A 57,671-nucleotide genomic window follows, 5' to 3' on the forward strand; every position below is an offset into this window, starting at 1 on the left:
CTCATCTGCGCAATAACACGCCGAGAACGCTTGAGTCTCAACCAAAAGAACCGCTGAACAGCGAAAAGGCACCCACTAGAACACTAGGAGCGCCACATACATGCGATACTACCGGCCGCCGGTGACAGAACTCGCCCACAATCCCCACCACCGCCGAGAATGCATCCACGGCGGTGAGACCCCTGAAAATTACCGCCGTAGAAGCAATCTCGGCGAGAAACCTAGCCGAGGAGATCGGCGATCGGCGCGCCCGACGCGATCTTGGCCCTGGTCTTCATCACCTTGCCGGGGAAACCGCCGCCGACCACGCCGACGACAACCCCGTCGCGCTCGTAGTACGCGAGGAATTTGCGGCCGTCGTCCTCGACGACGTGCACGGTGTCGGTGGGCTCGGGCTCACCGAGACACTGGATCTTGACGTCGTACTGGTCGCTCCAGAAGTACGGCACCGATACCGCCGCGGGCGGATCCTGACCCAGCATCGACGGCACCAGCACCCTGGCCTGGTCGGCCACATTGCTCCAATGCTCTACGCGCACTTGGCCTCCCACGGTGTCCCGCCAGGATGCCACGTCACCGATGGCCCAGACGTGGGGCGCACTCGCGCGGCCGGCATCGTCGCAGACCACGCCGTTGTCGACCTCGATGCCGCTGCCGTCGAGCCATTCGGTGGCCGGGCGGGAGCCGATGCCGACGACCACGATGTCGGCTTCCAGTTCGGTGCCGTCGCCCAGTGTCACCTTCTGCACGCGTTCCTCACCTGCGACCTCGGTGACGCCGACGCCGCAGCGCACGTCGACGCCCTCGGCCCGGTGCAGGCGGGTGACCAGCTCGCCGATCTTCTCGCCGAGCACCGACGCCAGCGGTGCGGGCTGCGGCTCGACCAGGACCACGTCGACGCCGAGGCCGCGCAGGCTGGCGGCCACCTCACAGCCGATGAAACCTGCGCCGATGACCACCGCACGCCGGGCGGTGCCCGCCTCCTTGCGCAGCGCGAGACTCTCGTCGAACGAGCGCAACACGTGAATGCCCGGCAGGTCGGGGAAAGACGGAATGCGCTTGGGCACCAGTCCCGTCGCGATGATCAGCTCGTCGTAGCCGAGTTGAGATCCGTCGGCCAGCGTCAAGGCCTTCGCGGAGGTGTCCAGCGACCGGGCGCCGTTGCCGAGCAGCATCGTGATGTCGTTCTCGGCGTAGAACTCGGCCGGCTTGAGCGTGACGTCGTTCGTCTCGGCGCGCAGCACTTCCTTCGACAGCGGCGGCCGATCGTAGGGCAGATGGTCCTCGTCGCTGACGATCGTGATGGCTCCGGCGTACTCGGAACGACGCAGTTGCTCGGCCGTCCTGGCGGCGGCAAGCCCGCCGCCGACGATCACGACGCCTCCTGATGTGGTCACTTGGGTGTTCTACACGATCGCGTCGGGCCGAGGTGCGCCACCCCGTCAACCGGGGGCCCGCTCGATCAGGTTCGACAGCACCACGATGCTCTCGCTGCGCTCGATGTCGGCGCTGGCGCGGATGCGTTCGAGGGCTTCCTCGAGGTGACGCATGTCGCGGGCGAGCACGTGCAGCATCGCGTCTGACGTGCCGGTGACCGTGGCCGCACTCACCACCTCGGGAATGTCCTTCCACGCCGCTCGTAGCTCGTCAGGGGCGATGGTGCCGTGGCAGTAGACCTGGACGTAGGCCTCGGTGGTCCAGCCGAGGGCGTTGCGGTCGATGACGGTGGTGAATCCGCGGATCACCCCGCTGTCGAGCATGCGGTCGACCCGCCGTTTGACCGCCGGCGCCGACAGGTTCACCCGCTGGCCGATCTCGGCGAACGTGGCGCGCGCATGTTCGGCCAACTCGGCGAGGATGCGTTCGTCGGTGTCATCAAGACGGTCCATGATCCCTCCTACGCAACAAAGCTACGCCATCGGCACGCTGACGCAATAGATCACATGTAGACACGCAATAGTTGTCGATTGATTGCGCGTGAAGGTGTCCATATCGTTGATTCATGACGCTTTCTGATGGCGCCGGAGTCGTTGCGGCCCCCATCTCCGACGTCCGCGACGCCCGGTCGGCGCGGCCGCGCCGGTACGTCATGACCGCCCCGCACTTCTACGCCGTCGAGTACGTCATCAATCCGTGGATGGACACCGCGACACCCGTCGACGCACGGCGCGCTCTGCACCAGTGGGAAGCGCTGCGCCGGACCTACACCGAACTCGGGCACACCGTCGAGCTCGTCGAGCCGGTGGCAGGGCTTCCGGACATGGTCTACGCCGCCAACGGCGGGCTCATCGTCAACGGCAGGGCGGTCGTCGCGCGTTTCGCCCACGCCGAGCGGGCCGGGGAATCCGTCGCCCACGCGGACTGGATGTCGCGCAACGGTTTCCAGCCCGCCGAGACCCGACACGTCAACGAGGGCCAAGGCGACCTGCTGGTCGTCGGACCGATCATCCTGGCCGGCCATGGTTTCCGCACCGACCGGCGCGCCCACCGCGAAATCGCCGACCACGTCGGCATGCCGGTCATTCCCCTCGAGCTCGTCGACCCGCGCTTCTACCACCTCGACACCGCGCTGGCCGTCCTCGACGACCACACGATCGCCTACTACCCGCCGGCGTTCACCGAGCGCTCCCGGATGACGATCGCCGGGCTGTTCCCCGACGCCATCCAGGTGGCCAGCGGCGACGCCTACGTCCTCGGCCTCAACGTCGTCTCCGACGGCCTCAACGTCGTGTTGCCGTCCGCGGCCACCGGCTTCGCCGGGCAACTCCGGCGGGCCGGCTTCCGGCCGGTCGGCGTGGACCTGTCCGAGCTGCTCAAGGGTGGCGGATCCGTCAAATGCTGCACGCTGGAGGTACATCCGTGAGCACCGCCGTCGCCGGAGGCGACCGTTCTACCGTGGACACCATGACCACGGACACCGACGCGGTGATCGACCTCGACCGCCGCCACGTCGCGCACAACTATGCGCCGCTGCCCGTCGTCGCCGTCAGCGCCGAGGGCGTGTGGATCACCGACATCGAAGGGCGGCGCTATCTCGACTGCCTCGCCGCGTACTCGGCGGTCAACTTCGGGCACCGCAATCCGGAGGTCACGGCGACCGCGCACGCGCAACTGGACTCGGTCACGCTGGTGAGCCGCGCCTTCCACTCCGACCGGCTCGCCCCGTTCTGCGCGGCCTTGGCCGGCCTGTGTGGCAAAGACATGGTGCTGCCGATGAACAGCGGCGCCGAAGCGGTGGAAAGCGGCATCAAGGTCACCCGCAAGTGGGGCCTGGACGTCAAGGGGGTCCCGGCCGGGCACGGCAACATTGTGGTGGCGCGCAACAACTTCCACGGCAGAACGACGACGATCATCAGCTTCTCCGATGACGATACCGCCCGGCGCGGCTTCGGTCCCTACACCCCCGGATTCCGGTCGGTGCCCTTCGGCGACGCCGCCGCGATGGCCGATGCGATCGACGAGAACACCGTCGCCGTGCTGCTCGAACCCATCCAGGGTGAGGCGGGGATCATCGTGCCGCCGGACGACTACCTGCCGCGGGTACGCGCGCTTTGCACCGATCGCAACGTGCTGATGATCGCCGACGAGATCCAGTCCGGGCTCGCCCGCACCGGCCGGACCTTCGCCTGTGACCACTGGGACGTGGTGCCCGACGTGTACCTGCTCGGCAAGGCGCTCGGCGGCGGCATCGTGCCACTGTCCGCGGTGGTCGCCGATCGAGATGTCCTCGGGGTGCTGCACCCCGGGGAGCACGGCTCGACGTTCGGCGGGAACCCGCTGGCCGCCGCGATCGGCACCACCGTGGTGGGCATGCTCGACGGTGGCGAGTTCCAGCGCCGCTCAACCGAACTCGGGCAGCACCTGCACGCGCGGCTGCAGGGGCTGATCGGCCGCGGAGTGGTCGCGGTGCGCGGGAAGGGGCTGTGGGCCGGCGTCGACATCGACCCGGTGCACGGCACCGGCAAGCAGATCAGCATGAGGCTCGCCGACCGCGGGGTGCTGGTGAAGGACACCCACGGATCGACGCTGCGCTTCGCACCGCCGCTGGTGATCACCGCCGACGAGATCGACTGGGCCGTAGACCGATTGGCCGAGGTCCTGGCCGCCTGCTAGTACTTGGCGGTTCCGCGGTCGACCGCGATCTGGGAACCGGATATCGTCGCCGACCCGTCGCTCGCGAGCCAAGCGACCACATCCGAAACCTCTTCGGGCGTCATGAATTCCTGCAGGCCCTTCTTGCCTTCGTGATTGACGGGATGGTATGGCATCGGCGAAAAGCTGTGCAGGAAGGCCGGATACCTGCCGAAGATCTCCATCATCGCTTCTGGCTGGACCATCGGCGTGTCGATGGAGTAGGGGTGGATCGAGTTCACCCGAATCCCGAACTCCCCCGCCTCGATCGCCAACGCGTTGGTCAGCGCCACCAGGCCGTACTTGGACGCCGAGTAGTGGGCGTTGCCCGGGGTGGCCTTCAATCCCGCCGACGAACTGACGATGATGATGGATCCGCCGTTGCCTGCCTCGATCATCGCGGGGACCGCAGCGCGGACCGTGCGCCAGGTGCCGTTGAGGTTGACGTCGATGACGTCGTCCCACTGCTGCTCGGACATCTCCCAGATCCGGCCCCAGCTCAGGATGCCTGCGTTGGCCACCACGACATCGAGTCGGCCGAACTGTTCCATTCCATCGGCGACCACCTGCTGCTGGGCCTCGAGGTTCCGGATGTCGACCTCGCGCGAGAGCACCTTGCGGCCCGTCGCCTCGACCAGGCGCACCGTCTCCGCCAGATCCTCGGAGGTGGGCATCGGATAGGTGACGGTCTGCGAGACCGGTCCACAGACGTCGATCGCGATGATGTCGGCACCGTCGCCGGCCAGCCGGACGGCATGCGCGCGGCCCTGGCCACGCGCCGCTCCGGTGACCAACGCGACGCGTCCTTCCAGGCCTGCTGTCATCGCATCAGGCTAACAGCAGAACTAGAACGCGTTCTAGAGGCTGCCGGTCAGAGGTCGGCGAGGATCTGCTGGCGCTTGCTGGCGTACTCGGCGTCGGTGATCGATCCGATCGCCCGGAGCGTCTCGAGCTCCTGAAGACGTTGGGCGGTCGTGGGTTCGGCCGACTCGACGTAGGGTGCCGCGGCGGGCACCGGCGGTGGCGCCGCCTGTCGCGCAGCGGCGTGGCGCACGATGGCCTGCACCTGTTGGCGCGCCGCCGGGTTGGACCGCAGGTCGATCATGTTGTCCATGCCGATGTTGTTGGCCTTGAGTACCTGCAGGATCTCCATCAGCGGTTCGGTCTGGCCGCTGAGGTCATAGGTCCGGCCCTCCTCGGCGATGCTGAAGGTCGCGGGCATCAACCCGCTCACCAAAGCGCTTCGCTGCCAATCGATCTGATACTCGTTCGTGACGGGATCGACCAGCGCGACGAGCTTGCGGCTGGTGATCATCGGCAACCGCGACACCGACGCGACCACCTGGTCCTGGGTCGAGAACGGCGTGATGCCGGGACCGGAGACCTGCAGGTCGAGCTTCACCAGGGGCTGCTCGTTGATCCGGGTGTTGGTCTCGTGGATGCCGACGACCTGGGCCAACGCCAGCACCCCGGAGGCCTCCAGCTCCTGGGTCCTGGCCGCCGATTTGGAGCCGTAGAAGGTGATGGCCAGGGCGATCAGCACGTCGAGCGCGGTGATCAGCAGGCCCGTCCAGAACATCCAGCTGAACATCTGGCCGCCGCCTGCGACGAAGTAGATGACGAGGAAGATCGGGCCGACGATGCCGCACAACAGGACGAAGAGCTGGACACGGACGTAGCGCCAGAACGTGGACATGATCAGATTATCGCCGCAGCAGGCCGATATCGCCGAGGCTTTCGGCGCCGTGCGCCGCGACTCACGACCGTGCGGTGACCACCATCTGACCGGCGAGCGGATCCTGGACCGGCGAGGGCCCGACGATCTGGTACAGCGGCATGGTCCAGGGATCCAGCGCGCTGGCGCTGCCGGCGTAGCTGGTGTGCGCCGCCACCGCCGCCGGGTTCATCGTGTCCTCGGCGTCGGGGTCGTAGTCACAGACCGCGTCGCCGACATCGCACACGCTGATCGTGCGGCTGCCCATCGACACGGGAAGCGGCGCCGGAGCGTGCGCGAGGATCGGCCAGTCCTGTGCGACGCCCTTGCCCGCGCCGGGAACGGACGTGACCGAGCCCAGGTTGATCGTGGGGTCCTGCGGCAACCGGTCACCATCGGCGATCAGCAGCGCGGCGGCCAGTTGGGGGTTGGCGTCGAGCGCGTGCAGATTGCGGTGCACCACCATCGCGCCCTGCGAGTAGCCCGCCAACACCACCTCGGTGGTCGGGCACTGCGCGGTGAACGTGGCGTACTGCGTGGCCAACGCGGCAGCGCCGGTGTCGACGCTGCCCATGAACCCGGCCCAGTCGAGGATGCCGCCGTCCTCCGGCACGGCCGTCGCCGGGTACTCGACGGCCTCGGCGGTGATCGTGCGGCCGTCCTGCTGGACCAGCCGGGCGAAATCGCGGTACGACTTGTAGACCACCCGGCCCATGCCGCCGTCGGCGGCGACATTGCCCGCGCGCTCACCCGAACCTGCGGCGCCGATCCAGTGGACGTCAGGACAAGCGGGCTGCGCGGCCGCGGTCCCTGCCGACAGGCCGATCATGGCAGCGCCGGTCGCGATGGTGGCGGCCGCGACCGCAGTAATACGTCGTATCAACTGAAAACCCTTTACCTAATCCCCCCGGCCGAACCCTCGACAGCCGTTGCCAGGTACATCGACCGGCCGCGGAGGTGCGTTACAGCACGCCCGTGCCGCCAAACGAAAGTGGCGCCCACCCTTTCGGGTGAGCGCCACTGACGTTGGCTGGAACCTAGATCACTTGACGATCTTGGTGACCCGGCCGGCGCCGACGGTACGGCCGCCCTCGCGGATCGCGAAGCGCAGGCCCTCGTCCATGGCGACGGGCTGGATCAGCTTGACGGAGATGTCGGTGTTGTCACCGGGCATCACCATCTCGGTGCCCTCGGGCAGGGTCACAACACCGGTCACGTCCGTGGTGCGGAAGTAGAACTGCGGCCGGTAGTTGTTGAAGAACGGCGTGTGACGGCCGCCCTCGTCCTTGGACAGGATGTAGACCTGGCCCTCGAACTCGGTGTGCGGGGTGGTGGTGCCCGGCTTGATGACGACCTGGCCGCGCTCCACGTCCTCGCGCTTGATGCCGCGCAGCAGCAGACCCACGTTGTCGCCGGCCTGGCCCTGGTCGAGCAGCTTGCGGAACATCTCCACACCGGTGACCGTGGTCTTGGTGCTGGTCGGCTTGATGCCGACGATCTCGACTTCCTCGTTCACGTTGACCACGCCGCGCTCGACACGACCGGTGACCACGGTGCCGCGGCCGGTGATCGTGAAGACGTCCTCGACGGGCATCAGGAACGGCTTGTCGGTGTCGCGGACCGGGTCCGGGATCGACTCGTCGACGGCGTCCATCAGGTCCTCGACGGACTTGACCCACTTCTCGTCACCCTCGAGCGCCTTGAGCGCCGAGACGCGCACGACCGGGGCCTCCTCGTCGAAGTCCTGGGCGGCCAGCAGTTCGCGGACCTCCAGCTCGACGAGCTCGATGAGCTCCTCGTCGTCGACGGCGTCGGCCTTGTTCAGTGCGACCAGGATGTAGGGCACACCGACCTGGCGGGCCAGCAGCACGTGCTCGCGGGTCTGCGGCATCGGGCCGTCAGTGGCGGCGACCACCAGGATCGCGCCGTCCATCTGGGCGGCACCGGTGATCATGTTCTTGATGTAGTCAGCGTGACCGGGGGCGTCGACGTGCGCGTAATGGCGCTTCTCGGTCTGGTACTCCACGTGGGAGATGTTGATCGTGATACCGCGCTGACGCTCCTCAGGCGCATTGTCGATCTGGTCGAATGCGCGCGACTCGTTCAACGCGGGGTACTTGTCGTGCAGAACCTTGGTGATTGCTGCAGTCAGCGTGGTCTTGCCGTGGTCAACGTGACCGATGGTCCCGATGTTGACGTGCGGCTTCGTCCGCTCGAACTTCGCCTTCGCCACTGTGGTGTCCTCCTGGACTGTGTTGGTGCTTCTTGTAAAGCAGAGTTGATGTTTTCAGTTGTGTGGTCTTACCAGACCTACGAAACCCCGGGATTACTGACCCGTGGCCTTCGCCGATCCGATGGCTCGACTCCGGCTCAGCTCCGATCCTCGGCGCTGGCGCGCCTCGATTCTCACTGACCCGTCGCCTTCGCGATGATCTCCTTCGACACGTTCGCCGGAACTTCGGCGTACGAGTCGAACACCATGGAGTAGTTCGCCCGGCCCTGGGTCTTCGACCGGAGGTCGCCGACGTAACCGAACATCTCTGACAACGGCACATGCGCCCTGACGACGCGGGCACCGCTGCGCTCCTCCATGGCCTGGATCTGACCACGGCGGGAGTTCAGGTCGCCGATCACCTCACCCATGTAGTCCTCGGGTGTGGTGACCTCGACAGCCATGATCGGCTCGAGGATGACGGGCTGCGCTTGCTGTGCAGCCTTCTTGAGCACCTGCGAACCGGCCACCTTGAACGCCATCTCCGACGAGTCGACCTCGTGGAACGCACCGTCGAGCAGGATGACCTTCACGTTCACCAGCGGATAGCCGGCCAGCACGCCGTACTGCATGGCGTCCTGCGCACCGGCGTCCACCGACGGGATGTACTCGCGGGGGATGCGGCCGCCGGTGACCTTGTTCTCGAACTCGTAGGTCGCGCCGTCCTCGCCGCTGAAGGGCTCCAGCGAGATGAGCACCTTCGCGAACTGGCCCGAGCCACCCGTCTGCTTCTTGTGGGTGAACTCGACCTTCTCGACGGCGCGCTTGATGGTCTCCTTGTAGGCGACCTGCGGCTTGCCGACGTTGGCCTCGACCTTGAACTCGCGCTTCATCCGGTCGACGAGGATGTCCAGGTGCAACTCGCCCATGCCGCCGATGACGGTCTGGCCGGTCTCCTGGTCCAGGTGCACCTTGAAGGTCGGATCCTCCTCGGCGAGCTTCTGGATCGCGGTGCCCAGCTTCTCCTGGTCGCTCTTCGTCTTGGGCTCGATCGCCACCTCGATCACGGGATCGGGGAACGTCATCGACTCCAGCACGACCTGCTGATTCGAGTCGGACAGCGTGTCACCGGTGGTGGTGTCCTTCAGCCCGATGACGGCGTAGATGTGCCCCGCGGAGGCCCGTTCGACCGGGTTCTCCTTGTTGGAGTGCATCTGGAACAGCTTGCCCAGCCGCTCCTTCTTGCCCTTGGTGGCGTTGATGACCTGCGAACCGGACTCGACGGTGCCGGAGTAGACGCGGACGTAGGTCAGCTTCCCGAAGAACGGGTGCGTCGCGACCTTGAACGCCAGCGCTGAGAACGGCTCGTCGGTGGACGGCTTGCGGGTGATCTCCTCGTCCTCTTTGCCGGGTGCGTGGCCGACGGCCGGGGGCACGTCCAGCGGCGAGGGCAGGTAGTCGATGACCGCGTCCAACATGGGCTGCACGCCCTTGTTCTTGAACGCCGAACCACACAGCACCAGGTATGCCTGCGAGGAGATCGTCAGCTTGCGCAGCGCGCCCTTGATCTCGTCGATCGTCAGCTCTTCGCCGCCGAAGTACTTCTCGAGCAGCGCCTCGTCGGTCTCGGCGACGGCTTCGAGCAGCTTGGTGCGGTACTCGTCTGCCTTCTGTTGGAGGTCGTCGGGAAGGCTGGACAATTCCACGACGTCGTACTTCTCGCCGAGCTTGGCCTCGGCGCTCCACACCTTGGCCTTCATCTCGACCAGGTCGACGACGCCGGCGAAGTCACCCTCGCTGCCAACCGGCAGCTGGATGGGGATGACGTTGGCGCCGAGGCGCTCTTCCATCGTGCGCACCGAGAAGTAGAAGTCCGCGCCGATCTTGTCCATCTTGTTGACGAAACAGATGCGGGGGACGTCGTACTTGTCGGCCTGGCGCCACACCTGCTCGGACTGCGGCTCCACGCCTTCCTTGCCGTCGAAGACGGCGACGGCACCATCGAGGACGCGCAGCGAGCGCTCCACCTCGACGGTGAAGTCGACGTGGCCGGGGGTGTCGATGATGTTGATCTGGTTGTCGTTCCAGAAGCAGGTGGTGGCAGCCGAGGTGATAGTGATACCCCGCTCCTGCTCCTGCTCCATCCAGTCCATCGTGGCGGCGCCATCGTGAACTTCACCGATCTTGTAGCTGATACCGGTGTAGTAGAGGATGCGCTCGGTCGTCGTCGTCTTACCGGCGTCGATATGCGCCATGATGCCGATGTTGCGGACCTTCGTGAGGTCGGTCAGCACGTCCTGTGCCACGGCTAGATTCCCACTCTTTCGCTTGCTAGTTAGGTGTTCGGTTGCGCCCTGCGGTCAGCGCTGAACGCGGGCGAGCTGAGTCACCAGCGGTAGTGCGCGAAGGCCCGGTTCGCCTCGGCCATCTTGTGGGTGTCCTCGCGCCGCTTGACGGCGGCACCCAGGCCATTGCTCGCGTCCAGGATCTCGTTGGCGAGCCGCTCGACCATGGTCTTCTCGCGACGGGCCTTGGAGAAGCTGACCAGCCAGCGCAGCGCCAGCGTGGTGGACCGCTCCGGGCGGACCTCGACGGGCACCTGGTAGGTGGCGCCACCGACGCGGCGGCTACGCACCTCGAGTGCCGGCTTGACGTTGTCCAGAGCGCGCTTGAGGGTGACCACCGGGTCGGTGCCGGTCTTGTCGCGAGCCTGTTCCAGCGCACCATAGACAATGCGCTCGGCCAGCGATTTCTTCCCATCCAGCAGCACTTTGTTGACCAGCTGGGTGACGAGCTGCGATCCGTAGACCGGGTCGTTCACCAGCGGACGCTTCGGCGCGGGCCCCTTGCGCGGCATCAGCTCTTCTCCTTCTTCGCGCCGTAGCGGCTACGGGCTTGCTTGCGGTTCTTCACACCCTGGGTGTCGAGCGAGCCGCGGATGATCTTGTAGCGCACACCGGGAAGGTCCTTCACACGCCCGCCGCGCACCAGCACCATCGAGTGCTCCTGCAGGTTGTGGCCCTCGCCGGGGATGTAGGCGGTGACCTCGACCGCGCTGGTCAGCCTCACACGCGCGACCTTGCGCAGCGCGGAGTTCGGCTTCTTCGGGGTCGTGGTGTACACGCGAGTGCACACGCCACGGCGCTGCGGGCTGCCCTTGAGGGCGGCCGTCTTCACCTTGGCGATCTTGTCGCGGCGACCCTTGCGGACCAGCTGGTTGATGGTTGGCATGTACCGGCTTCCTGTGTTGCTCGTCGGTGTGACGTGTCGTTCTGTCGTGCTTCTGAAGTTCTCGTGTCCTGCAGTTTTGCCCCTCCGGGTTACCCCGCGGCCGGGCGTGTCGCACGCGCCAGCCGAGAAACATTTCGAGGCAGCGCCTACGTTTCCAAGGCATGGCGGACATGCAAAGTTGCCCGGCGTGCAGGCATGCTCGCGAGTCGTGAGAACCGCGAGCGCCTTATCTGCCAGGCACGATCGTCCACGATACCAGGGCAGACCGCGCCGCTCCAAACCCGCTCAAGAGCGCCTCGGCGTGGCGTTCATGCAGGTCAACGCCACCGTCTGCGCTACCCGCGATGCTACCCGCGATCCGTCATCGGCTTCGCATGCCGGCGGCCAGCCTCATCACCATGTCCGCGAACACCCCGTCCGTGTCGATGCCGGCCATCACGCCGGTCATCTCCAGGAGCACGAAGCCGTGCATGGCCGACCAGAACTCCAGTGCGGCGAAGAACGCCGCCTCGGTGTCCAGTCCATAGGCGGACAGCACCGCGATCACGGGCGCTGCGGCGGCCCTGGTGGCCTCGGTGAACTCCGGATCGTCACCGCCAAGCGGCATCCTGGTGAACGCGGAGTACCGGCCCGGATGGTGGTGCGCATAGCTGCGGTAGGCGCCGGCCATCACCATCACCGCATCGTCGGGGGTGCGACCCTGCCCGACCGTGTTGAGCATGTCGATGATGTCGCCGACCACCCGCATCCGCACGGTCCGGCGCAGGTCGTCGAGGCTGTGCACGTGGTTGTAGAGAGACGGCCCCTTGGTGCCCAGCTGGTTGGCCAGCGCGTTGATCGTCAGCGCGTCCCAGCCCTCGCGGTCCAGGAAGGTCAGCGCGGCGTTGACGATGGAGTCACGGCTCAGCTTCGTCGACCGCGGCGGCCGAGCTGCCATCTCGCCGATCCCCCTCAGATAATTCGCACCGCCCATCCCGGACCAGCGAAACTCTAGTTCACCCGCTCCTGACTGAGCCGCGCGAGTTGTTCGGTGATCGAGCACAGATCGGGCAGGGTCGCCGAGTTCATCGTCTGGATCGACCATGTGATCACGTCGCCGCCCTTGGCCACATAGATGCTGCACGCGGTGTTGTCGGCGGCCTTGAAGCCCTTGTTGCCGTCGATCGACAGCTCGGTCAGCGAGCGCCCGGCCAGTTGTTCGAGCTCCCGCTCGGTGTCCATGTCGCTGCCGCGGTACCACCACGTCGAGATGCCCATGCCGGCACCGACGCTGCCCAGGCCGGTGTCCTCCTGCCAGAAGCAGCCCGCATCGCTGACCACCGCCAGCGAGAACAACTCCGACCCGGCCGCCCGGTCGACGTCGGCGTCGGTGATCCCATTGCAGTCCATGCTCTGGAATCCTCCCGCGATTCCACCAGCGCCAGGTCCAGCGGCGGGTTCATCGGGCCGATCGGAGCGGCCACACCCCGCCAGGACCGCAACCGAAAGGGCGACGCAGACCAGGGCGACGGATCTCACGCGTGCCACGTCACATGTCCGATCGCAACGTCGCCGACAGCAGCTTCTCGGCATCGACACAGGGATCGCCGGTGGTCTGGCCGCGGTACTGCACCCACCAGCTCAACACGCCGGTGCCCGCCGCGGCGGTGGCCGAGCAGGCAGCGCCGGTGGTGTCGCGACGAGCCGCGAACGCGTCATGGCGTTCCACGACGATGTCGGTGACCACCGCCCCACGCACCGTGACCAGGTCGCGCTCGCGCTCCAGGCTGCCGGTGTCGAACCACGAGAACGTGACGTCGATCGTGGTCGCGGCAGCACCCGAGCGTCGCGACAGGATGTACTGGCACACCGCACCGCTGTACGGCCGCGTCACGTCGTCCGCGCCGAGGGTGGACTGCACCGTGCTGTCGTCGAGCAATCCGCAGCGATCGTCGACGTAGCCGTAGCTGCGGTCGGGGTCGGGAACGCCGGAATCGGCGCGCTGTGCCGTGCCGCCGACGGTCTGCGCGCACGCTGCGACCGTCGCCGTCGCTGTGACGGCCACGATGATGAATCGGCCAGCGCGTCCCCAACTCCGGAGCATCGCCGTTCACGCTACCGAGCGCCCCTGAGCAAAGCGACTCGTGCGGAAAGGGCGAAGGGTGACGGCGTCCGCGGCCGACGTCGTACGCTTGCGCTGTCCGTGGCGAGGCGAAGGGAATCACCGTGACTTCAAGGGCAGTGCGGCGCGTGCTGGCGACGTGCGCGGTGGGTGTGTCGGCTGCGGTCGTCGCCGTCCCCGCGGTCGCGCACGCCAAGAACGGCGACACCCACGTCACCGGTGTCGGCCTGGTTCAGACCATCGACTGCAACGACTCGACTCTGATCGTGGTGGGCACCGGCAATCAGGTCAACGCGCTGGGCACCTGCTGGGCGGTGACGGTCCAGGGCTCGGGGAGCGTGGTCGTCGCCGACAACGTCATCAACGACATCACGGTGTACGGCTGGGATCAGACGGTGTTCTACAAGAACGGCGAGCCCATCGTCTGGGATCGCGGCCGCGAATTGGGGATGACAAATCGCGTCAACCGGGTACCCGCTTAGTCATCTGCCGTCGACCAAGCGAGGAACGATGCCTGTGTACCCCCTGCGACTGCTCGGTTGCGCCGCTGTGCTCTCGGCGACCCTCGGGCTGACCGCGTGTGGCTCGAACAGCGAGGACACCTCCGACCCGTCCGCGACGGCGGGGACCTCGGGCGCCCAGGTCGAGATCGGCAACACGATCAACTACGGCTCATTCGGCACCACCGCCGACATCGACTGCGCCGACGGCAAGTCCCTCAACGTCGGCGGCTCCAACAACACCCTCACGGTCAAGGGGACGTGCGCCAACGTCAACATCGGCGGCGCCGACAACAAGATCTCGTTCGAGCGGGTCGACACCGAACTGTCGGTCGTCGGGTTGAACAACACCGTCACCTACCGCGACGGCGACCCGAAGGTCAACGACACCGGCAACAACAACAGCGTCACCAAGGGCTAGGCACGCTCGCCGTGGCGGCCCGCGCCGGCGGCGAAACGGGCCGCGCCCTCCAGCGACTCTGCGGCCACCCGCGACATGCTGCCGAACTCGAAGTCCATCGCGTCGGCCTCGGGTAGACCCCACTGAGTCAGCACGGAGCGCCGGTCGGCACGCAGGCACTGCTGGGGCAGTGCGGCGAGTTCGGCCGCCAGTTCCTCCGCACGCCGACGTGACTCGCCGTGGGGAACCACGCGGTTGGCAAGCCCGATCGACAATGCCTCGTCGGCGTCGACGCTGCGGCCGGTCAGGATGAGGTCCATCGCGCGGCTGTGGCCGATGAGGCGCGGCAACCGCACGGTGCCGCCGTCGATCAGCGGAACACCCCAGCGGCGGCAGAACACCCCCATGATCGCGTCCTGCTCGACCACCCGCAGGTCACACCACAGCGCCAGCTCCAATCCCCCGGCGACGGCGTGACCGCTCACGGCGGCGATGACAGGCTTGGACAGGGTCATCCGGCTGGGGCCCATCGGACCCGGCCCGGTGCGGTGGACGGGGTTGGACTCCGGGGTCCCTAACGCCTTGAGATCGGCTCCGGCGCAGAACGTTCCGTTGTCACCCCACAGCACCGCGACGGCCGCGGAGGTGTCCCGGTCGAACTCGTCGAACGCGGCATACAGTTCGGCGGCCGCAGGCCCGTTGACGGCGTTGCGTGCCGCGGGCCGGTTCATGATCACCGTGGTGACCGGACCACTCTTCTCCACTCGAACCCCACCGGGTGCATTGCTCATCTCGCCTCCAACAGGTCGACACCGTCGCGCCGCGCCACCAATTCCGCGGCGAAGTCGTTGTACGCGCCGCGCAACGCCGCCCCGGGCCAGTTCGCGGGCAGGAGCTCGTCGGGCGGCACCGGATCGGTGATCAGGTGACGCACGATGGCGGCGGCGGCGAGGAATCGGCCGGGAATGTCGGTCGCCGAAGCCATGTCGTCGAGTAGCTGCTCGCCCACCCGCATCCAGCCGCGCAGATCCCACAGCCGCGCGGCCAGCCCGGCGGAGTCGTCGTCACGCGCCTGCAGCACCCGGACCCGGTCGAGAACATCCGACGTCAGCTCGACGTCGAGGTTGGCCGGCCGAAGCCACACACCCTCCCGCAGCTCGCTGAATCGCCGTTCCTGCAACGTGTTCCGCAGGGCGGCGCGGGTGCGTGCGTCACCGCCGATGCTCGTGACGATCAGCGTCGTCCAGGTGCCGTCCCACCGGTGGGCGCGCGGGTTGATGGCGTCGTCCTGTCTGCGTTGGCGGGCGAGCAACCGGTCGGACAGCCGGTAGCCGTCGTCGGAACGGACCAGGTCACCCGAGCCGACCATGCGCGTCAGCGCCACCCGGACCGTCGGCTCCTTGAGATCGAAATCCGCTGTGAGGCGCAGAAGTTCGCTCGCCGTCGCCCAGGCCGGGTGCGCGCCGAGGAGCACACTGAGCACCACCGAGCGTGCCGTCATCCGCGACACGGCCTATACCCCGGACGTTTGTCGGCCGTGATCGCCGAACGGCTCGTCACGGCGGCGCACCGCATCGCGGAAGCCGCGCTCGCGCGCTTCGGCGACGAACGCGTGCCCCTCCGGGGTGTGGCGCGCGACGCCGTCGAACACCGTCGAGATCATCGCGCTGTTGGCGACTCCCTGGTTGTACAGCGCGCTGTTCATCGCCAGCTTGACCATCATGAGCTGGTTGACCGGCATCGCCGCGATCCGGGCGACCAGCCGCTCCGTGCGCTCGTCGAGGTCCTCGGGATCGGGTGCCTCCACCGCGAGCCCCCACTCGGCGGCCTGCGCGCCGGTGATGCAATCACCGGTCAGCAGAAGGCGTTTGGCGCGTTGGTCACCGAGACGGTGGGCCCACAACCCGGCGGCGGGAACTCCCCACACCCTGGTGGGCGGGTAACCGATCTTGGCGTCGGACGCGGCGATGACCTGATCGGCGTGAAGCGCGATGTCCGTGCCGCCTGCGACGCAGTAGCCGTGGATCTTGACCACGGTCGGCTTGTCGGCATGCATCAGGCTGGCGAACCCGCGGACGAACCGGCTCATCATCTGGTAGTCGATCATCGGGTCCCACGGCTGGTCGGGCAGATGGTTGACCGCCTGGGTCCGCCCCGACAGCACGGTGTCCCGGTACGGGCTGCCGCCACCGGCCGACGACGAACCCTCGGCGTAGGCGGACAGGTCGAAGCCCGCGCAGAATCCCGCGCCACGGCCCGACACCAGGATGACGTGGACGTTCGGGTCGAGGTCGGCGCGTTCCACCAACGCCGACAGCTCCAGCGGGGTGTCGGCGACGATCGCGTTGCCCTTCTCCGGGCGGTTGAACGTGATCCGGGCGACCCGATCGGTGACCTCGTAGGTCATCGTCTTCAGGTTGTCGAAGTCGACGGGCCTGATCGCGTGAGTCACGATTTCACCAGGGCGCGCTCGATGATCGGCGCGAGATCCAGGCCGGTCGGCAGCGTGCCGAACGCGCCGCCCCACTGGCCGCCCAGCCTGCTGGCCAGGAAGGCCTCGGCCACCGCGGGATGACCGTGGCGCACCAGCAGCGAGCCCTGCAGCGCCAGCGAGATGTCCTCGGCGATCTTGCGGGCGCGGTACTCGATCGTCTCGGACGCTGCCTTCGTCAGTGTCTGACGCAAAGCCCCGACGTGGGTGTCCAGGCGCCCGTCGTGGCCCGCGGTCTTGTCCAGCTCGTCGAACAGCACCGCGATGCACTCGGGCCGGGTGGCGATGGCGCGCAACGTGTCCAGCGCGCTGACGTTGCCCGAGCCCTCCCAGATGCCCATCAGCGGCGCCTCCCGGTAGAGCCGCGGCATCCCCGACTCCTCGACGTAACCGTTGCCGCCGAGGCATTCCATCGCTTCGGCGGCGTGCGGTGTCGCGCGCTTGCACACCCAGTACTTGGCCGCCGCAAGGCCGATCCTCCGCAGCAGCGTCTCGCGGTCGTCGCCGCGGACCGCGTGATCGGTGGCGGCGGCCATCCTCATCGCCAGCATCGTCGCGGCCTCGGCCTCGACGGCGAGGTCGGCGAGCACGTTGCGCATCAGGGGCTGGTCGATCAGGTAATCGCCGAACGCCTTCCGGTGCTGTGCGTGGTGCACGGCGCGCATCAGACCGTTGCGCATGCTGGTCGCGCTGCCCAGCGTGCAGTCCAGCCGCGTCAGGTTGACCATCTCGATGATCGTCGCGACCCCGCGGCCCTCCTCGCCGACCAGCCAGGCCACCGCACCGTCGTACTCGACCTCGCTGGACGCGTTCGCGTGGTTGCCCAGCTTGTCCTTGAGCCGCTGCAGGAACATCCGGTTGCGGGTGCCGTCGGGCAGCACCCGCGGCAGGAAGAAACAACTCAGCCCGCCGGACGTTTGTGCGAGGACCAGGAAGATGTCGCACATCGGTGCGGAGGTGAACCACTTGTGACCGGTGAGCCGGTAGGTGCCGTCGCCGGTGGGGACGGCACCGGTGGTGCCGGCACGGACATCCGAGCCGCCCTGCTTCTCGGTCATCGACATCCCGGCCGTGATGCCGGCCTTGGACGCGGGCACGGCGAGTTCGGGGTCATAGGTCCGGCTCGTCAGCAGCGGCTCGTAGACGGCGGCGAGGTCCGGGTTGTGCCGCAGCGCGGGAACCACGGCGTAGGTCATCGAGATCGGGCAGATGTGGCCGGGTTCGGGCGTCCACACCGAGGTCTTCGCGGCGCGGACGACGTGTGCCCCCGGCCGGTCGTCCGCCCACGGTGCGGCGTGCAGACCGTGCCTCACCGCGACGGTCATGAGCTCGTGATAGGCCGGGTCGTACTCGACCTCGTCGACCCGGTGACCGTAGCGGTCATGGGTGTGCAGGATCGGCTGGTTGCGGTCGGCGAGTTCACCCCATCGCTGGGCCTTGGCGCTGCCCGCCAGCGCACCGAGTTCGGTGACCTCGTCGACGCCCCACCGGCCACCCTCGCGGATCAGGGCCTCGGCCAGCACCGGCGAGGCGGCCGGGTTGTAGTCCTCCAGCGGGGGCACCTGATTGGTGACGACGTGCGTGTCCATGGACCCACTGTTACATTTTTCCAACGACCGCACAAGAACCTGTAATACGGTCAGGACGCCCCTACCGGCTCCATCAGCTGTGTGTCCCGCAGTCGTCGACGCCGCCGCTCCCACCTCGCGAGCACGGTGATCACCACAGCCGCCAGCGCCCACCCCAGCAGGAGGTCGATGACGTAGTGCTCGGCGGTGTACACCAGCGTGAACGCCATGATCAGCGGGTACGCCACCAGCACGGGCCGCCACGCGCGATGCACGCGGTGCCACAGGAACACCGCCAGCGCCGCCGACATCCCGGCGTGCAGCGACGGTATCGCCGCGACCAGGTTGACGCTGGCCTGCCCCTGGTCCAGCAGCGCGCTGGCCGAGTGCAGGTTCAGCTTGCCCCAGCCGCGACCGACGATGCGCTCGATCCAGTCGTTGGCGCCGTCCTGAGTGGCCTGCATGGCTCCGAGCACGCCGCCGTCGGGTACGCCGCGGGCGGACTTGTACATGCAGCCCGGCCCGGACGGCCCGCCCGCGACGTCGGCGGCCGTGCACCGCGCGGCGGCCCACGGCGGCGCGGCGGGCAGCAGCGCATAGATCACGAGGGCGACCAGATTCAGGCCGACGAACAAGCGCACGAACGCTTTCCACTCGTCGCGGTTGCGCAGCCACAGAATCCCGGCGATCACATACGGCAGGATGAAGAACGACATGTAGACCGAGCTGATCACCACTTCCCACCACGGCGGATGCGGCAGCTTGAGCCGTTCCTGCAACCACACCGTGGGCATGGTCCCGAAGAACATCCAGCGGTCCATGTCCGCCTGCCAGTGCCACAGCGTGGGCCGCCCGACCAGCGTGGCCGCACCCCTGCTCAGGTCGTAGGCGATCAGGATGAGCGCGAACGGCAGCCAGTCGCGGACGACGTAGAAGACGCGGCGGCCCTGGCCGATGCTGGCGGCGACCAACCCGGTGCAGATGTACACCAGCAGCAGTTCGCGGTTGAACGCGAAGCCGTCGGTGACCGTCCGCCACACCACCACGACCGCCCAGATCGCCACGGCCGCCCACCGCACGATGCGCAGCCAATTGACGCGACGCTGCGGCAGCGGCGCCTCGTCCTCGACGTGCGTCGCGACGATCGGCGACTGGTCAATCGTGGACACGTGGGCCTTTCGACGCGGACGCAACGGGGGAATCCCGGGCGTAAGCCTAATTAACCGCGGAGCCACCCGCCGTTCAAGCGTCGTACAGCGACCTGTTCATACCCAAATGTGACCAAACGCGGCCTCAGCGAAGATGTTCCCGCAGGAAGGCGATGTCGTCCTTGCGCCCCTCGTCAGCGGTCTCGCAGATCACCGGCGCTCCTGCCGCCTCGACGACGGCGACCAGCAACTGCGGATCGATCTGGCCGGTGCCGAAGTTGGCGTGGCGGTCTGCACCCGACCCCGCCGCGTCGCGCGAGTCGTTGCAGTGCACCAGATCGATGCGGCCGGTGATCGCCTTGATCCGCTCGACGGCGTCGACCAGCGCCTCCCCCGCCGCCCAGGCGTGGCAGGTGTCGAGGCAGAACCCGATTCCCGTGTCGCCGATGTGGTCCCACAACCGGGCGATGGTGTCGAAATGCCGGGCCATCGCGTGATCACCGCCCGCGGTGTTCTCCAGGTAGACGGGCACGTCGGTGTCGAGGCTCGCCAGTGCCTTGACCCAGCGCTCGAATCCGGCGTCCATGTCGTTGTCGTCGGCGTGGCCGCCGTGGACGATGACCGCGGTGGCGTCGATCGCCGAGGCCGCGTCACAGGTGTCCTGCAGGATCTTGCGGGACGGAATCCGGACCCGGTTGTTGGCCGATGCGACGTTGATCAGGTACGGAGCGTGCACGTAGATCGGCGTCGACGACGCCTTGAGCACGTCGGCGTCCTCCCGCGGCGGCGGCTTCTTCCAGCTCTGCGGATTGCCGAGGAAGAACTGCACCACGTCGGCGCCGTCAGCCTGCGCTGCGGCCAGGGGATCGTCACCGTGGACATGGGAACCAATGAGCACGGCGTCGAGTCTAGTGACGCGCACCGACGCCGCCGAGTGCCGGGCACCGACAACGCCGACGACTTCAGCCGACCGCTGGGCCCCGACTCGGACTTCACCTCCGTGGTCAAGCCGTACGAGGAGGCGGCGGGCGTCGTCGTCAAGGGCTCCGAGGTCCGCTGAGCCGGGCGGTCACCGCGGACAGCACCGGTTGCGCTTCCGCGAAGAAGGTCCCGAGATGCGTCCCGCCACCGATGACGTCGACTGTGGCGCCGACCAGCGAGTCGACATCGGCGTGCACGTGCGGCACGATCCAGTCGTCGGCGCCGACGTAGAAGTGCGCCGGGCACCTGATCGACGCGGGGTCGATGAAGCGGTCGGGCCGCATCGAGCCCTCGACGGCCGCGGCCACCGCAGGCGCATCGTTGCCGTCCTCGATCATCTGCATGAACGCCGCGTCCGACACGCCGAACACCCGCCACAGGCTCGCCCAGTCACCCGCCCGCAGATGCTCGGCCAGCGGTGCCAGCATGCGGCCGACCTCCTCCCGGTACGCATGCATGGCGTAGCCGCCGACCACGATGCCGTCGACGCGCTGAGGATGGCGACTCGCCAGCCCACACGCCAGCCACCCGCCACGCGAGTAACCCCAGACGGTCGCGCGCGCCGCGCCCTCGGCGTCGAGCACCGCGCACAGATCGGCGGTGACACCGTCGACCGTGTAGGAGTCGGCGTCATGCGGGCGGTCGCTGCCGCCGTGCCCGAGGGGATCGACGTTGATCACGCGCCACCGGTCGGCCAGCGCCTTCACGTAGCCGACATCGGCCCAGTGCCTCGCCGCCAGCATCGTTCCCGCGACGAGCATCAGCGGAGGACCGTCGCCGTCGACGGTGTAGTGGATGCCGAACCCCCGCGACATCGTCCGCATACCGTCGAGTGTGGCGCACGAAAAAACCCCCGCACCGGGCGGGGGTTTTTCCGTTGTGACTAGTGGTAGTCCTACCGATAATCCGAGTAGCCGTAGTCGTCCAGCGGCACCGCGGCACCGGTGGCCTGGCCGAAGTCCGGGCTGTAGTACTGATCCTCGTAGGACGGGATCGTGTACGCGGCGGCCCTGGCTTCCTCGGTCGGCTGCACCTGGATGTTGCGGTAGCGGCTGATGCCGGTACCGGCCGGGATCAGCTTGCCGATGATCACGTTCTCCTTCAGACCGTTGAGCCTGTCGCTGCGGCAGTTGATCGCCGCATCGGTCAGGACCCGAGTGGTCTCCTGGAACGACGCCGCCGACAGCCACGAATCGGTGGCCAGCGACGCCTTGGTGATACCCATCAGCACCGGGCGACCCGCCGCGGGCTCGTTGCCCTCGGCGACGACCCGACGGTTCTCCGACTCGAACTCGCCGCGCTCGGTCAGCGAGCCGGGCAGGAACTCCGTCGCGCCCGAATCGATGATCGTGACGCGTCGCAGCATCTGCCGGACGATGACCTCGATGTGCTTATCGTGGATCGACACACCCTGGGCGCGGTAGACCTCCTGGACCTCCCGGACGAGGTGGATCTGCACCTCGCGGGGACCCTGGACGCGCAGCACCTCATGCGGGTCGGCGGAGCCTTCCAGCAGCTGCTGGCCGACCTCGACGTGGTCGCCGTCGGTCAGCAGACGCTCGGAGCCGTCCTCGTGCTTGAACACCTTCAGCCGCTGACGACGGGAGAGCTTGTCGTACACGACCTCCTCGCCCCCGTCATCGGGAACGATGGTGATCTTGTAGAACTTGTCGCTCTCCTCCAGGCGGATCCGCCCGGAGACGTCGGCGATCGGGGCGCGGTTACGCGGAACGCGCGCCTCGAACAGCTCCTGAACACGGGGCAGACCACCGACGATGTCGGCACCACCGGTGACACCACCCTGGTGGAAGGTACGCATCGTCAGCTGCGTGCCGGGCTCACCGATGGACTGTGCGGCCACGATGCCCACCGCCTCGCCGATGTCGACCAACTTGCCGGTCGCCATCGAACGGCCGTAGCACATCGCGCACACGCCGGTGCCCGTCGCGCAGGTCAGCACGGAGCGGACCTTGACCTCGGTGATACCTGCGGCCAGCAGCGCATCGATCGCCGGGTCACCCAGGTCGTGACCACGCTCGACGACGACGTTGCCGTCGGCGTCGACCGCGTCGGTGGCCAGCGTCCGCGCATAGGCGGAGGTCTCGATGTGCTGATCGCGGACCAGCGGACCCCCGTCCTGCAGTTCGGCCAGCGTGACGTTGATCCCGCGCTCGGTCTCGCAGTCGGTCTCGCGCACGATGACGTCCTGCGACACGTCCACCAGACGACGGGTCAGGTAACCCGAGTCGGCGGTACGCAGGGCGGTGTCCGCGAGGCCCTTACGGGCGCCGTGGGTGTTGATGAAGTACTCCAGCACCGTCAGGCCCTCACGGAACGAGGACTTGATCGGACGCGGGATGAACTCACCCTTCGGGTTCGTCACCAGGCCCTTCATGCCGGCCAGCGTCCGCGTCTGGGTGAAGTTACCCGTGGCGCCCGAGTCCACGATCGTGATGATCGGGTTGTCCTTCGGGTAGTGCGACCGCAGCGCCTCGCCGACCTCTTCGGTGGCGTCCTGCCAGATCTTCACGAGTGCCTCGTTGCGCTCGTCCTTGTTCAGCGCGCCGCGCTGGTACTTCTTCTCGATCGCGTCCGCTTCCTTCTCGTAGCGGTCCAGGATCTCCTGCTTCTGCGGCGGCACCAGCACGTCGGCCATCGACACCGTGACACCCGAACGGGTGGCCCAGTAGAAGCCGGCGTCCTTGAGCTTGTCGACGGTCTGCGCGACCACGATCATCGGGTAGCGCTCGGCCAGATCGTTGATGATCCGCGCCTGCACCTTCTTGTGCTGCTGCTCGTTGACGAACGGATAGCCCCTCGGCAGCAGCTCGTTGAACAGCACCCGGCCCAGCGTCGTGTCGGCAGTCCAGGCGTCGCCCGGCTTCCAGCCGTCGGGGAACCGCTCGGCCTCGACCTCGGCGGGCGGACGCAGCTGCGTCAGCCGCACCCGGATCTTGGCCCGCACCGACAGCGCTCCGCGGTCCATCGCCATGATGGCCTCGGCAGGCGAGCTGTACACGCCCGACTCCGGCTGATCCTTGGCGGCGGGCACGAACTGGCCGGTGTCGCCCTCGATCTCGGTGGTCAGGAAGTACAGCCCGGTCACCATGTCGAGACGCGGCATGGCCAGCGGGCGGCCCGACGCGGGCGACAGGATGTTGTTCGAGGACAGCATCAGGATGCGGGCCTCGGCCTGCGCCTCCGCGGACAGCGGAAGGTGCACGGCCATCTGGTCGCCGTCGAAGTCGGCGTTGAACGCCTCGCAGACCAGCGGGTGCAGCTGGATGGCCTTGCCCTCCACCAGCTGCGGCTCGAAGGCCTGGATACCGAGGCGGTGCAGCGTCGGTGCACGGTTCAGCAGCACCGGGTGCTCGGCGATGACCTCTTCGAGGACATCCCACACCTGGGGACGCTGGCGCTCGACCATGCGCTTGGCGCTCTTGATGTTCTGCGCGTGGTTCAGGTCGACCAGTCGCTTCATCACGAACGGCTTGAACAGCTCGAGGGCCATCAGCTTCGGCAGACCGCACTGGTGCAGCTTGAGCTGCGGGCCCACGACGATGACCGAACGACCGGAGTAGTCGACGCGCTTGCCGAGCAGGTTCTGACGGAAGCGGCCCTGCTTGCCCTTGAGCAGATCGGACAGCGACTTGAGCGGACGGTTGCCGGGCCCGGTGACGGGCCGGCCGCGGCGGCCGTTGTCGAACAGCGCGTCCACCGACTCCTGGAGCATCCGCTTCTCGTTGTTGACGATGATCTCGGGCGCACCCAGATCGATCAGTCGCTTCAGGCGGTTGTTGCGGTTGATCACGCGGCGGTACAGGTCGTTGAGGTCGGAGGTCGCGAAGCGTCCACCGTCCAACTGCACCATCGGGCGGAGCTCCGGCGGGATCACCGGCACGGCGTCGAGCACCATGCCCATCGGCGAGTTCCGGTTGCTCTGGAACGCCGCGACCACCTTCAGGCGCTTGAGGGCGCGGAGCTTCTTCTGGCCCTTGCCGTTCTTGATGGTGTCGCGCAGGCTCTCGGCCTCGGCGTCGATGTCGAAGTTCTCGATGAGCTTCTTGATCGACTCCGCGCCCATGGCGCCCTCGAAGTACTCGCCGTAGCGGTCCTGCAGCTCGCGGTACAGGAGCTCGTCGACGATCAGCTGCTTGGGAGCCAGCTTGGTGAACGTCGTCCAGATCTCCTCGAGCCGGTCCAGCTCACGCTGGGCCCGGTCGCGGAGCTGACGCATCTCCCGCTCGCCACCGTCGCGGACCTTGCGCTTGACGTCGGACTTGGCGCCCTCGTCCTCGAGCTCCTTCATGTCGGCCTCGAGCTTCTGCGCCCGGGCCTCCAGGTCGGCGTCGCGCTGGTCCTCGACCGCCTTGCGCTCGACGGCCATCTCGGCCTCCAGCGTGGACAGCTCGTTGTGACGCATCTCGGTGTCGACCGCGGTGATCACGTAGGCGGCGAAGTAGATGATCTTCTCGAGATCCTTCGGCGCCAGATCCAGCAGGTACCCCAGGCGCGACGGGACGCCCTTGAAGTACCAGATGTGGGTGACCGGTGCGGCCAGCTCGATGTGGCCCATCCGCTCACGACGCACCTTGGCGCGGGTGACCTCGACGCCGCAGCGCTCACAGATGATGCCCTTGAAGCGCACCCTCTTGTACTTGCCGCAGTAGCACTCCCAGTCGCGAGTGGGTCCGAAGATCTTCTCGCAGAACAGGCCGTCCTTCTCGGGCTTGAGCGTGCGGTAGTTGATGGTCTCAGGCTTCTTGACCTCGCCGTAGGACCAGTTACGGATGTCGTCCGCGGTGGCCAGACCGATGCGGAGTTCATCGAAGAAGTTGACGTCTAGCACGTAACTCCCTTTCCCCTTGCGGGACTAGAAAAGAAAATCGAAATTAGGCCAGGTCCTCGACGGACGCGGATTCGTTGCGCGACAAGTTGATGCCCAGGTTGGCAGCAGCCCGCTCCAGGTCCTCGTCGTCACCGTCACGCATCTCGATCGCGGCGCCGTCAGACGACAACACCTCGACGTTGAGACACAGCGACTGCAGCTCCTTGAGAAGCACCTTGAACGACTCCGGGATGCCCGGCTCGGGGATGTTCTCGCCCTTGACGATCGCCTCGTACACCTTGACCCGGCCGACGGTGTCGTCGGACTTGATGGTCAACAGCTCCTGCAGCGTGTACGCAGCGCCGTAGGCCTGCATGGCCCAGCACTCCATCTCACCGAAGCGCTGACCGCCGAACTGCGCCTTACCGCCCAGCGGCTGCTGGGTGATCATCGAGTACGGACCGGTCGAGCGCGCGTGGATCTTGTCGTCCACCAGGTGGTGCAGCTTCAGGATGTACATGTAGCCGACCGTCACCGGGTACGGGAACGGCTCGCCACTGCGACCATCGAACAACTGCGACTTGCCTTCGGCGTTGACCATCACGTCGCCGTCACGGTTGGGCAGCGTCGAGCCAAGCAGGCCCTCCAGCTCACCCTCGCGCGCACCGTCGAAGACCGGGGTGGCGACGATGCTGTCCGGCTCCGAGGAGTACAGGTCCTTGGGCAGGTTCGACGCCCATTCCGGGACACCCTCGGCGACGTTGATGTTCCAGCCCGCCTTGGCGACCCAGCCCAGGTGTGTCTCGAGGATCTGGCCGATGTTCATCCGTCGCGGCACACCGTGCGTGTTCAGGATGATGTCGACCGGGGTGCCATCCGGAAGGAACGGCATGTCCTCGACCGCCAGGATCTTGCCGATGACGCCCTTGTTGCCGTGGCGTCCGGCGAGCTTGTCGCCGTCGGAGATCTTGCGCTTCTGGGCCACGTACACGCGGACCAGTTCGTTGACGCCGGCGGGCAGCTCGTCGTCATCCTCGCGGGAGAACACGCGGATGCCGATGACCTTGCCGGACTCACCGTGGGGCACCTTCAGGGAGGTGTCGCGGACCTCGCGGGCCTTCTCACCGAAGATGGCACGCAGCAGGCGCTCCTCGGGGGTCAGCTCGGTCTCGCCCTTCGGCGTCACCTTGCCGACGAGGATGTCGCCGTCGCGGACCTCGGCGCCGATGCGGACGATGCCGCGCTCGTCGAGATCGGCCAGCACCTCGTCGGAGACGTTCGGGATGTCCCGGGTGATCTCCTCGGCGCCCAGCTTGGTGTCGCGGGCATCGATCTCGTGCTCTTCGATGTGGATCGAGGTGAGCACGTCCTCTTCGACCAGACGGTTCGAGAGGATGATCGCGTCCTCGTAGTTGTGGCCCTCCCACGGCATGATCGCCACGAGCAGGTTCTTGCCGAGAGCCATCTCACCGTTCTCGGTGCACGGTCCGTCGGCGATGACCTGGCCCGCCTCGACACGCTGCCCGGCGTCCACGATCGGACGCTGGTTGGCGCAGGTGCCGTGGTTGGAGCGGGCGAACTTGCGCATCCGGTAGGTGTGCCGGGTGCCGTCGTCGGCCATCACGGTGGCGTAGTCGGCCGAGACCTCCTCGATGACGCCCGCCTTGTCGGCGACGACGACGTCGCCGGCGTCGATCGCGGCGCGCAGCTCCATCCCGGTGCCGACCAGCGGTGCCTCGCTGCGCACCAGCGGAACCGCCTGGCGCTGCATGTTGGCACCCATCAGGGCACGGTTGGCGTCGTCGTGCTCGAGGAACGGGATCATGGCCGTCGCGACCGACACCATCTGGCGCGGCGAGACATCCATGTAGTCGACCTCGGCGCTCGACACGTTCTCGACCTCGCCGCCCTTACGGCGGACCAGGATGCGCTCCTCAGCGAAAACGTCGGCACCGGCTTCGTTGCGCTTCGTCGGCGAGTTGGCCTGCGCCACGACGTGGCGGTCCTCCTCGTCGGCCGTCAGGTACTCGATGTCATCGGTAACAACACCGTCGATCACCTTGCGGTAGGGCGTCTCGATGAAGCCGAACGGGTTCACCCGCGCGTACACCGACAGCGATCCGATCAGACCGATGTTCGGACCCTCGGGGGTCTCGATCGGACACATCCGGCCGTAGTGGCTGGAGTGCACGTCGCGGACCTCGAGACCGGCGCGCTCACGGGACAGACCACCGGGGCCCAGCGCCGAAAGGCGGCGCTTGTGGGTCAAACCGGAAAGCGGGTTGTTCTGGTCCATGAACTGCGACAGCTGGCTGGTCCCGAAGAACTCCTTGATCGCCGCCACGACGGGACGGATGTTGATCAGGGTCTGCGGCGTGATCGCCTCGACGTCCTGAGTGGTCATCCGCTCGCGGACGACGCGCTCCATGCGGGACAGGCCGACGCGGATCTGATTCTGGATCAGCTCGCCGACGGTGCGCAGACGACGGTTACCGAAGTGGTCGATGTCGTCGGTCTCGACGGGCACCTCGGCCCCGCCGGGAGCGGTCATCGTCTTGTCGCCCTGCTGCAGCCGCACCAGGTACTCGATGGTGGCGACGACGTCCTCTTCGGTCAGCGTCGAGCTGGTGATCGGCTGGCCGACGTTCAGGCCGAGCTTCTTGTTGACCTTGTAGCGGCCCACCCGGGCCAGGTCGTAGCGCTTCTCCTTGAAGAACAGGTTCTCCAGCAGGGTCTGCGCCGACTCCTTGGTGGGCGGCTCGCCCGGGCGCAGCTTGCGGTAGATGTCCAGCAACGCCTCGTCGGTGCCCGCGGTGTTGTCCTTCTCCAGCGTGCCCATCATGATCTCGGAGAAGCCGAAGCGCTCCACGATCTGCTCGTTGCTCCAGCCCAGCGCCTTCAGCAGCACGGTGACCGGCTGGCGGCGCTTGCGGTCGATGCGCACACCGACGGTGTCGCGCTTGTCGACGTCGAACTCGAGCCACGCGCCGCGGCCCGGGATCACCTTGACGCTGTGCAGCGTCTTCTCGGTGGACTTGTCGATCGACTCGTCGAAGTACACACCGGGCGACCGGACCAGCTGGCTCACCACGACACGCTCGGTGCCGTTGATGATGAAGGTGCCCTTCTCGGTCATCATCGGGAAGTCGCCCATGAAGACCGTCTGGCTCTTGATCTCGCCGGTGTTGTTGTTGATGAACTCGGCCGTGACGAACAGCGGCGCCGCGTACGTCATGTCCTTGTCTTTGCACTCGTCGACCGGGGCCTTGACCTCGTCGAAGCGCGGGTCGGAGAACGACAGCGACATCGAGCCCGAGAAGTCCTCGATCGGCGAGAGCTCGGTGAGCACCTCTTCGAGGCCACCTACGGGGTTCACCTCACCGCGGCCAATCGCATTGGCACGCCAACGCTCAGAGCCGATCAGCCACTCGAACGAGTCGGTCTGCACATCGAGAAGCCCCGGAACCTCGAGGGGCTCGCGAAGCTTGGCGAAAGAAATCCGATTTGGTGCTCCGGGAACGGAGTTATTGGTGGTAGCTACTTCTGACTCGATCTGGCGGGACCCTGCCAAGATGCATCCTTCCAGCACCTCATGCGACGATCAGGAACCGGATGAGACCGGACCATTTGTCGCTATATCTGCGTCGGTTCGGCTGGCCAATCAGGCCCCGAGACTCTGACGCACGGCACGCGACCAAATGACTGAGCCAAAAGGGGCTCAGGCGTAGTCCACGTGTGGCGGGCGGGTTAGAGGCAACGAGTGGGCAGGATGCAGCCAGCGCAACGTCCAACAGTAGCGCAGGACGGCATATTCCTCAACATCCGCAAGCAGAGACGCTCAGGCGCTGGCTGGCGGCCCTGATAACTCTCATCCCTGCATACATTGCTGGGCAATAGACTGGCCCGGTTTCGTCCTTCCGTCAAGAGATAGAAGCGTGTTGGGTGCGGAAAGAGAAGAGATTTCCGCCGAAGGCGCGACGCAGCTCGCGAAGTCGATGCCGAAGATGATGTTCGAGAAGAACTGGAACACCTTGTCCACAAACCTCAGCCTCTGGGGCGGGCCCGGTATCACGTAGGCCGTCGCCGTCCCGCGGGCGGTCTCGATCTCCAGCAGCGTCCCCGCCGCGCCGTAGTAGGGCGACGCCTGGGTACCCGCGAACATGTCGTTCACCCACGACGCACTGAGGATCTCGGAAGCCTTGACGTTCTCGGCCCGCGACCACCCGGTGACCAGATAAAGCCCCGCCTGGATCAGCGGATTGCCGCCCACCATCATGTCGGAGTGCAAACCGCCGACGAGGCGAACGCCGGCGAACATGCCGGGCCGTTCCGCCTCGAGCGCGTCGCCGGCGGCCCCGTTCATGTTCCAGTAGTAGGCCTTGCCCGCGAGGTTGTAGATCGGCACCTCGTCGGGCAGCTTGGCCAGCGCCTCGGGCATCACGTCGCCGAAGCCCACCCCGTCCAGCATCACCACGCCCGCCAATTCGTCGATCGTGCCGTTGCCCACCATGTATCCGGCCGTACCTGCGGCCAGCCCGCCGCCGGCGGAGTGCCCCATGAGCACGACCTTCTCCACACCGTCGAGCAGCACGGCGCTGTAACCGGCCGCCAGCGCGCTGTCGGCCAGGGCGGTGTCGCCGTCGGCGAACAGGTCCGCCACCGCCTTGTGCATCGGCGAACCGCCGACCCAGCAGCCGTCACAGGCGAAAAAATTGGAGGTCAGCGACGTCGTGACGACGATGCTGTCGGTGGCCTCGGCCAGCCGCGCGGCGGTGTAGCTGTAGAACGGCCCGGCGGCCAGGAAGCCGTGCTGCAGGTAGATCAGGCGGGTGGGCGTCGGACCCTCCGGCACGAACCAGTTGGCGGGCACCTCGTACCCGTCGCCGCAGTCGATCTCCAGCCTGGAGCTGTGCACCGTGACCGTGCTGCCCCGGGGCAGCAGAGGCGGACCCCCGAACACCCTTATCGCGACCGAATACAGGTTGAAGACGATGGTCCCGACCAGGCTGAGCAGTGTCTGCCTTGGGACGGTGGCGGTGGTCGCGGGTTCGGGATCGACCGCGGAGACCGCCGCCAGGCGCGCGACCGCCGGCGTCGGCCGGGTCGTCGCAGCCGGCTCCGGTTCTGTCAGGTCCGTCTCCGGCGTGGATGCCACAAATTCCGCGACGGATTCGGCGACGGGTTCGGGATCACCGGATTCCTCGGCCACCTCGACGGCGGGTTCGGTGGGCGGGCTCACGGGCTGTGTCAGTTCGGGTGAAGCCTCGTCGGCCTCCGCGCTCGAGTCACTGTTGGAGCCTTCGGTGCTGTCCTCGTCGTCGTCGGTCTCCGGCGCGGGATCGGTCTCCGGTGCGGGATCGGTCTCGGTGTCCCCGAGAGCGACGCCGTCGTCCTGATCCTCGTCTTCGTCCTCGGTGTCGGTGTCGGTGTCCCCGGTGTCGGTGTCGCCCGTCCCCGGATCGGCCGGTGCGTCCTCCTGCTCGGACGACTCCGCCTTCGTCGACTCGGAAGTAGACGTCTCACCGCCGGCGGCAGGCTCCGTGGCAGCGATCGCCACGCTGGCCCCTGTGAGCACCGCGGCCGACATCCCAGCCGCGACCACGCCGGCGCCCACCCACATCGACATCCGGTCGAACATCACACCCCCTGCTCAAATCGGGCAAACCGTATCGTGGCTCCGCTTGCCCGCATCGCTCATTGCGGGAATCAGACGGACTCAGACGGACTCAGACGGACTCAGACGGACGAGGTGTAGGTGCGCCGCGCGGCCGGCGCCTCCGTTCGGGTCGTCAACTGCCGCCACCACCAGCTCGAGAGGATGTGCCGAGTCGACCCCTTGCCGTCGTACAAGCCCGCGGTGCGGGTGCCGGCGAACATGTCGGTGATCCATCCCGTGGCGAGAACCCTGTTGGCCAGGACGTCCAGCGGCGACGAGAAGCCGGTCGCGAAGTACGCGACCATCTGCAATGCCCCACTGGTGCTCTGCATCGCATCGGAGTGCTGTCCACCCCGCATCGTGACACCGGTGAACATGCCCGGCCGCAACCGGGCGAGGCGTCTGCTGGCGTCTCCGTACCAGTTCCACGAGCTCGCCTCGCCTGCGAGGTTGTACACAGGGATGGACAGCGGGATCTTCCCCACGTCATCGCTCATCAAACTGAGCGTTTGAACGCCGTCCAACATCACCACGCCGGCCAGGTCATCGGTGTTGCCGAGCTCGGCCATGTAGCGACCAACCATCGCGACCAGGCCTCCGCCAGCGGAGTGGCCCGCGAGCACGACCCGCGTGGGAAGAATCCCGGCATACCCGGCGGCCTGTGCGCTCGCGTTGAGAGCCGCGCGGTCGCCGGTGAACAGGTCGGCGATGGCCCGGCCGGTCTGTGGCCACTCGAGCGGGTAGTTCTCGAGATCGAAGAAGTTCCACGTCAGCGTGGGCGCGACGACAATGCTGTTGGTCTTGTCCGCCAGGTACGCCGCGGTGGCACTGTAGAACCTCGCCGAGGCGAGGAAGCCATGCTGGAGGTAGATCAGGCCGGTCGGCTGCTCGTTGCCCTTGGGGATGTACCAATCTGCGGCAATGGTCCCGCCGTCTCCGATGGTCAGCGTCGTGCTCGCGACGCGCACCTTGCTCCCGAGAGGGACCCGGACCGGCCCGGCGAGTGAGTGCATCGCGTTGGTGTAGAAGTTGTAGAACCTCGTCCCGATGCCGTTGAGGATGTCGAGCAGGTTCGGCGCGTCGGGATCCAGCGGCGGCACCTCCGCGGCAGCCAGCCGCATCACGACCGCGCCCTCTGAGGATCCGAGATCGGTCTCGACCGTGGTCGGCTCGGGGAGTGCCTCCTCGGGTGCGCGATGCCTGCCCGCCGGCGAAACCTCCGCCGTGGTCGACTCAAGCTGTGTCTCCTCGGGTGCGTGATGCCTGCCCGCCGGCGAAACCTCCGGTGTGGTCGACTCGGACTCCTCGACGGCCCCGGAGGCGTCCGGTTCGTCGAGCGCGGACTCCGGCGAATCCACGACGTCATCGGCCGTCGGCGGCGTGCCCTCCGACCCGCCGTCGTCGTCGCGGGTGCGATCCCTGCTCCTGCCGGAAGTCCTCGTCGCCGGTTCCGGGTCGGACTCCTCGGACTCCTCGGACTGCTCGGACTCCTCGGACTCTGAAGAATCCGTCTTCGACGTGTCGTCGTCGGCATCGGATCCCGGTGTCGTTCGCGTCTGCGTGTCGCGTCCGCTGTCGGAATCGCCTGCTCCTGACGACGCCTGGGCACCTGAGGTCGTCGACGACCCGTCATCCGCGGCCGCGACGCCGGCACCTGCCAGCATCGCTGCTGAAACTCCCCCCGCCAGTACGCCTGCCCCCAACCAGACCCGATAGCGGTCGACCATTGCTCTCCTGTTGTCAGAAATCGCTGGGCATCACCGTGCAGTCGTCACGCGGACGGATTCCGTGCGGACTTATGCGATTCTGGCAAACTGTATAGCGGAGCAGAACATCGTCGCAAGACTTCCGGGCAAAAATTGACGCCCGCGGCGCACATTGACATTCAGACTGTTGAATGCGGTTTGCGCGTTCGCTTCAAGATCACCTGGTCAGCGATCTGCGCCCGGTAGAAATCAATCCGTGCAGGACCATCGCGATCTAGCAACGGAGATCCCGGGCGTAACACCGGTCCCGCGAATGTGCCACACCGTCTGGATCTCAGATTGCTGAAAATTCACCCTGGCGGATTTCGGGAGCGACGAGACACCAGGCCGCTCGTCAGGTACCTCGAAGGCCGTCAGCTGGAGACGAATCACCGGCCCGGGGATTCCCGGGCCGGTGAGTCAGCGGAGAGAGATCAGCGCTCGCCCGCGACGGGGATGCGACCCGTGGGCGCGTCGTCCTCGGCGCGGTGGTGGTGCGACGGCTCGCCGGCGAACTCGTGCGCGGCGTACTTGTGGGTGCCCTCCAGGTCGTCGCGGATGGCTTCCTGCGCGGCGGGGGGCAGCGTGTGCATGATCTCGCGGACCCGCGCCTGACGGCGGCCGACGGCCTTTCGTTCGGGCATGCCCGGCGTGGCCTGGATCTGCGGGGGCACGCCCTCGATCTCCTCGACACCACCGTCGTGGTGTCCGGCGTCGGCCATGGCCTGCTCCTCGGCCATCGTGCCTTCGTCCTTCTCCTCGGACATGCCGATCGGGCCGAGGCGGCGACCGTTGAGGAACTGCTTGACGACGGGCTCATCGCTGGTCAGCAGCACCTCGCGGGGGCCGAACATCACCAGCTTCTTGCGGAACAGCATGCCCATGTTGTCGGGCACGGTCCGGGCGATGTTGATGTTGTGCGTGACGATGAGGATTGTGCAGTCGATCTGGGCGTTGATGTCGATCAGAAGCTGCGAGAGATAGGCCGTACGGACCGGGTCGAGACCGGAGTCGGGCTCGTCGCAGAGGATGATCTGCGGGTCGAGCACCAGGGAGCGGGCCAGACCGGCGCGCTTGCGCATACCGCCGGAGATCTCACCGGGGAACTTGGTTTCGTCACCGCCGAGACCCACCAGGTCCAGCTTCTCCATGACGATCTGACGGATCTCGCTTTCCTTCTTCTTGGTGTGCTCACGCAAGGGGAAGGCGGTGTTGTCGTACAGGCTCATGGAGCCGAACAGCGCACCGTCCTGGAACATCACGCCGAACAGTGTCCGGATCTCGTAGAGCTCCTTGGCAGAGCACTCGATGATGTTGGTGCCGTCGACGATGATCTTGCCGCGCTCGGGGCGCAGCAGGCCGATCAGCGACTTGAGGAACACCGACTTACCGGTACCGGAGGGGCCGAGCAGGACGCTGACCTCACCCGCGGGGAGGTCGAACGTCACGTCCTCCCAGATTCGCTGGGGACCGAAGGACTTCGTCAATCCCTCAACCTGAATACCAATGCCCACGCGAATTCCTCTCGCCAGTGCCAGACGCCACGCCACATGTTCCCCGCCTGTGGCTTGAGTCACTGTAACCTACGCGCCCACGCGACAACACTCGGTCTGCGAACACCCGACCGCAGACCCCTCGAAACGACTGTAGGGCCGGTCTGTTTGCCAGACCAGCCCTACAGCTGATGTTGTGCACTGTGCGTCGGCCGGAACCGACGTCAGCGAACGAACTACTTGACGGTGACCGAAGCGCCGGCAGCCTCGAGCTTGCCCTTGGCCTCCTCGGCGGCTTCCTTGGTGACCTTCTCGAGCAGCGGCTTGGGAGCGCTGTCGACCAGATCCTTGGCTTCCTTGAGGCCCAGTCCGGAGACGATCTCGCGGACGACCTTGATGACGCCGATCTTCTTCTCGCCGGCACCCTCGAGGATGACGTCGAACTCCGACTGCTCCTCGGCGGCCTCGGCCGGGGCGGCACCGCCGGCGGCGCCGGCAGCGGCGACGGCGACCGGAGCCGCGGCGGTGACCTCGAAGGTCTCCTCGAACTTCTTGACGAACTCCGACAGCTCGAGCAGCGTCAGTTCCTTGAATGCCTCGAGCAGGTCGTCAGTGGACAGCTTGGCCATGATGGTCCTTCCTGGTTTTTAACTTCTTGGCTGGTGGGTGGTGCTTCTGTGGCAGATCGGAGCAGCCGCTACGCGGCTTCTTCGGCGGCCTTCTTCTCTTGCAGTGCGGCTGCCAACCGTGCGACCTGCGACGCCGGAGCGTTGAACAGGCCTGCGGCCTTGGACAGGTTCGCCTTCATCGCGCCGGCCATCTTGGCCAGCAGAACCTCGCGGGACTCGAGGTCCGCGATGCGGTTGACCTCGTCCATGGACAGCGCTCGGCCGTCCATGTAGCCGCCCTTGATGACCAGCGCCTTGTTGTCCTTGGCGAAGGTCTTGATCGCCTTGGCGGCGTCGACGGCCTCGCCCTTGACGAACGCGATCGCGGTGGGACCGACGAACAGTTCGTCGAGGCCCTCGACTCCCGCCTCCGCCGCGGCACGCTTGACCAGCGTGTTCTTGGCGATGGTGTACGTGGCGGAGTCACCGAGCGAACGGCGCAGATCCTTGAGGTTGGCGACGGTCAGCCCGCGGTATTCGGTGACGAGCGTCGCCGTCGCCTCCTTGAACTGCTCGGCGATGTCGGCAACCGCGGTGGCCTTTTCAGCCTTGGCCATGCATGCCTCCTCGTTGGGTGTGTTCCGCCGGTCGCGCGAGAACTCAGCAGAAGCCCGGAAACGACGAACGCCCCGACACAGACAGGTCGGGGCGCACAAGAAGCTAGCCTCGTCCTCCTGCGTGGGCCGCCCGGGGTGAGCCGGGACCTTCAACCGATTCTCGAGTACTTGCTCTTCGCGCAAGCGCTCATTCTCGAGTACTTGCTCTTCGCGCAAGCGCTCATCGGTGACCGACGGTCTTCGGTGGAACCGAGTCAGAATAGCGCGCCGCTCCCCGATCAGCCAAAACGCATGCGGATCGGGCGCGGAAATCGGCTCTGTAGGTCGCTCAGCGCGCCGAATTGGCCAGGTATGCCGCGCCGACCAGGCCCGCGTCTCCGCCCAACTCGGCGGGAGACACGGTCAGTTCGCGGATGAAGTCCAGGCCCGCATAAGTGGTCAGGGCCTCGCGCAACGGGTCGAACAACAGCGCGCCGGCCTTCGCGACGCCGCCCCCGATGACGACGCGGTCGAGGTCGCACACCGCGGCCACCGATGCGATCGTCACCGCCACCGCGTCCGCGCCGCGCCGGAACGCCCGCAGGCCGACGGGGTCGCCGCGGTTGGCGGCCTCGGCGAGAGCCTTGGCGTCGGCGTCCGCGGGCGCCTGCCAGCCGTGCTCGTGTGCCCACCGGGCCAGATGCGGGCCCGACGCCACCGTCTCGACGCAGCCGCGGCCACCGCACGCACACGCCTGCCCGCCGGGTTCGACGACGACGTGCCCGACGTGGCCGGCGTTGCCGGTGCGCCCGTGGTACGGCGCGCCGTCGAGCACCAGCCCGCCGCCGATGCCGGTCGACACGACCATCCCGAGCATGAACTGCGCGCCCCGCCCGGCGCCGCACCACCATTCGCCCAGCGCCATGCACAGACCGTCACCGCCGAGACGCACCGGCACACCGGTCGCCGCGGCGACGCGCTGCACGATCGGGAACCGCCGCCACTCGGTGATGTTGATCGGGCTGACGGTTCCGCCCGGGATGTCGACCGGCCCCGCCGACCCGATGCCCACTGCCGCCACCGTGCCACCAGCCGCGGTCTGCATGTCTGCGAGCAGTGATTCCACGGCTGCCCATACCGTCTCGGCGTCGCCGTCCGGCGTGGGCCGCTTCCCGCTGTGGACGAGGGTCCCTTCGGGATCGACCAGGCCCGCGGCGATCTTGGTGCCGCCGATGTCGAGTGCCAGGACGTGAGTGCTCATCAGTTCCCTCGCCTCTTCGCGCAAGCGCTCATCAGTTCCCTCGCCTCTTCGCGCAAGCGCTCATCAGTGCCTGTGCGTGTTGTCGGGCTGCCGTGGATCACCGGGGTGTTCGTAGCCCTGCGCGAGGGCCACCACGTCGGCACATCGCGAGTCCAGCCAGCGGCGGTACTCGCGGCGCCGGGCGGCGGCGAGCAGGTGCGCGGTGACGAGGGGGCGCACCTCGTCCAGTTCGGGGCGCTCCTGTGCGCCGTGCCAGCCGCCGCGCACCGCCGGCCGCGTAGCGAACCGGAAGGGGTTGCGGCAGTGATATTCGCGCACCGCGGCGTCACTCACCGCGACGGTCGCGGTGACCCGTGCGAACACGGCGCGACCCAGCGGCTGGGCCAGCGTGGACGCCGCCACGCTGCCGATCTCCAGACGAGCGACCTCGTCGGGCAACACCTCCCGCATGGCCGGTGCGCGATCGTCGCACGCAACGAGCGTCCGCGCTGCCGCCGCGACCACCCGCTCGGCGACCAGGACCTGGGTGATCCAGCGGCGCAGTTGTCGGGCCTCGCCCGTCCCCGGCCTCGGCAGTGCATCGGCCGCTCCGCCGGCCCGCAAGGCACGTTCCCGGGCATCGACGTCGGCGACGGTCAGGCACTCGCCCATGACCGTTGCCGCGACGCCGTTCATGGCTGCCGCACCCGCACGGACACCGCCGGTGAGTACACCAACTCGCCCGCGCAGGCCACGCGGATCAACGCCCACCACCGACCGGGTTCCGCCCACACCGGCGGGGTGACGTCGAACCCCAGCTCGACTGCGCCCCGCGCCGGGATGACATCTCCGATGATGTTGGGCCCCAGCCACTCCCACGTACCCCATGGCGAAATCAGATGCGCCTCCACCGCGAGATCGGCATGTGCGTCGGTCCCGACGGTGACGCACAGTCGCGCCGTCTCACCCCCGGCGACGTCCACCGACTGGGGTTCGGCGACGAGTCGCAGCAGCGTGTCCTCGTGGCCGCCGAGCGAGATCACGCAGACGTCCTCGACGGTCTGGTGCCAGGACGCGGGGATGGCCCCGCCGGTGGCGGCCAACTCGGCGCGCACCGGATACAGTCCTGGCGCCGCACCCTCCGGCACCGTCACCTCGATGGTCGACTCCAGGAAGTCCCCGGGCGGCAACACGAACGGCAGTTCGGCCATCCCGAGATCCCAGCCCGCAGGCGCCACGAGGCGCACCCTGCCGTGCAACGCGGTATCGGTCGCGTCGCTTGCTGCGGTGAGCCTCAGTGAGACGACACCGTCGGACTGCACCTCGAGACGGTGCGGATGCAGGTGCGCGACGGCAGGCAGCCCGCCGAGCGGGGCCGGTCCGCGGTTGTGCAGCCAGTACCTGGCGTAGAGGGGCTGGGCGGGCTCGGCGTCGGGGGCCAGGTTCACCTGGTCGGCGCTCAGCACCCGCGGAAGGTTGAGTTGTGTTCGCAGGGTGGCGATTTCGTAGCCGTGCAAGTGCACGGTGTCGGCTTCGTCACCGAGTGGCTGTTCGATCAGGTCGAGGCGGGTCGGCGACGAGATGTTGCGCAGCCCCGACTGCACGGTGACCTCCACGTCGCGGCCCATCGTCTCGACGAGCCGCACAGCGATCCCGTCACCCGCGTCGACGTGGCGGGCACTGCCGCCGGCCGTCGGGTTACCCAAGGCCTTGAGCGCACCGATGGTCACCGCGCGCTCCGGCTGCACCTCCAGCAGGGATCCCCATGCAGGCAGCCCGCCGAAGGTCGGGTCGTGATGGGCGACGACCGGCTCCAGCGGCTGATTGAATTCCGCGCTGCGGGAGGGCATGTCGATGTCGCGCCAGTCGCCGTCGCCGGCCGTGACGGCGTAGTCGAAGGTGTGCGTCCAGTGTTGAAGCTGGAAGTTGGAGCCGTCGGGAGCGGTGCGCCGGGGCGGGTCGATCCAGGTCCCCGACGGCCACCCCGTGCACGAGCGCAGCAGGGAAGCGTGCAGGGTGCCGTCGGTGTCGATGGCGAAGCCGGGCATCCCGCGATTGATCACCGCGACGGTGCGCGCTTCGAAGTCCTCGACGGCACCACGGACATCCTGGTCGACGACGATCTCGGCGTCGGCGAGGTCGTCGATCAGCGCCGCGATGGCGGCGTCGGTGTGCCCGTCGGCGCCGACGACCAGCACGGGCAGCGCACCCGGGTCTCGCAGATCAGCGCCGGGTACCCAGACATCCCGCAGCGGCTTCGCTGCCGGGATCCATGCCAGGGCCGCAGAGGTGCCTGCGCCGAGAATCATTGCGGTGAAAGCGTTGTCGGCGGGGCCCCCCACGCTGATTCGCACATCGGGCAGGTTCGAGTCGACGGCGAGGTCGCCGTAGCGGGGCGAGTCGGCCGCCGAGCAGGTGGCGGTGACCCCCGCCCGGGCGAGGGCGCTCACCAGGTCGCGGATCAGTGCGGCGGTGGTGGCGTCGGCGACGGATGGGGCCACCACCTCGGCCACCGAGACCGCACGCACGTCCCCGCCCCGGAAGCGCACCCGCACCGCGGACGACAGTCCGAACCAGCCGTACGCGGGGTTGTCCAGCGTGTGCGGAAACACCGCGGCGTCCACGGATTCAGCGGATCCCGGTTCGTGCAGGAGCCCGAATCCGCGGCCGATCACGGCGTTTCCGACCTCGCTGACCGGCATGGCGCCGGGCACCGGGCACGGCCACCGCAGCCGCAGAAGCCGGTCGGCGCCGGTGAAGTCGTCGACGATGGTGCGGCAGTCGAGGCGGTCCACGCCCCGCCACAGTGTCAGCGTCTGCGTGTAGCGCAGCAGACCCGGGATCTCCCCGGTGACGACGAGACGCTCACCCAACTCGCTGCGGTACCCGCGAACCGAGGTTGCAGGCCCTTGCGCCGACGTGGTGACCGGCCCCCTGGGGAGCAGATGCCACGGCCCCTCCCCCGCCGTGGGGTGGGCGGGGTACTCGTCGTAGACGGCCAGTTCGTTGCCCACCGCGCCGTCGGCGATGAGTTCGCGTCCCGCAGCCACGAGCGAGCTGACCCCGCCGCCCCGTGCCTGGTCGACCCGCAGCCGGTATTGATCGTTGACGATCTGGTTGCCCGCCAACGGCTCCCACTCGTCGACGTGGCGGCCGGGAACGATCCGGTAAGAGCACCAGCCCAGCGACGGGACACCGCGCGCCAGCCAGGTGACCGAATGCCCGCCGTGTTCGGACAGCACGGGAACCACATGTCCGTCGGTGTCGACCACGTGCCCGGTGAAGGGCTCGTCCATGTGGAGCGTGACGACATCAGAGCGACTGTGGGACAACGGGTTCCACACCACCACCTGGGCGTCGACCGCGGTGGAGAGCAGGGTGAGCGCGTTGTCCCTGGCGCCGGACCCCAGCTGCCATGCGTCGCGCCAGCCGGTCAGCAGATCCAGGTAGACCTGGTCGGATTCCGATCCGGTGACGGCGTCGTGGTGCGCACCGTAGGCCAGTTGTACCCAGGCTTTGGCCAGCGCCGCCTCGGGGTAGGTGGCACCGCTCAGCAGCCCGGCGAACACCGCGAACCGCTCGGCCTGCAGCACCGCGTTCTCGGCCGCGCGGTTGGCCTGTTTGGTGTCGATGTAGGACACGTCTTTGCCGGTGTAGATGGGGTTCATGTCACGGGTCTGCGGTGACGGCGCCGTTCCGCGGGTCCGCAGTTCGTCGCGGACCGCGGTGAAGAACTCGCGGGGCAGCGCGCAGACGAAGCGCGGCCACGTGTAGCGCGAGTTCCAGTCCCGGTGGATGTCGGTGACCCACTTGTTCGGCGGGGTGTAGTCGGTGCCGACGGGCAGCAGCACGTTGCGGGTCAGTGCGACCTTCTTCATCTTGGCGAAGAGGTCGTAGGTAGCGGCCTCGGCCTCATGGAGCGAGGCGGCCGAGTCCATCCACCATCCCGCCGAGTAGTGCGCGGGCATGTAATGGGTGAGCAGGCCGCGCCCGGACGGCGCCATCCACTCGAACTCGCTGGCGAACTGCATCCGCTCGGGGTCGCCGGCCCGACCGTCCACCTCCGCCATGGGTCCCCACTGGTGGTGGGGCCCGCGGGCCCATGAACTCGATGTCAGGCCCGCGTCGGCGGCCATGCCGGGAAACTGGGGGTCGTGGCCGAACGCGTCGAGCTGCCACGCCGTCGCCGGGTCGGCGCCCATCACGTCGCGCTGAAACCCGATGCCGTGCACGAAGTTCCGGATCGTGGTCTCGGGGCTGGTGAGGTTGGTGTTCGGCTCGTTGTAGGTGCCACCCATGATCTCGACTCGGCCGTCGGCGATCAGCCTGCGCAGGTCCGCGCGGTGCTCGGGGTGGGTGTCCCAGAACGGTTTGAGGTAGTCGACCTCGGCGAGCACGAACTTGTACTCCGGTTCCCGCCTGGCCATCTCGAGGTGGGCGCTGACCAGTTCGAAGCCGTTGGTCTGCCGGCACCGCCCTTGGGGTTCCTCGGTCCACAGGCTGGTGTAGGCGGCCTGGGTGTTCCACCACACCGGGTCGTAGTGGAAGTGGCTGACCATGAACATCGTCCAGCCGGGCTCGGCGACGGTGAAGTCGAATTCGACGGCATTGTCACCGGCCACCGCCCGGGCCCGCCGCCGCTGTCCGGGGACCGGGTCGGTGACGCGGACCGCGACCTCGACCCGCCCACCGTCGGGTTCGGCGAGCACGTCGCCGACGGTGTGCAACCCGGGTCCGTCGACACGCACCGGCGTCGGGGTCGAGGCGCCGCGATGGGACACCCGTACGAGCTGCAGCGGTTCATCGGACGGCCCGGTGAACAGCTCGGTCGACTCCGCCGCGAGCACCTCGATGGGCATTGGTCGAGACTACCGAGCGGCGCGGGCGATCCGTTCGGCAACCACGCGGACCGCGTCGACGACTTCCGGCGGCTCCAGCACCTCGAAGTCGCACCCGGGCAGTGCCAGCCACGGCACCATCTTCTCGGGGTCGTCGGCTCCGGTGGTGACGATGCAGGCATCGGGGCCGTCGGCTTCGATGTCCACCGAAGCGGCCGAAAACGTTTGTGCGACAACGTCTCGTGGTGCGAAGTAGCGCACCCGTGCGATGTAGGGGTAGGGCGCGGAGGAGATCGCGCGGCGGACATACGACGCGGCGTCGGGCGCCTCCCGCGGAATGAACGTGCTGCCCTGTGCCCGCACGTCGGACATCCGGTCCAGGCGAAGGCTCCGCCAGTCGGCACGGTCGCGGTCGAAGCACAGCAGGTACCAGCGGCGCCCGGTGGTCACCAGGCGATAGGGCTCCAGCCGGCGCTGCGTGGCGGCGCCCCGGACGTCGACGTAACCGGCTGTGACGTGCTCATGGTCGCGGCTGGCCCTGGCCAGCGTCATCAGCACGTCGGGGTCGACGGGGGTGTCCGTGGCGGCGCCCAGCGTCACCGTCGCGTCGTGCACGGCGGACACCTGGGACCGCATCCGCGCGGGCATCACCTGGTCGAGCTTGCTGAGCGCACGCAACGCCGACTCCCCGATCCCGGCGACACTGCCTCCTGCGGCGACGCGCAGACACACGGCCATCGCGACCGCCTCGTCGGGATCGAGCAACAGCGGCGGCAGTGCCGCGCCCGCACCGAGTTGGTAGCCGCCACCGTGGCCGGTGCTGGCGTGTACCGGATAGCCCAGTTCTCGCAGCCGATCGACGTCACGCCGCACGCAGCGCGTCGTCACTCCGAGACGCTCGGCGAGTTCCTGACCGCGCCACACCCGGCGCGATTGCAGCAGGCCGAGCAGTTGGAGGACGCGACCCGTTGTTTCGGCCATACCTCAGACTGTCAGGAACCTAGGACAGAACCTGTCCTCTGAGCCGCCTCGTCTTCAAGCGCCCGCGCGCCACGCCGGTAGATCGCCCAACCCGCACCGGCGAGGACCAGCCCGAGAATCAGGAACCCGATGTCCCAGGACAGCGGCGCGCCGAGATCGTCGCGGACGTGGTGGACGTTGAGGATCTGATGGTCGATCAGACCTTCGACCAGGTTGAACACCCCCCATCCGAAGATCAGCAGGCCGATGTGGAAGGACCAGTTCGGCGCCAGACGTCCCCGCCGCCACTCGGTCAGCGTCAGTACCGACCCGGCCATCACGAGCAGCCAGGTGCCGACGTGGAAGAACCCGTCAGCGACGACGTTGAGCTCCAACCCGCCCAACGTGTCTGTCGGTTCGGTGCTGCTGACCATGTGGTGCCACTGCAGGATCTCGTGCAGCACGATGCCGTCGATGAAGCCGCCGAATCCGAGGCCGAATAGCAGGCCCGGCCAGAGGCTCGGTGATTGATTTCCGCTCATTCCTGCGACGTACCCGCGCCCTTGCCCACTAAACGACACCCAAGTGTCAGGTTTTAGGACAATATCTGTCCTACAACGGTGCGACGCTGAGACCATGAGTTCGACAACCCTGAGCACCCACCTGGCAGAACAGCTCGATTTTCACTGGCGTATGCAGCTGCGTCCCCGGCTGGACGGGCTGACGGACGACGAGTACTTCTGGCAACCGGTCCCCGACTGCTGGACGGTCCATCCGGACGGGGGGATCGACTTCGCGTATCCGCCGCCGCAGCCTGAGCCGTTCACGACCATCGCGTGGCGGCTGGCGCATGTGATCGTCGGCGTCCTCGCGATGCGCGTGCACTCCCATTTCGGCGGCCCGCCCGCCGACTACGGGTCGTGGAACTACGCCACCGACGCGGCCGGCGCCCTCGCCCAGCTCGACGCGGCGTACGAGCAGTGGCGTGACGGCGTGCTCGGTCTCGACGACGCCGGCCTCGCCGCGCCGTGCGGACCGGCGGAAGGCCCGTATGCCGAGGAGACGATGACGACCCTGGTCTTGCACATCAACCGCGAGGTGATCCACCACGGAGCCGAAATCGCCTTGCTCCGTGATCTCTACATCCACACCCACAAGAAGGAGAACTGACGATGCCCGCCATGCCACCCCCCATCGCCGACGAGCGCGCCGGACTCAAGGAGTACGTCGCGGCGCAACAGTATGCGTTCCGCGCCATCGCCTTCGGGCTGACCGACGAGCAGGCCCGCTCCGTGCCATCGGTCAGTACGTTGTCGATCGGCGGGTTGATCAAGCACGTCACGAGCTGCCAGCGCGGCTGGATGGAGCGGGTGGCCGCGGCGCCGGAACTCACCGAGAGCGACAGGCGCCCGATGGAGGATCAAGCCGCCGACTACTCAGATGAATTCGTGATGCGTGAGGAAGAGACGCTGGCCGAGATCCTGGCCGACTTCGACAAGCAGAACGCCGAGACGATCCGGCTCATCGAGACGTCGGATCTGGGTGCGGCGGTGCCGATTCCGCAACATGTGCCGTGGTTCCCCAAGGATGTGCCCGCGTGGTCGGTGCGCTGGGTGATCTTCCACATGATCGAGGAGCTCGCCCGCCATGCCGGCCAGGGCGACATCATCCGCGAAACGATCGACGGTGCAACGCTTTACGAACTGCTGGCCGGACTGGAGGGGTGGCCCGAGACCGAGTGGCTCAAGCCCTGGAAGCCGGCCGCAGCGATGTGACACGACAAAGGGCCGCCCCGGTCGGGGGCGGCCCTTCTCGTTGGGGGTTACTTGACCTCGACGTAGAGGACGTGGCCGACGTTCTGGCGGATCTTGTCGTCACCCTGGGCGTCCCAGACGTAGTCGCGGATCGGGCTGCCCTGGCGGATCGAGACGACGTTCGAGTCGCTCAGTGCCGTGCCGCTCTGGCGGTTGACGATGACCAGACGTAGTCGCGGATCGGGCTGCCCTGGCGGATCGAGACGACGTTCGAGTCGCTCAGTGCCGTGCCGCTCTGGCGGTTGACGATGACCCGGTTGCCATGGGCCTCGAGCTCGCTGATGGTCGTTGCGGCGTTGCCGTTGCCCGACGGTGCGGCCAGTGCGGGGGCGGCCAGTCCGACGACGGCGGCGGCGAATCCGGCGGCGGCGGCGGTGGCGATGGTGAAGTTCTTCATTTTCGTGCTCTTCCCTGTGTTGATCTTGTGGCTTCTGACCGGTTTAACTCCGCCACCGCGGCGAGCATTTCCCCCTGGCAGCAATTGACCGCCCGCTGGCAGAAACCGTCACCCCCGGGCGCCGGAATTGCATTCCAGCAGGCAAAAGCCCAGAGAAGCCCTGCTGGAATGCAATTCCGGCGGAACGTCAGCGCAGGACGAACTGGATTGCGTAGTCCACGACGGTGTCGAGGTCGTCGCCGAGGTGTCCCGCCAGCCACTGCTGAGCCAGTTCGGCCATGGCGCCGGTGTACATCGCCGCCCCCACCATCGCGGCGACCGGATCCGTGCCGGGGTGCAGCCGCCAGCCCTCGGTGAGGACCGCTTCGCGCAGCAGGTCCTGCGTCGCCGCCCGCCGCACCGTCAGTACGGGATTGGCGCGTGCGTCGGTGAAGAGCACCCGGCCGCGTCGCGGGTCGGCGGAGCTGAAGTCGAGCACCGCGGCGATGCCTGCCCGGGTGCGGGCGCGCAACGTGTCCCCTGCCGTGGCCATCGCGTTTTCGATCGCCTCGCCGAGTTCCGCGCTGACCAGGTCGTAGACGGCACCGAGCAGGTCGTCGGTGTCCTTGAAGCTCTCGTAGAAGTAGCGGGTGTTCAGGCCGCACTCACGGGACACCGAGCGAACCGACAGGGCCGCCTCGCCCCCGTCGCCGAACAGGCGGAAGGCAGCGTCGACCAGCGATGCGCGCCGCTCAGCGCGCCGGTCGATCAGGGGGACGCCGGCCCACTTGGTCGTACTGGGCGCCGGATTCGACGGGGCAGCGGACACCGCCTCAGCCTAAGCCGCCGCATGCCAGTTCTGGTCACATCCGTATCCAAAAGGTATTCTGGCTACACCCGTGACCACACCTGGAGGTTGGATGTTCCTGCCGCATCAGTTCGTCGGACAGCTGCTGGACAAACAGATCGATCAGAACATCCGCCGCCACTTCTTCCGTGGCATGGAGTTCGCCGAACCCATCGGCGACCCTGGTTGGTTCGGACCCGGCAGCGCGGTCTGGCACGTGCACTCCCACCTGGAGGCGCTGATCTTCGGGCTGCAGTGTGCCGCCTACATCGAACGTCTCGACCCGTCGATCTACTGGATGGGGATACTCCACTCACGCCTGGTCAAACCGGAATCCAAGAACGACCCGATGCCCCAGATCGACCCGAAGGGCGCCGCGGTCCGACTCGGCCATTCGGTGGCGTTCTTCATCGGCACCGCCTACGGGTCGACAGCGACCGCCGAGCGCCTCGCCCTTGCGGTCCGCTCAATGCACCACACGATCAAGGGCATCCGGCCCGACGGGGCGCGCTACGACGCCGACGACCCCGACTGGCTGCGCTGGAACTATGCGACGGTGGTGTGGGGCATCGCCACCGCCCACGAGCTGTATCACCCACAACCGTTGCGAGGCAAGCAGATCGACCGCTACTACGGTGAGTTCGTGCGCGTCGGGCACGCACTCGGCGGCACCGACCTGCCGTCCACCAAGCAGGAGACGCTGTACTGCCTGAAGTCCTACCTGCCGAAGTTGGCCGTCACCTACGGCACCGCGATGGCGACCGGCCCCGGCCTGCCGATGCCCCAGAGCGCGCTCAACTGGGCCGTCCGCGACACCATGCCGCCGTGGGCGATGGGGCTGATCCAGCACCGCAACCCGAACATCGTCGAGCGCACCGCCCGACGCGCCATGGTGTGGTCGATCATCAACGGCATCCACGTCGCGGCGGGTCCGGTGCCGGAGTTCGCACAGGCCAAGGCGCGCGTCGCCGACGGCGTCGATCCCGCCCTGGCACCGCACACCCTGCCCACCTATCAACCGGGCAGCGACCCCGTCCGCACCCGCACCGAACTCGAGGACGCCTTCGCCTGACTGTGACCGGGCACACACCTTTTTTCGCCTGCGCGCGCATTTTGAGACACTGCAGCTATGAGCGCCACCCGAAAGACACAGCATCGCGACCTCGCCAAGCTGGACCGGGTGCCCCTGCCCGTCGAAGCAGCCCGCGTCGGCGCCACGGGGTGGCAGGTGACCCGCACCGGCGCCCGCGTCATCGGCAAGCTCGCCGGCCGCGGCTCGCTGCAGCAGAAGATCGTCAAGCAGATTCCGCAGACCTTCGCTGACCTGGGCCCCACCTACGTCAAGTTCGGCCAGATCATCGCGTCCAGCCCGGGCGCGTTCGGGGAACCGCTGTCGCGCGAGTTCCGCAGCCTGCTCGACCGCGTGCCGCCCGCCGACTCGGACGCCATCCACAAGCTGTTCCGCGAGGACCTCGGCGACGAGCCGGCGAACCTGTTCAAGTCGTTCGACGAGAAACCGTTCGCCTCGGCGTCGATCGCGCAGGTGCACTACGCCACGCTGCACTCCGGAGAGGAGGTCGTGGTCAAGATCCAGCGGCCGGGTATCCGCCGGCGGGTGGCAGCTGATCTGCAGATCCTCAAGCGGGGCGCGCGGCTGGTCGAGTTCGCGAAGCTGGGACAGCGGCTGTCGGCGCAGGACGTCGTCGCCGACTTCGCCGACAACCTCGCCGAGGAGCTGGACTTCCGCCTGGAGGCCCAGTCGATGGACGCCTGGCTCGCGCACATGCACGCCTCGCCGCTGGGCCGCAACATCCGGGTGCCCCAGGTGTACTGGGATCTGACCAGCGAGCGGGTCCTGACGATGGAGCGCATCACCGGCGTGCGTATCGACGACGTCGCCGCGATCCGCAAGAAGGGCTTCGACGGCACCGAGCTGGTGAAGGCGCTGCTGTTCAGCCTCTTCGAAGGCGGGCTGCGCCACGGCCTGTTCCACGGCGACCTGCACGCGGGCAATCTGTACGTCGACGACGACGGCAAGATCGTGTTCTTCGACTTCGGCATCATGGGCCGCATCGACCCGCGCACCCGCTGGTTGCTGCGGGAGTTGGTGCACGCGCTGCTGGTGAAGAAGGACCACGCCACGGCGGGCAAGATCGTCGTGATGATGGGCGCGGTGGGCACCGTCAAGCCCGAGGCGCAGGCGGCCAAAGATCTCGAGAAGTTCGCCACCCCGCTGACCGCGTCATCGCTGGGCGACATGAGCTACGCCGAGATCGGCAAGCAGCTCTCCGCCCTGGCCGACGCCTACGACGTCAAGCTGCCACGCGAGCTGGTCCTCATCGGCAAGCAGTTCCTCTACGTCGAGCGCTACATGAAGCTGCTGGCCCCGCGCTGGCAGATGATGAGCGATCCGCAGCTCACCGGTTACTTCGCCAACTTCATGGTCGAGATCAGCAGGGAGCACAAAGAAAGCGACCTGGAGGTCTGACGCGTCCATGGAAATCCGCGAAGGCAAGGCGCTGTCGGGGGATCTGAAGATCCACTACGAGGACATGGGCAACCCCGACGACCCGGCCGTCCTGCTGATCATGGGGCTCGGCGCACAGCTGCTGTTCTGGCGGGAGGACTTCTGCCGCAAGCTCGTCGACCAAGGCCTGCGGGTGATCCGTTTCGACAACCGCGATGTCGGGCTGTCGACCTATTTCGACGGGGAGCGCACCAAGGGTTCGCAGGTCGGCAACATGGTCCGGTCGGCGCTCGGCCGGCCGAGCCCGGCGCTCTACACGCTCGAGGACATGGCCGACGACGCGGCGGCGCTGCTCGACCACCTCGACATCGACCGCGCGCATGTGGTCGGAGGATCGATGGGCGGGATGATCGCGCAGATCGTCGCGGCGCGGCACGCGGAGCGCACCAAGACGCTCGGCGTGATCTTCTCGTCGAACAACCGGGCGCTCCTGCCCCCGCCGGGGCCGCGGCACCTCCTCGCCGTCATCACCGGGCCGGCGCCGAACTCGCCGCGTGACGTGATCATCGAGAACTCGGTCCGAGTCAGCCGCATCATCGGCAGCCCCGGCTATCCGAGGCCGGCGGAGACGCTGCGCGCCGACGCGATGGCGTTCTACGACCGCGCGTTCAATCCCTATGGCGTCGCACGGCAGTTCAATGCGATCACCGGCAGCGGCAGCCTGCGCAAGTACAACAAACAGACCACCGCGCCGACCGTCGTCATCCACGGCAAGGCCGACAAGCTGATGCGGCCCTCCGGCGGGCGCGCGGTCGCCCGAGCGATCCCTGGCGCGCGACTGGTGCTCTTCGACGGCATGGGACACGAGCTCCCCGAGCCGCTGTGGGACGACATCGTCGGTGAATTGAAGACGACGTTCGCCGAGGCCCCCTGACCTGTGGGCCGAGGCGCTGCAGTCCCACAGGGACGAAGCGATCGCCGTGCAGTCGCAAGGTGTACGACCGGTACATGCACTATCTGACAGGCTGCGCCGACGGGTTGCGGATCGGCTACATCGACGTCAACCAGTTCACTCTCGCCAAGTAGCCGCCCCGGGCCGGGATTGGATCGGCGGACTGCCCAAACGCTAGGGTGAACGCTTCAGGGCGCGTGTTTACAGAAAGTTGGACCGCGCTTTCGGTACGGTCTCCACATCGTCCTCAAAGCGGAGCAAGGGAAATATGTCTGATAAATCCACCGGCACGAAGGATATGACTCCTCACTTCGAGGACATTCAGGCCCATTACGACCTGTCGGATGATTTCTTCGGCGTGTTCCAGGATCCGACGCGCAAGTACAGCTGCGCCTTCTTCACCGGGCCCAACGTCACGTTGTCCGAGGCGCAGATCGCCAACGTCGACCAGCACCTCGACCGGTTGGACCTCAAGCCCGGGATGACGCTGCTCGAGGTCGGCTGCGGCTGGGGTCTGACGCTGCAGCGCGCAATGGAGAAGTACGACGTCAACGTCATCGGTCTGACCCTGAGCAAGAACCAGCAGGCGTACTGCAACCAGCTGCTGAGCAAGGTCGACAGCGAGCGCACCTTCGACGTGCGCCTCGAAGGCTGGGAGCAGTTCCACTCCCCCGTCGACCGGATCGTGTCCATCGAGGCGTTCGAGCACTTCGGCAAGGACCGCTGGGACGACTTCTTCAAGACGTGCTTCGAGATCCTGCCCGACGACGGCCGGATGACGGTGCAGAGCAGCGTCGGTTACCACCCGTACGACCTGGCCGAGCGCGGCAAGAAGCTGACCTTCGAGCTGGCACGTTTCGTCAAGTTCATGATCACCGAGATCTTCCCGGGCGGTCGCGTGCCGACCACCCAGATGATGGTCGAGCACGGCGAGAAGGCGGGCTTCGTCGTGCCCGAGACCCTGTCGCTGCGCAACCACTACATCAAGACCCTCGGCATCTGGTCCAGCCGGCTGGAAGCCGCGAAGGACGAGGCCATCGCGGCCACCGACGAGGAGAACTACAACCGGTACATGAAGTACCTGACCGGCTGCCAGTACTACTTCATCGACGAGGCCATCGACGTCAGCCTCGTCACCTACCTGAAGCCGGGCGCCGCCGCCTGAGGATCGGGGCCGGCGCCCCGAGGCTTACACAGAAGAATCCCCCGCGCGCCTGATCGCGGGGGATTCTCCGTCGACGGCCCTCAGGCCGCGGCTCTGGTTTCGCCCTCCGCGCCATCGCCGGAGGCCGTATCCGTGTCGTCGGCGTCGTCGTCAGAGTCGTCAGAGTCGTCAGAGTCGTCAGAGTCCGTCGCGTCCGCGTCGGTCACCTCGTCCTCCTGCGTGAGGACCTCTTCCTCGGCGACGTCCTCGGCGGTCTCCTCAACCGCCTCGGTGACGACCTCGTCCTCGGCGACGACGTCCTCGGTCGCATCGGCCACTTCGGCGACGGCATCCTCGGCGACCTCGTCCTCGGCGACGACGTCCTCGGTCGGGGCGGCCTCCGCAACCTCTTCGCTCGGCACGGCGCCGTCGTCCTGTGGGGTGCCGCCCGCCTCTGTCGGCTCGTCCTTTGCGGCCGCCCGCAGCGAAAATCCTTCGTTGTCCGCGAGCTCGGTGTTCTCGGCGACCCGCAATCGTGTTGCCTGCGAACCCATTCCGAAGTTCCCGAGGAACGCCTCGATGCCCTTGACCGTGGCGACGGCGAGGTCGACGCCGACCTTGAACCAGTTCTGGAAGATCTTGAACGGCAGGATGGTCGAGCTTCTCGTCACCCCGGGGTCGCCGCTCCAGTCGAAGCCGAGGTCGACCATGACGGTCAGGATCGGCTCCCACAGGTCGATGAACGGCTTGGCCAGTTTGCCGATGCCGATCGAATCCGCCAGTGACCGAATCAGGTTCGTCAGCGGCAGGCTCGTCGCGGGCACCATGATGTAGGTGTTGCCGTAGCTGTCGGTGCGGCAGTTCGTCGGGTTCAGGTCGCAGTTCAGCTGAGGCGCGAGCGTACCCGGGGTGTAGCCGTAGGGCAGTGTCGCCGTCTCGTCGTTCCCGTTGGGCGACAGGTAGTACCCGTGCACGGTGTCGAACGCGGCGATCATGTTGAGGACCGCCAGCAGGTTGCCCCAGTAGCGGGGCGCGTAGACCACCGGGTCATACTTGAAACCGATTGTGGTGGAAGTGATCCCCGTATCGACGGCCATACCAGGCTCGAAGGACAGATCGAGGATCGGTATCGGGTCGCCGAGCAGGAATCGCAACCATGCCAGCCGCTGCCACAGGCCACCGTCGGGGTTCTCGATGCCACCGATGGTGACGACCTTCAACCGGTCCTTCACCGATTCCGGAAGCTCGAGGGTGTCCAGGTACGCCAGGGTGTTCGCGATCACGGCGCCCCCCTGGGAGTAGCCCATCAAGTAGACGGCCTCGGTGGACGCCTCATCCAGGAAGGGCGTCAACGCCTCGATCAGGTTGTCGGTGCCTTCGCCGACGGAGACGTTCCACTTCTCGCAACGACCGGACACGCACCATCCGGGGATGAACGAGACGGGCCAGAAGGAGGCCGGGTAGTTGATGCCGACGAGGTCGGGGTCGTCGCATTCGTCGGCGACCGTGCATACGACGCCGTCGATGTAGCGGTCCCATGCGTTGTCGAGGTAGTCGTCGACGATGTTCGCGTTCGGGGTTCCGGTGCCTGGCACGATCAGCGCGGTGGCGCCCAGCGCCACCGCCCCCATGAACGCCGACGCGATGCCCAACGCCATCGCGGTCAACAGGGACAGGAAGACAAGCACCAGCGCTCGGGCCTGATGACGCATGCGTCAACGATCACACAATCGGGCGCGACCCCACAGGCAAACAGCAAACTTGTCAGCGATTTTTCCACCGACGATGTCGGATTGCCGCGGCCTCGTTCGTCAGACAGGTAGAGAGTGGGAACGCAGGGTTCCACTCCCGACCCGGAAGGTGACACCATGCACTACTTCGTGTTGCTCCTCGGCCCCGAGGCAGCCGAGGAGCCCGACGCCGCTACCCAGGCCGCCATCATGGCCGAATACCAGAAGTTCTACACCAAGGCCGGTGCGGCGATCAGAGCCGGTGACGCGCTGTTGCCGTCGGTGACCGGCGTGCGAATCACCGGCGACGGTGACCACCCAGTCGTCACCGAAGGGCCGTTCGCCGAGGGCGCGGAGGTAGCCGGTGGCTACTTCGTCATCGAGGCGGAGGACCTCGACGAAGCACTGAGCCTGGCGGCAGACATTCCCGCCTGCCGTTCGGGCGCCGTGGAGGTCTGGCCGATGGTGGGTTGGTCCCCACCCACCCAAGACGTGGGCCGCGACTGGCTGGCGCTCCTGCTCGAGCCACCGGAGAAGGCATGCCCGCCCGACACCGAGGAATGGAACAGCGGCGTGTGCGAGCACGCGCAGTTCGCCGAGGTGGCCGGCGATCACATCCTCGCCGGGGCTCCTCTCCAACTACCGTCCACAGCGACGACCGTACGTGTCCGCGACGGACAGGTGACCCTGACCGATGGGCCGTTCGCCGAAGGGGCGGAAGTCGCCAACGGGTTCTATCTGCTGCGCACCACGGACCGCGACCAAGCCGTCAAGCTCGCTTCCATGATTCCGGCGTCGACCGTCGAGCTTCGGCAGTTGGCGGGCGTGGGCGGGCGGTAGTCCCGCGTGGCCGACCTGGACGGCGTCTTCCGCCGCGAGTGGGGACCGGCGGTCGCCGCGTTGGCGCGCTGGTCCGGTGACCTGACCGTCGCCGAGGACGCCGTCCAGGAGGCCTGCGCCGAGGCGTTGAAGGCATGGCCGCGTGACGGTGCGCCCGATAATCCCGGCGGCTGGATCGTCCGGGTCGCCCGCAACCGGGCCCTGGACCGGATCCGACGCGAATCCGTCCGTCCCGGAAAGGAATTCGCTGCGGTGCTCGACGACATCAACGCGCGGACCGGTCGAACGCCGGTCCCCCATCCGGTCCGCGACGACGAGCTGCGGATGATGTTCACCTGCGCCCACCCCGCGCTGGACCGGGTATCGCAGCTGGCGTTGACCCTGAGGCTCATCTCGGGTCTGACGGTCGCGGAGATCGCGCGGGCGCTGATGCAGTCCGAGGCTGCCGTGGGACAGCGAATCACGCGGGCCAAGAACAAGATTCGGCAAGCGAACATCCCGCTTCGGGTGCCGCCGCCGGAGCTTCTGGCCGAGCGCACTCAGCACGTGCTCGGCTGCATCTACTCGGTCTTCACCGAGGGATACTGGTCGACCGCGGGGCCGTCGGCGATCCGCGACGAACTGTGCGACGAGGCCGTTCGCCTCAGCGGCGAACTGTGCTCGTTGATGCCCGACGCGCATGACGCCCACGCGTTGGCGGCGCTGGTGCTGCTGCACGATTCGCGGCGGGACTGTCGCGTCAGCGCCGACGGGGCGCTGATTCCCCTCGACGAGCAGGACCGCAGCGCGTGGGACCACACCCGAATCTCGCGGGGACTGCAGCGGCTGCAATTGGCCCGCGGCTCCGCAGGCCAGTACCTGCCTCAGGCGGTGATCGCCGCCGTACACGCGACGTCCCCCGATTGGCGGAGCACGGACTGGGCAACCATCTGCATCGCCTACGACCGATTGGTCGCGATCACCGATTCGCCGATGGCCCGGGCGAATCAGGCGTTGGCGATCGGCTTTCGGGATGGGTTCGACGCGGGCCTGACCGCGCTGGACGCGGTCGCCGACGATCCGCGGTTGGTCCGGTCGGGCACCGTCGCGTCGATCCGCGCCGATCTGCTGCGCCGGGCGGGACGCCCCCAGGAAGCCGCGCAGTGGTATCACCACGCTCTCGAACTCGACGGCTCGGCCCCGGCCCGGGCGTTTCTGTGGCGCCGCATCGACGAGTGTCGTGACGTGCCGGCGCGTGAACCATAGGGAAACACCCGATTCCCTCGTCATCGTCCATCGCTACCGTCAGGTGATGGACGACGCGCGGAGCGCGAGAAGCTATCTGACGGAGTGGTACCTGCCCGATCTGGGCGAGACGGCCGTCGACGACATCGTGGCGCGACTCGACGCCGCCGCATCCGAGGTCACCGTTGAAGGAACCGCGGTGCGGTTGTCGGTGACGCTGTCGGTTCCGACCGACGAAGTGCTCTACGGCCTGTTCGACGCGGACTCACCGGAGGCGGTCGTGACGACGTGCCAACGCGCCGGCGTCCCTCATCAGCGGATATCCACCCATGTGATCGCGCGCATCGCGCGGGAAGTGCCGATGTAAGCCTTCTCATTGCCGGATCACCACGCCGCCGGCGCGGTTTTCCGAAAGAAGTCCGCGCGCGGCGGCTCCCGAGCCGTTTGCTGTTGAAATCACCGATCTTGCGTGGAAGCGCAAGATCGCAGTCGGGCGCACACTGAAAGCACATCAAAACCGCAGGAGAAGGGTGCCCGTTCCACATTTTCGCGCCCGATTATTACAGATCGGTATCGCAATCACCCGGTCGAGTGCTATGTTGCTGCGGAGAGTGCTTCTCGGCCACCATATCGGGGTTATACGGGGGAAACGGCGTCGATCTTCTGGCCGGTGATGCTGAACCACCGTTCGTGGGGGGCGGTGGTATCAGAGGTAGCCGGACGCATGAGGTGACCGAGGAGCACTCCCAAATAGAAGCCCCGCACTCAGGTGCGGGTTTTCTCATATCCGCGGGGCGCGATTCGTCACCCTGAACCACGTCTTGCCGACCAGTGTGTCGGGCACGAATCGCATGCACTCACCCGGGCCGCACAATGCGCACTGGGACCCTGCCCGGAAATGGTCGTGTGCACCTCGTCGGTGACCGCATAGACAACTACGACTCATAGAGCCAGGCTCGACCCGGACACTGTGGCGGCGGTGGTAGCCGCCTGAAGACTTCGTGAGGAACCTTCTTCGTGGCCGTCAGGCTCTGCGGCGCAACGGCCCCAACAGTGCGGTCACGGGACTCACCATGGCCCGTGTCATGCAGTAACCCTGCGCACGCGACTGCTTGCCGAGGAAGGCCGCGAAGTAGTTGGCGACAGCGTAGGACCCCACGGTTGCCAGAGCCGCTCCTTGGAGTCCGCACAGCCCGATGAGCCAGAACACGAGCGCCACGTTGGTGAGCGCGCCGAGTGCGTGCCGCACCAGTGAGGACCATAGGTAACCCTCGGCGATGATCCACTTCGAGTAGACGGCCCCCATGAACACGAACGGTGAGGCCCAGATGTGGATGAGCAGGATGCCGAACACCGGCTGCAGATCGGCGCTGAGGAGATGTCTGACGGGCGACAGGCAGACCGCGGTGACGACCGCGGCGACCGCCAGCCCGCCTTGGAACGCGCGATCGTAGGCGACCTGGAGCATGCGTCGGTAACGGCTATCCGAACCGGTGTGCCGCGCTTCGTCCAACGCGTGCAGCAGCACCGGCAGAGTGGAGTTCATGATCACCACGGGCAGGATGTACGCGAGCTCACTGGCCCGCGCCGCGAGCGAGTAGACGCCCACCGCCGCCGAGCCGAGCAGCGGCTGGATGATCACGACGTTTGCGCGAAGGTTGACTTGGTTGGCGATCCCCGACAGCGCCAATGGGCTGGAGTCGCGCACCATGGCGCGGATCTCCGCTCGGGACGGTCGGGTCATGGCTGGAGCGGATGGGTCCCGGCAGAACCGCCACAGAATCCACAGGCTGGTCAGCGCGGCCTCGGCGACGTAGATGCCGATGAACAGCCACAAGTTCGGCAGGATCACCATGCTCGCGACGCGCACGGCCAACATGAGCGTGACCGTGATGATGCGGATTTCGGCAGCGCGGCGGCTGCGCATGTGGGCCATGTACCACAGCTCGGGAGCGTCGAGCGCGCGGAAGAACAGCGAGGTCAACGCAACCAGGGTCGCCACCGAAGTCAACGTGTCACCGCTGGTGAAGCTGATTGCTGCGAGCAGGACGAAGGTGGCTACGCAGAACAGTTCTCGGATCAGCAGGATCGCCGCGACCGAGCGGGTCCCTCGGGCGCCTTCGGCGACGATGTACTTGATGCCCAGTCCGCTCAGTCCCGCGGTCGTCACCGAGAGCCCCACCATGCACAGGGCCATCGCATAGGAGTACACGCCGTACTCGCGCAGAGGCAGCACCCAGGCGAGCGCGATCGAGAACAACGACCCGCTGGCCAGATTCACGATCTGCTGCACCGCATTCCATGCCGAATTGCGGCGCACGGTGCGGGGGCTGTGCGGCTCGGTGGATGGGCCGACCGCTGGGTCGGCGGCTACCTCACTCGTCATCGGCTGGACAGCACCTCGATGGTTCTCCCCCACATCGAGTCGACGTTTGCGACCAGTTCCGGGAGGCGGTCTTTCTGACGGGTGTGGCCTGCGGTGTCCGCCAGCATCTGCGACAGCGCGGCGCCCGGATCGGTCTCGGGGGTGATCAACCGATCCGGGACACAGAAGTCGTCTAGCAGTTCCCGGTACTTGTGCGACCAGCCGAACGCCAGCGTCGGTACGCACTGTGACAGACATCCGACCACGGCGTGGAACCTGCTGGCGACGGCCGCCGACGCTTGTCCGAGAACGGCTTTGAGAACCAGCGGGTCCGCACTCGTGAACAGCGGGGCGTCGATGCACCTGGCGAGTTCGTCGGCGACATCGGCATCGCTCTCCTCGTGCACGACCACGACGGACGTCATGCCGTGGGCGCGCGCGGCCACGCTGAACGCGGCCAGGTGCTCCACATACTGCAGGCGGCCGAGACCGCCGTGGGTGAACAGCTTGGTGTTCGGCACCAGCGCCAGGAACTGCTCCTCGACCGGGTCGATGTCGGCCGGCTTCATCCCGATGGTGAAGTCGGGACTGCGCACGACGGGAGTGGCGGTGTGGAGACCTCGCAGATACGTCTCGCTGACGCCGTCGCGTACATAGACCAGACTCGCCTGCGCGAGCACCTCTTGCGACCAGCGTCGCGTGTCCGCACGTTCGAACGGGCCGAAGGCCTGCGGCAACAGCACCTTAGGCACCCCGCGGCGCGCCCATGCCCGCCCCACCAGCGCCTCCCTGCGCGGCAGCGCCGCATCGAACTGGTCGGTGTAGTGAAATCCGGAAGCGTCGAGCACCCCGCCGATCTCGCGGTCGGCGGTCAGCCCGTAGGCCGTCCTGATGATCGCCGGGGCCAGATTTCCGACCGACTGGCTCACCCGCGGGACAGCCGGATGGTAGAGGGTCTGGCGCAAACCCAGCCGCGAACGCACCGCGTAGTCGGTGATCGGCGGCGGGATCGACAGTTCGAAGTGTTCGTCCAGCCGCGCGCAGATCGCCTGGAGCATCAGGTGCGCACCCTTGTTGCGCGTATTGGTTCCGCGGATGTCGATGATCACAGCGCCCGGTACCTCCGGATCTCGTCGACCTGCCGCTTGGCCGAGAACGGCACCAGCGCTTCGGGATCCGCATATCCGTACGCCACCAGCATGACGACGCGCTCGTGAGGCTCCATCCCGAGCAACCGGCGCATCTCTGCCTCGCGGTCGGGGAGGTCGGGCCAGTTGATGCAGCAACTGTTGACTCCCTGCGCCTCCAGCCCATAGATCAAACCCATCGCGGCCAGGCAGCCGTCGATGTAGATCAGGTGCCGGTCGCGGGTGTCGAAGAACGCGGCCAGGTTCCCGATGATGACGATCAGCCCGGGGATCTGATGGTCGTAACCGTCTGTGCCCATCGGGATCGCAGCCACCTTGGCGAT

The 57,671-nt window shown here is 67.2% G+C and carries 51 protein-coding genes and 1 pseudogene (1 of these 52 running past the window's edge); 15 read left to right on the forward strand and 37 right to left on the reverse strand.

The window, feature by feature from the left end:
- Window positions 1-221 precede the first annotated feature (221 nt).
- Together H7I57_RS14650 and H7I57_RS14655 are read right to left on the reverse strand one after the other, a co-directional pair.
- Window positions 222-1,397 carry an NAD(P)/FAD-dependent oxidoreductase gene (locus tag H7I57_RS14650; protein ID WP_264024277.1) on the reverse strand — a complete coding sequence of 392 codons (1,176 nt, stop codon included), beginning with the start codon at window positions 1,395-1,397 and terminating at the stop codon, window positions 222-224.
- Window positions 1,398-1,442: 45 nt separating this feature from the next.
- Entirely contained in the window at window positions 1,443-1,889 is a 447-nt protein-coding gene (locus H7I57_RS14655) for an Rv2324 family transcriptional regulator (RefSeq protein ID WP_264024279.1), read from the reverse strand.
- A gap of 113 nt (window positions 1,890-2,002) precedes the next feature.
- On the opposite strand from H7I57_RS14655, the gene ddaH reads away from it, so the two are divergent.
- Both ddaH and rocD read left to right on the forward strand, forming a co-directional pair.
- A complete protein-coding gene (gene ddaH / locus H7I57_RS14660; RefSeq protein ID WP_264024280.1) occupies window positions 2,003-2,863 on the forward strand; it encodes a dimethylargininase in 861 nt (286 codons plus the stop codon).
- A gap of 41 nt (window positions 2,864-2,904) precedes the next feature.
- Window positions 2,905-4,113, forward strand: a complete 1,209-nt coding sequence (gene rocD / locus H7I57_RS14665; RefSeq protein WP_264024281.1) for an ornithine--oxo-acid transaminase — start codon at window positions 2,905-2,907, stop codon at window positions 4,111-4,113.
- Here the strand turns inward: rocD and H7I57_RS14670 are convergent.
- The 10 genes from H7I57_RS14670 to H7I57_RS14715 all read right to left on the reverse strand — a co-directional run bounded on the left by H7I57_RS14670 (window position 4,110) and on the right by H7I57_RS14715 (window position 13,371).
- Window positions 4,110-4,955, reverse strand: coding sequence for a mycofactocin-coupled SDR family oxidoreductase (locus tag H7I57_RS14670; RefSeq protein WP_264024282.1), 846 nt, complete (start codon window positions 4,953-4,955; stop codon window positions 4,110-4,112). The genes rocD and H7I57_RS14670 overlap by 4 nt on opposite strands.
- 47 nt (window positions 4,956-5,002) lie before the next feature.
- The gene (locus H7I57_RS14675) at window positions 5,003-5,827 is read right to left on the reverse strand and encodes an SHOCT domain-containing protein (protein ID WP_264024284.1); all 825 of its coding nucleotides are present in this window, start codon (window positions 5,825-5,827) and stop codon (window positions 5,003-5,005) included.
- Between the two features lie 61 nt (window positions 5,828-5,888).
- A complete protein-coding gene (locus H7I57_RS14680) occupies window positions 5,889-6,674 on the reverse strand; it encodes a cutinase family protein (protein ID WP_264024418.1) in 786 nt (261 codons plus the stop codon).
- Window positions 6,675-6,887: 213 nt separating this feature from the next.
- Window positions 6,888-8,078, reverse strand: coding sequence for an elongation factor Tu (gene tuf / locus H7I57_RS14685; protein ID WP_264024285.1), 1,191 nt, complete (start codon window positions 8,076-8,078; stop codon window positions 6,888-6,890).
- Window positions 8,079-8,251: 173 nt separating this feature from the next.
- Entirely contained in the window at window positions 8,252-10,312 is a 2,061-nt protein-coding gene (fusA, locus tag H7I57_RS14690; RefSeq protein WP_372510231.1) for an elongation factor G, read from the reverse strand.
- A 131-nt stretch (window positions 10,313-10,443) separates the two neighbouring features.
- A complete protein-coding gene (rpsG, locus tag H7I57_RS14695; protein WP_057166992.1) occupies window positions 10,444-10,914 on the reverse strand; it encodes a 30S ribosomal protein S7 in 471 nt (156 codons plus the stop codon).
- Entirely contained in the window at window positions 10,914-11,288 is a 375-nt protein-coding gene (rpsL, locus tag H7I57_RS14700; RefSeq protein ID WP_003929602.1) for a 30S ribosomal protein S12, read from the reverse strand. Before rpsL ends, rpsG begins: the two co-directional genes overlap by 1 nt.
- Before the next feature lie 361 nt (window positions 11,289-11,649).
- Window positions 11,650-12,225 (reverse strand): TetR/AcrR family transcriptional regulator, encoded by a 576-nt coding sequence (locus H7I57_RS14705; protein WP_264024287.1) that lies wholly within the window; start codon window positions 12,223-12,225, stop codon window positions 11,650-11,652.
- A gap of 53 nt (window positions 12,226-12,278) precedes the next feature.
- Window positions 12,279-12,860: a DUF3558 domain-containing protein gene (locus H7I57_RS14710; protein WP_264024289.1), complete on the reverse strand. Its 582-nt coding sequence runs from the start codon at window positions 12,858-12,860 to the stop codon at window positions 12,279-12,281.
- A complete protein-coding gene (locus tag H7I57_RS14715; RefSeq protein ID WP_264024291.1) occupies window positions 12,817-13,371 on the reverse strand; it encodes a DUF3558 domain-containing protein in 555 nt (184 codons plus the stop codon). Before H7I57_RS14715 ends, H7I57_RS14710 begins: the two co-directional genes overlap by 44 nt.
- A 146-nt stretch (window positions 13,372-13,517) precedes the next feature.
- Between H7I57_RS14715 and H7I57_RS14720 the strand changes: the two genes are divergently transcribed.
- On the forward strand, window positions 13,518-13,871 hold the full coding sequence (locus H7I57_RS14720; protein WP_372510233.1) for a DUF3060 domain-containing protein: 354 nt from the start codon (window positions 13,518-13,520) through the stop codon (window positions 13,869-13,871).
- 28 nt (window positions 13,872-13,899) lie between these two features.
- A complete protein-coding gene (locus tag H7I57_RS14725; protein ID WP_264024293.1) occupies window positions 13,900-14,310 on the forward strand; it encodes a DUF3060 domain-containing protein in 411 nt (136 codons plus the stop codon).
- Here the strand turns inward: H7I57_RS14725 and H7I57_RS14730 are convergent.
- The 6 genes from H7I57_RS14730 to H7I57_RS14755 form a co-directional block, all read right to left on the reverse strand.
- Window positions 14,307-15,080, reverse strand: a complete 774-nt coding sequence (locus tag H7I57_RS14730; RefSeq protein ID WP_264024294.1) for a crotonase/enoyl-CoA hydratase family protein — start codon at window positions 15,078-15,080, stop codon at window positions 14,307-14,309. The genes H7I57_RS14725 and H7I57_RS14730 overlap by 4 nt on opposite strands.
- A complete protein-coding gene (locus H7I57_RS14735; RefSeq protein ID WP_264024295.1) occupies window positions 15,077-15,790 on the reverse strand; it encodes a PaaX family transcriptional regulator C-terminal domain-containing protein in 714 nt (237 codons plus the stop codon). The genes H7I57_RS14730 and H7I57_RS14735 overlap by 4 nt, the downstream gene beginning before the upstream one ends.
- A 12-nt stretch (window positions 15,791-15,802) precedes the next feature.
- Window positions 15,803-16,741, reverse strand: a complete 939-nt coding sequence (locus H7I57_RS14740; protein ID WP_264024296.1) for a crotonase/enoyl-CoA hydratase family protein — start codon at window positions 16,739-16,741, stop codon at window positions 15,803-15,805.
- Window positions 16,738-18,369 (reverse strand): acyl-CoA dehydrogenase family protein, encoded by a 1,632-nt coding sequence (locus H7I57_RS14745; protein WP_264024297.1) that lies wholly within the window; start codon window positions 18,367-18,369, stop codon window positions 16,738-16,740. The genes H7I57_RS14740 and H7I57_RS14745 overlap by 4 nt, the downstream gene beginning before the upstream one ends.
- 50 nt (window positions 18,370-18,419) lie before the next feature.
- Window positions 18,420-19,517 (reverse strand): phosphatase PAP2 family protein, encoded by a 1,098-nt coding sequence (locus H7I57_RS14750; protein ID WP_372510226.1) that lies wholly within the window; start codon window positions 19,515-19,517, stop codon window positions 18,420-18,422.
- 124 nt (window positions 19,518-19,641) lie between these two features.
- Window positions 19,642-20,394, reverse strand: coding sequence for a deoxyribonuclease IV (locus tag H7I57_RS14755; protein WP_264024298.1), 753 nt, complete (start codon window positions 20,392-20,394; stop codon window positions 19,642-19,644).
- Between H7I57_RS14755 and H7I57_RS14760 the strand changes: the two genes are divergently transcribed.
- Complete coding sequence (locus H7I57_RS14760) at window positions 20,377-20,556, forward strand: hypothetical protein (protein ID WP_264024299.1); 180 nt, start codon at window positions 20,377-20,379, stop codon at window positions 20,554-20,556. The two genes, H7I57_RS14755 and H7I57_RS14760, sit on opposite strands and share 18 nt — an antisense overlap.
- On the opposite strand, the gene H7I57_RS14765 is transcribed toward H7I57_RS14760, so the two are convergent.
- From H7I57_RS14765 to H7I57_RS14825, 13 genes are all read right to left on the reverse strand, one after another.
- Window positions 20,534-21,301 (reverse strand): alpha/beta fold hydrolase, encoded by a 768-nt coding sequence (locus H7I57_RS14765; protein ID WP_264024300.1) that lies wholly within the window; start codon window positions 21,299-21,301, stop codon window positions 20,534-20,536. The genes H7I57_RS14760 and H7I57_RS14765 overlap by 23 nt on opposite strands.
- Window positions 21,302-21,372: 71 nt before the next feature.
- Complete coding sequence (locus tag H7I57_RS14770) at window positions 21,373-25,326, reverse strand: DNA-directed RNA polymerase subunit beta' (RefSeq protein ID WP_264024301.1); 3,954 nt, start codon at window positions 25,324-25,326, stop codon at window positions 21,373-21,375.
- 43 nt (window positions 25,327-25,369) lie between these two features.
- The gene (rpoB, locus tag H7I57_RS14775; RefSeq protein WP_264024303.1) at window positions 25,370-28,894 is read right to left on the reverse strand and encodes a DNA-directed RNA polymerase subunit beta; all 3,525 of its coding nucleotides are present in this window, start codon (window positions 28,892-28,894) and stop codon (window positions 25,370-25,372) included.
- 279 nt (window positions 28,895-29,173) lie between these two features.
- A complete protein-coding gene (locus tag H7I57_RS14780) occupies window positions 29,174-30,943 on the reverse strand; it encodes a hypothetical protein (protein WP_264024420.1) in 1,770 nt (589 codons plus the stop codon).
- A 98-nt stretch (window positions 30,944-31,041) separates the two neighbouring features.
- Complete coding sequence (locus tag H7I57_RS14785) at window positions 31,042-32,625, reverse strand: alpha/beta hydrolase (RefSeq protein ID WP_264024304.1); 1,584 nt, start codon at window positions 32,623-32,625, stop codon at window positions 31,042-31,044.
- A gap of 515 nt (window positions 32,626-33,140) precedes the next feature.
- A complete protein-coding gene (locus H7I57_RS14790) occupies window positions 33,141-34,220 on the reverse strand; it encodes an ABC transporter ATP-binding protein (RefSeq protein ID WP_264024305.1) in 1,080 nt (359 codons plus the stop codon).
- Window positions 34,221-34,435: 215 nt separating this feature from the next.
- Window positions 34,436-34,828: a 50S ribosomal protein L7/L12 gene (gene rplL / locus H7I57_RS14795; protein ID WP_264024306.1), complete on the reverse strand. Its 393-nt coding sequence runs from the start codon at window positions 34,826-34,828 to the stop codon at window positions 34,436-34,438.
- Window positions 34,829-34,896: 68 nt separating this feature from the next.
- Window positions 34,897-35,424: a 50S ribosomal protein L10 gene (gene rplJ / locus H7I57_RS14800; RefSeq protein ID WP_264024307.1), complete on the reverse strand. Its 528-nt coding sequence runs from the start codon at window positions 35,422-35,424 to the stop codon at window positions 34,897-34,899.
- A 328-nt stretch (window positions 35,425-35,752) separates the two neighbouring features.
- Complete coding sequence (locus H7I57_RS14805) at window positions 35,753-36,664, reverse strand: ROK family protein (RefSeq protein ID WP_264024308.1); 912 nt, start codon at window positions 36,662-36,664, stop codon at window positions 35,753-35,755.
- A gap of 63 nt (window positions 36,665-36,727) precedes the next feature.
- On the reverse strand, window positions 36,728-37,339 hold the full coding sequence (locus H7I57_RS14810; RefSeq protein ID WP_264024309.1) for a DUF7158 domain-containing protein: 612 nt from the start codon (window positions 37,337-37,339) through the stop codon (window positions 36,728-36,730).
- Window positions 37,336-41,496: a glycoside hydrolase family 38 N-terminal domain-containing protein gene (locus H7I57_RS14815; RefSeq protein WP_264024421.1), complete on the reverse strand. Its 4,161-nt coding sequence runs from the start codon at window positions 41,494-41,496 to the stop codon at window positions 37,336-37,338. Before H7I57_RS14815 ends, H7I57_RS14810 begins: the two co-directional genes overlap by 4 nt.
- A 15-nt stretch (window positions 41,497-41,511) precedes the next feature.
- The gene (locus tag H7I57_RS14820; protein ID WP_264024310.1) at window positions 41,512-42,462 is read right to left on the reverse strand and encodes a helix-turn-helix transcriptional regulator; all 951 of its coding nucleotides are present in this window, start codon (window positions 42,460-42,462) and stop codon (window positions 41,512-41,514) included.
- An 11-nt stretch (window positions 42,463-42,473) separates the two neighbouring features.
- Window positions 42,474-42,983, reverse strand: a complete 510-nt coding sequence (locus H7I57_RS14825) for a DUF2243 domain-containing protein (RefSeq protein WP_264024311.1) — start codon at window positions 42,981-42,983, stop codon at window positions 42,474-42,476.
- Window positions 42,984-43,077: 94 nt separating this feature from the next.
- On the opposite strand from H7I57_RS14825, the gene H7I57_RS14830 reads away from it, so the two are divergent.
- A complete protein-coding gene (locus H7I57_RS14830) occupies window positions 43,078-43,611 on the forward strand; it encodes a DinB family protein (protein ID WP_264024312.1) in 534 nt (177 codons plus the stop codon).
- A 2-nt stretch (window positions 43,612-43,613) separates the two neighbouring features.
- Complete coding sequence (locus tag H7I57_RS14835) at window positions 43,614-44,216, forward strand: DinB family protein (RefSeq protein WP_264024313.1); 603 nt, start codon at window positions 43,614-43,616, stop codon at window positions 44,214-44,216.
- 169 nt (window positions 44,217-44,385) lie between these two features.
- On the opposite strand, the gene H7I57_RS14840 is transcribed toward H7I57_RS14835, so the two are convergent.
- Both H7I57_RS14840 and H7I57_RS14845 read right to left on the reverse strand, forming a co-directional pair.
- A complete protein-coding gene (locus H7I57_RS14840) occupies window positions 44,386-44,652 on the reverse strand; it encodes a hypothetical protein (protein WP_264024314.1) in 267 nt (88 codons plus the stop codon).
- Window positions 44,653-44,839: 187 nt separating this feature from the next.
- Window positions 44,840-45,460 (reverse strand): TetR/AcrR family transcriptional regulator, encoded by a 621-nt coding sequence (locus H7I57_RS14845; protein ID WP_264024315.1) that lies wholly within the window; start codon window positions 45,458-45,460, stop codon window positions 44,840-44,842.
- Between the two features lie 91 nt (window positions 45,461-45,551).
- Between H7I57_RS14845 and H7I57_RS14850 the strand changes: the two genes are divergently transcribed.
- The 5 genes and pseudogenes from H7I57_RS14850 to H7I57_RS14870 all read left to right on the forward strand — a co-directional run bounded on the left by H7I57_RS14850 (window position 45,552) and on the right by H7I57_RS14870 (window position 50,062).
- Window positions 45,552-46,550: an oxygenase MpaB family protein gene (locus H7I57_RS14850; RefSeq protein ID WP_264024422.1), complete on the forward strand. Its 999-nt coding sequence runs from the start codon at window positions 45,552-45,554 to the stop codon at window positions 46,548-46,550.
- A 57-nt stretch (window positions 46,551-46,607) separates the two neighbouring features.
- Window positions 46,608-47,966: an ABC1 kinase family protein gene (locus H7I57_RS14855; protein WP_264024316.1), complete on the forward strand. Its 1,359-nt coding sequence runs from the start codon at window positions 46,608-46,610 to the stop codon at window positions 47,964-47,966.
- Between the two features lie 7 nt (window positions 47,967-47,973).
- Window positions 47,974-48,879, forward strand: coding sequence for an alpha/beta fold hydrolase (locus tag H7I57_RS14860; RefSeq protein WP_264024318.1), 906 nt, complete (start codon window positions 47,974-47,976; stop codon window positions 48,877-48,879).
- Window positions 48,854-49,031, forward strand: a pseudogene (locus H7I57_RS14865) (class I SAM-dependent methyltransferase); the annotation flags it as partial. The gene H7I57_RS14860 and the pseudogene H7I57_RS14865, both read left to right, overlap by 26 nt.
- 134 nt (window positions 49,032-49,165) lie before the next feature.
- Window positions 49,166-50,062, forward strand: coding sequence for a cyclopropane mycolic acid synthase family methyltransferase (locus tag H7I57_RS14870; protein ID WP_264024320.1), 897 nt, complete (start codon window positions 49,166-49,168; stop codon window positions 50,060-50,062).
- Between the two features lie 80 nt (window positions 50,063-50,142).
- Here H7I57_RS14870 and H7I57_RS14875 read toward each other — a convergent pair whose 3' ends face one another.
- Entirely contained in the window at window positions 50,143-51,753 is a 1,611-nt protein-coding gene (locus H7I57_RS14875) for a PE-PPE domain-containing protein (RefSeq protein WP_264024322.1), read from the reverse strand.
- Between the two features lie 156 nt (window positions 51,754-51,909).
- On the opposite strand from H7I57_RS14875, the gene H7I57_RS14880 reads away from it, so the two are divergent.
- From H7I57_RS14880 to H7I57_RS14890, 3 genes are read left to right on the forward strand one after another with little or no spacing between them, the layout of a single operon-like run.
- Entirely contained in the window at window positions 51,910-52,611 is a 702-nt protein-coding gene (locus tag H7I57_RS14880) for a YciI family protein (RefSeq protein WP_264024323.1), read from the forward strand.
- A 6-nt stretch (window positions 52,612-52,617) separates the two neighbouring features.
- Window positions 52,618-53,856: an RNA polymerase sigma factor gene (locus H7I57_RS14885; protein ID WP_264024325.1), complete on the forward strand. Its 1,239-nt coding sequence runs from the start codon at window positions 52,618-52,620 to the stop codon at window positions 53,854-53,856.
- A gap of 46 nt (window positions 53,857-53,902) precedes the next feature.
- Window positions 53,903-54,202, forward strand: coding sequence for a hypothetical protein (locus H7I57_RS14890; RefSeq protein ID WP_264024326.1), 300 nt, complete (start codon window positions 53,903-53,905; stop codon window positions 54,200-54,202).
- A gap of 657 nt (window positions 54,203-54,859) precedes the next feature.
- On the opposite strand, the gene H7I57_RS14895 is transcribed toward H7I57_RS14890, so the two are convergent.
- The 3 genes in view from H7I57_RS14895 to H7I57_RS14905 are tightly spaced (each overlapping or abutting the next) and all read right to left on the reverse strand, a layout consistent with a single transcriptional unit that may run on beyond the window.
- Entirely contained in the window at window positions 54,860-56,221 is a 1,362-nt protein-coding gene (locus tag H7I57_RS14895; RefSeq protein ID WP_264024327.1) for a flippase, read from the reverse strand.
- Complete coding sequence (locus H7I57_RS14900) at window positions 56,218-57,309, reverse strand: polysaccharide pyruvyl transferase family protein (protein ID WP_264024328.1); 1,092 nt, start codon at window positions 57,307-57,309, stop codon at window positions 56,218-56,220. The genes H7I57_RS14895 and H7I57_RS14900 overlap by 4 nt, the downstream gene beginning before the upstream one ends.
- Window positions 57,306-57,671 carry the 3' portion of a nitroreductase family protein gene (locus H7I57_RS14905; RefSeq protein ID WP_264024330.1) on the reverse strand. Its footprint extends 687 nt past the window's final position, so the window shows 366 of its 1,053 coding nt (coding positions 688-1,053); its start codon lies beyond the right edge, outside the window — the gene reads right to left on this strand; the stop codon is at window positions 57,306-57,308. The genes H7I57_RS14900 and H7I57_RS14905 overlap by 4 nt, the downstream gene beginning before the upstream one ends.

Origin of the sequence: Mycolicibacterium pyrenivorans (assembly GCF_025821625.1) — a bacterium.
GTDB lineage: Bacteria > Actinomycetota > Actinomycetes > Mycobacteriales > Mycobacteriaceae > Mycobacterium > Mycobacterium pyrenivorans.

Excerpts from the sequence above, each read along its gene's own strand:
- H7I57_RS14655 (WP_264024279.1), bottom strand. The coding sequence starts at position 1,889 with ATGGACCGTCTTGATGACACCGACGAACGCATCCTCGCCGAGTTGGCC.
- ddaH (WP_264024280.1), top strand. The coding sequence starts at position 2,003 with ATGACGCTTTCTGATGGCGCCGGAGTCGTTGCGGCCCCCATCTCCGAC.
- rocD (WP_264024281.1), top strand. The coding sequence starts at position 2,905 with ATGACCACGGACACCGACGCGGTGATCGACCTCGACCGCCGCCACGTC.
- H7I57_RS14670 (WP_264024282.1), bottom strand. The coding sequence starts at position 4,955 with ATGACAGCAGGCCTGGAAGGACGCGTCGCGTTGGTCACCGGAGCGGCG.
- H7I57_RS14675 (WP_264024284.1), bottom strand. The coding sequence starts at position 5,827 with ATGTCCACGTTCTGGCGCTACGTCCGTGTCCAGCTCTTCGTCCTGTTG.
- H7I57_RS14680 (WP_264024418.1), bottom strand. The coding sequence starts at position 6,674 with ATGATCGGCCTGTCGGCAGGGACCGCGGCCGCGCAGCCCGCTTGTCCT.
- fusA (WP_372510231.1), bottom strand. The coding sequence starts at position 10,312 with ATGGCGCATATCGACGCCGGTAAGACGACGACGACCGAGCGCATCCTC.
- rpsG (WP_057166992.1), bottom strand. The coding sequence starts at position 10,914 with ATGCCGCGCAAGGGGCCCGCGCCGAAGCGTCCGCTGGTGAACGACCCG.
- rpsL (WP_003929602.1), bottom strand. The coding sequence starts at position 11,288 with ATGCCAACCATCAACCAGCTGGTCCGCAAGGGTCGCCGCGACAAGATC.
- H7I57_RS14705 (WP_264024287.1), bottom strand. The coding sequence starts at position 12,225 with ATGGCAGCTCGGCCGCCGCGGTCGACGAAGCTGAGCCGTGACTCCATC.
- H7I57_RS14710 (WP_264024289.1), bottom strand. The coding sequence starts at position 12,860 with ATGCCGAGAAGCTGCTGTCGGCGACGTTGCGATCGGACATGTGACGTG.
- H7I57_RS14715 (WP_264024291.1), bottom strand. The coding sequence starts at position 13,371 with ATGCTCCGGAGTTGGGGACGCGCTGGCCGATTCATCATCGTGGCCGTC.
- H7I57_RS14725 (WP_264024293.1), top strand. The coding sequence starts at position 13,900 with ATGCCTGTGTACCCCCTGCGACTGCTCGGTTGCGCCGCTGTGCTCTCG.
- H7I57_RS14730 (WP_264024294.1), bottom strand. The coding sequence starts at position 15,080 with ATGAGCAATGCACCCGGTGGGGTTCGAGTGGAGAAGAGTGGTCCGGTC.
- H7I57_RS14735 (WP_264024295.1), bottom strand. The coding sequence starts at position 15,790 with ATGACGGCACGCTCGGTGGTGCTCAGTGTGCTCCTCGGCGCGCACCCG.
- H7I57_RS14745 (WP_264024297.1), bottom strand. The coding sequence starts at position 18,369 with ATGGACACGCACGTCGTCACCAATCAGGTGCCCCCGCTGGAGGACTAC.
- H7I57_RS14760 (WP_264024299.1), top strand. The coding sequence starts at position 20,377 with ATGGGAACCAATGAGCACGGCGTCGAGTCTAGTGACGCGCACCGACGC.
- H7I57_RS14765 (WP_264024300.1), bottom strand. The coding sequence starts at position 21,301 with ATGCGGACGATGTCGCGGGGGTTCGGCATCCACTACACCGTCGACGGC.
- H7I57_RS14780 (WP_264024420.1), bottom strand. The coding sequence starts at position 30,943 with ATGTTCGACCGGATGTCGATGTGGGTGGGCGCCGGCGTGGTCGCGGCT.
- H7I57_RS14785 (WP_264024304.1), bottom strand. The coding sequence starts at position 32,625 with ATGCTGGCAGGTGCCGGCGTCGCGGCCGCGGATGACGGGTCGTCGACG.
- rplL (WP_264024306.1), bottom strand. The coding sequence starts at position 34,828 with ATGGCCAAGCTGTCCACTGACGACCTGCTCGAGGCATTCAAGGAACTG.
- rplJ (WP_264024307.1), bottom strand. The coding sequence starts at position 35,424 with ATGGCCAAGGCTGAAAAGGCCACCGCGGTTGCCGACATCGCCGAGCAG.
- H7I57_RS14805 (WP_264024308.1), bottom strand. The coding sequence starts at position 36,664 with ATGAGCACTCACGTCCTGGCACTCGACATCGGCGGCACCAAGATCGCC.
- H7I57_RS14810 (WP_264024309.1), bottom strand. The coding sequence starts at position 37,339 with ATGAACGGCGTCGCGGCAACGGTCATGGGCGAGTGCCTGACCGTCGCC.
- H7I57_RS14820 (WP_264024310.1), bottom strand. The coding sequence starts at position 42,462 with ATGGCCGAAACAACGGGTCGCGTCCTCCAACTGCTCGGCCTGCTGCAA.
- H7I57_RS14825 (WP_264024311.1), bottom strand. The coding sequence starts at position 42,983 with ATGAGCGGAAATCAATCACCGAGCCTCTGGCCGGGCCTGCTATTCGGC.
- H7I57_RS14830 (WP_264024312.1), top strand. The coding sequence starts at position 43,078 with ATGAGTTCGACAACCCTGAGCACCCACCTGGCAGAACAGCTCGATTTT.
- H7I57_RS14835 (WP_264024313.1), top strand. The coding sequence starts at position 43,614 with ATGCCCGCCATGCCACCCCCCATCGCCGACGAGCGCGCCGGACTCAAG.
- H7I57_RS14840 (WP_264024314.1), bottom strand. The coding sequence starts at position 44,652 with ATGAAGAACTTCACCATCGCCACCGCCGCCGCCGCCGGATTCGCCGCC.
- H7I57_RS14850 (WP_264024422.1), top strand. The coding sequence starts at position 45,552 with ATGTTCCTGCCGCATCAGTTCGTCGGACAGCTGCTGGACAAACAGATC.
- H7I57_RS14855 (WP_264024316.1), top strand. The coding sequence starts at position 46,608 with ATGAGCGCCACCCGAAAGACACAGCATCGCGACCTCGCCAAGCTGGAC.
- H7I57_RS14860 (WP_264024318.1), top strand. The coding sequence starts at position 47,974 with ATGGAAATCCGCGAAGGCAAGGCGCTGTCGGGGGATCTGAAGATCCAC.
- H7I57_RS14870 (WP_264024320.1), top strand. The coding sequence starts at position 49,166 with ATGTCTGATAAATCCACCGGCACGAAGGATATGACTCCTCACTTCGAG.
- H7I57_RS14875 (WP_264024322.1), bottom strand. The coding sequence starts at position 51,753 with ATGCGTCATCAGGCCCGAGCGCTGGTGCTTGTCTTCCTGTCCCTGTTG.
- H7I57_RS14880 (WP_264024323.1), top strand. The coding sequence starts at position 51,910 with ATGCACTACTTCGTGTTGCTCCTCGGCCCCGAGGCAGCCGAGGAGCCC.
- H7I57_RS14890 (WP_264024326.1), top strand. The coding sequence starts at position 53,903 with ATGGACGACGCGCGGAGCGCGAGAAGCTATCTGACGGAGTGGTACCTG.
- H7I57_RS14895 (WP_264024327.1), bottom strand. The coding sequence starts at position 56,221 with ATGACGAGTGAGGTAGCCGCCGACCCAGCGGTCGGCCCATCCACCGAG.